Raw genomic sequence first — 54,908 nt, forward strand, 5'->3', positions numbered from 1 at the left:
CTCCGCAAGGCTCAGTTGATCTCGCTCCGCCATCGCCGTCTCCGATCCAATGCCAAACCATTGAATCACCAATCGCCAATAACGCAACGATCCCCGCAAGGGGGAGGGAAACCTCGCTCAGTCATCAAACCGCTTGCCGCGCCCGGCCTTGATATCGCCGCGCCGCTTTTTGCTTTCCAGACGGCGCTTTTTGGAGCCGAGCGTCGGCTTGGTGGCGCGGCGCACCACCGGCCGGATCGCAGCTTCCTTGAACAATTCCACCAGCCGCTCGATGGCATCGGCGCGGTTGCGCTCCTGGGTGCGGAAGCGCTGGGCGTGGATCACAATCACGCCGTCCTTGGTCATGCGCTGGCCGGCGAGCCGCGCCAGCCGCAGCGCCATATCCTCCGGCAGCGTCAGCCGCTTGGTGTCGTAGCGCATCTGCGCGGCGGTCGAGAGCTTGTTGACGTTCTGCCCGCCGGGACCGGAGGCGCGCACGAAATCGAACTCGATGTCGTCTTCATCGATCGCGATGGAGCGGGTGATCCGCAAGAGGGGCATGGCGGCACCAAACGGGACGGAACGAACGGACAGCGCCGCATCACCGCGGCGCTACCCAAAAACAGCGCCGCCTCTGTAGCACAGCCGGCCGCGCGCTGGGAAAGGGCGCGGCGCGAGCCTCGGTCTATTCGCGTTGCGGAGCGCGCGCCCGCCCTCGCCTCAATTGGCGCGCGGCGGGGTCGCGGCCGCGGGCGACTGCGCCGCAGCTGCGGCCGGGCGGCCGACCACCACGCTGAGCAGGCCATCGGCCCACAGCCGCTTGGCGACGCGGCGCGCATCCTCGAGCGTCACGGCATCGACCAGCGCGTTGCGCTTCTCGATATAGTCGATCGGCAGCTTGTCCTGCTGATATTGCAGCAGCGCGGTCGCCAGCTTCGAGGAGGTGTCGAGCGACAGCATCTGCGAGCCTTTGAGATACGACTTCGCTTCCTCAAGCTCGGTGGCGCTCGGGCCCTCATCGGCCATGCGCTTGATCTCGGCATCGATCGCGGTCAGCGTCTCGGCAACGCGGTCGGCGCGGGTGCCGGTGTTGCCGATGAACAGCGCCGAATGCTCCATCCACAGCAGCGTGCCATAGACCGAATAGGCCAGGCCGCGCTTCTCGCGCACCTCATGATAGAGGCGCGAGGTCAGCGTGCCGCCGCCGACGATGTGGTTGACCACATAGCCGGCCATGAAATCCGGATCGTTGCGCTTCAGGCCCGGGCCGCCAAAGGCCACGGCGGTCTGCGGCACGTCCATCGCCACGAATTCGCGCTTGGGCGGCTTGGTGGCCACCACATCGGCGACCGCGACCAGATCGGCCTTGGCCGGCAAGGCGCCAAAAGTGGCATCGAGCAGCCGGCCGAGCGCAGCGGCGTCGATATCGCCGACCACCGCGATCTTCAGATTGCTGCGCGCCAGCACGCGCTTGGCGTAGCTGCGCAGATCATCAATGGAGATCTTGCCGATGCTGTCGAGCGTACCGCTCGCCGGGCGGCCATAGGGATGATCGCCGAACGCCAGTTCCAGAAACTTTTTGTTGGCGTGCCAGCCCGGATTGGCCGATTGTCGGCGCAGCGTCGCGGACAGCTGCGCGCGCACCCGTTCGACATCGGCGGGCTCAAAGCGCGGCTTGGTCAGCGCCAGCCGCAGCAGGTCGAACGCCTCGTCGCGATGCTCGGTCAGCATGCGCAGCGAGCCGCGGAAGTAATCGCGGGTCGAGCTGAACGACAATTCGATCGCGCGGCGCTCCATGCGCTCATGGAAGCTGCGCGAGTCGAGATCGCCGGAGCCCTCATCGATCAGATTGGCAACCAGATGGCCGACGCCGGGCTTGTCGGCCGGGTCCTGGGTGGCACCGCCGTCAAAGCCGAACTCCATGGCGATCAGCGGCACGGTGGCGTCCTGCACGAACCAGGCTTCGATGCCGCCGGGCGACACCAGGCGCTGTACCTTGGCGGCGGCCGAAGCGGCGGTGACGGAAGCGGCGGCGATGCCGACGCCAATGGCGAGCACCAGCAGCGTGCGCAGCGGACGGACCATCACAGCGGCGATCACGAGCGTTTCTCCTCACGCTTGCCGCCATTGTCCTTGATCAGATAACCGGTGACCGAGCGGTTCTTGTCGAGCCAGCGCTGCGCGGCGGCGCGCACCTCGTCGGAGGTCACGGCGCGGATCCGGTCCGGCCAGGCGCGGATGTCATCGACCCCAAGGCCGACCGCGAGACCGGCGCCATACCAGCGCGCCAGCGCCGCCTGGCTGTCCTGGGTGTAGATCGCTTCGGCGATCAATTGCGTCTTGACCCGCTCCAGCGCTTCGGCCGGCACGCCGTTGCTGGCGACGTCGGCGATCACTTCGTCGATCGCCTGCTCGATCTTGCCAAATTCGACGCCCGGCTTCGGGGTCACCGCCAGCATGAAGTAGCTGTCATCGACCGCGGTGCCTTGATAGGAGGCGCCGGCGCTGACCGCGAGCGGCCGATCGATCACCAGCGCCCGGTACAGATAGGAATTGGCGCCGTTGCCGATCACCTGCGCCAGCACGTCGAGCGCCGCGCTTTCTTCGGGCTTGGTGGTCATCACCGAGGGCGCCAGATAGTAACGACGCAGCGCCGGCTGTTCGACCCGCGGATCGGCCAGCGTCACGGTGCGCGGCCCGGCCGGCACCGGCTCCTGCGGCCGCACCCGCCGTTCCGGGATCGCCGGCTGCGGCGCGATCGTGCCATAGGTGCGCTCGGCGATCGCGCGCACCTCATCCGGCTCGACATCGCCGCTGATCACCAGCGTGGCGTTGTTGGGCGCGTAGAAGCGGCGATAGAACGCCAAAGCGTCGTCGCGGTCGAGCTTCTCGATCTCCTGGCGCCAACCGATCACCGGCCGGCCATAGGGATGGTTGAGATAGAGCGCCGCCATGATCTGCTCGGTGAGCCGCGCATCCGGATTGTTGGCGACGCGCATGTTGAACTCTTCGAGCACCACATCGCGCTCCGGCAGCACGTTCTCATCCTTGAGCACCAGGCCGGTCATGCGATCGGCCTCAAACTCCATGATGGTGGCGAGCTTGTCACGCGGCACGCGCTGGAAATAGCCGGTGTAGTCGGTGGTGGTGAAGGCGTTCTCATTGCCGCCGATGCGCAGCACGGTCTGGCTGAAGGCGCCGGCCGGATTCTTGGCGGTGCCCTTGAACATCAGATGTTCGAGAAAATGCGCGAGCCCGGATTTGCCGGGGGTCTCGTCCGCCGAGCCGACCTTGTACCAGATCATCTGGGTGACGACCGGCGTGCGGTGATCGGGGATCACCACGACGCGCATGCCGTTGGGCAGCGTGAACGAGGCCGGCGCCTCGGAGCGCGGCGTCTGCGCGCCTGCGGCCGAGCCGAACAGCACGGCGAGGCTCAGCGTGATCGCGGCGAAGGCCCCGCGGCCACGGCGCAACGCGCGGGCCGGCGGGTTCATATGGCGCGGACCGCCAGCAATGGCGCGGCTCAATTGCTGGTCTCTTTGCCCGACATGATGTCGATGCGCTTATTGTTCAACGACTCCTTGGGGCCGGTGCCATAAGCATAGTCTGGCGACGGCGTCTGATAGCCGGTCGGCGGCTGGGTCAGCGTTTCGCGCGTCGGCTCGCCGGTGAAGGTCGCGGTCTCGGCCTTGTTGCCGCTGAACACGTTCCACAGCGAGCCGTTGAAGCCGAGCTGCGAGGGGCTCAGCATCGGGTTGTTGGCGCTGTTGCCGGGCGTCAGCGGCTCGGTCGGCGACGACGGCTTGGTCTTGGCCGCGGCAAGTTCGTTCGGCATCAGCGGCCGCGCGCCTTCATGGCCGACCGGCTTCTGCTTCTTGGCCTGGTCCTTCAGGCGACGCCGTTCGAGTTCTTCCGGATCGGTCGGCCAGTTCGGCGCCGTGATCGCGGCGGCCTGCGGCGGCGGCAGATCGAGCTTGGGCGGCACCACCAGCGGCGAGCGCTCGCGATAAGTGATACCGCGATTGTCCATATTGGTGCCGCCAAGGCCGGTCATGATGTTCTTGATGATCTTCTCCTCGAAAGTGGAGTCATCATCAGCTTCCGGATCGTCAGCCCGGGCCACATTCGAGGCCATCAGCACACCGATGCCGGCCACCACGGCGATCAGCCGGAAAGCCGACCACCAGCTCGCCGACGTCAACCACTGCAACCGATCGTTGGCTTGGCGTCCACGCATTGCGTCCATCCCGTTCAATCGACGAACTCAGCTCGCCGTACGCTCTACTTGATTGATATCCCAAGGGATCAGGGCGCTTTTACGGCGGGTTGCCCTCGGAAACTGTCATAGAGCAGCGCTGCGACGCCGGCAACGATCGCCACGTCGGCAAGGTTAAACACATACCAATTGTAAACCTTATCCCCGATCTGCGCATGCAGCAGCACGAAATCGACCACCGCGCCATGCGCCAGCCGGTCGATCAGATTGCCGATCGCGCCGCCGATGATCAGGCCGAGCGCCACCGCCACCAGGGTGCTGCCGGTGCGCGCCATCCAGATCGTCAGCGCCACCACGGCCACCGCCTTGACGCCGAGCATTAGCGATTGCCCGACCGGGCCCTGATCGGAGAACCAGCCGTAGCTGATCCCGGTGTTCCAGGCCAACACCAGGTCCATGAACGGCATCACCGGCACGACGCCCTGGCGGCCAAGCTCAAAACCGTAAAGCAGCCAAAGCTTTGACGCCTGATCCAGCAGCAGCGCCAGCAGCACGGCGATGATCCCGAAGCGCAGCGGCGCGTTCATGGGCGCACGCTCACGGCCGAGGATGGCCGGGACGAGCCCGGCCATGACACGTCTCTGTGGAGACCTGCGCCGCTCAAGACGCCGCCAGCCCGAGCGCCTGCCATTCGCGCAGCGCCTGAGCGTCGCGCGGCGACACGTCCGGGAATTCCGGATCGTCGCCGACCGTCGGCAGGATCTTCCAGGAACGTGCGCACTTCTTGCCCTGGGCCTTTTCGACCACCACGCCGACATCGGCCAGTTCCGGCAGCCGGAACGCATCGGCCGGCGGCGTGTCATTGCCGCGCAGCAGGGTGACCATGGCATTCGAGGTGATGCAGATCTCGGCCCAGTCGACGTCGTACAGATCACCCATGATCTGCTCAGGCAGATAGATCATCGGCGAGGCTTCCAGCGACGAGCCGATGCGCTTGGCGGCGCGTTCGACTTCCAGCGCGCCGGTGACCACGCGGCGGATCGCGCGGACCAGCACCCACTTCTTCTCCAGCGCCTCGTCGCGATACTGCTCGAGCCCTTCGGGGAACAGCGTCAGATGCACGCTCGGTTCGCCATCGGGCCGATAGAGCTGCCAGGCTTCATCGGCGGTGAACGACAGCGCCGGCGCGAGCCACTTCAGCACCGCGTCGCAGATGATGTCGATCGCAGTCAGCGCCGCCTTGCGGGTCAGCGACGACGGCGGCTCGCAATACAGCGTGTCCTTGCGCACATCGAAATAGAACGCCGACAATTCGGTGTTCATGAAGTTCGCGAGCGAGGCGATCACGGTCTTGTAGTCGAACGCCGCATAGGCCTCGCGCACGATCGCGCTCTGCCCGGCGAGCTGATGCAGCATCAAGCGCTCCAGCTCCGGCATCTGATCGAACGGCACCGCCTGGTCGCGCTTGTAGTGATGCAGCGTGCCAAGCATCCAGCGGATCGAGTTGCGCAGCTTGCGATAGGTCTCGACCACGTTTTTCAGGATTTCCGGGCCGATGCGCTGATCGTCAGCGTAGTCGGTGGCGCACACCCACAGCCGCAGGATGTCGGCGCCGGACTGCGCGATCACCTTCTGCGGCTCGACGGTGTTGCCGAGCGACTTCGACATTTTGCGGCCGTTCTCATCGAGCGTGAACCCGTGAGTCAGCACATAGTCATAGGGCGCGCGGCCGCGGGTGCCGCAGCTTTCCAGCAGCGAGGAGTGGAACCAGCCGCGGTGCTGGTCCGAGCCCTCGAGATACATCACGCTGTCCTGGCCGCCATCGACCTTGCGATGAATGCCAGCCAGCCCCGGGAAATGCACCGGGTCTTCCAGCACGAAGGCGTGGGTCGAGCCTGAGTCGAACCAGACGTCGAGAATGTCGTCGACCTTCTGCCAGTCCTCATTGGCGCGCGAACCCAGGAAGCGCTCGCGGGCGCCTTCCATGTACCAGGCATCGGCGCCTTCCTGCTCGAACGCTTCGGCGATGCGCTGATTGACCGCTTCATCAACCAGGATTTCGGCCGAGCCGTCGCCGTTCTCGCGCACGAACACCGCGATCGGCACGCCCCAGGCGCGCTGGCGCGAGATCACCCAGTCCGGACGGCTGGAGATCATGCCGGTGATGCGGTTCTGGCCGGCGGGCGGCACCCATTGCGTCACCGAGATCGCCTGCAGCGCCCGGGCGCGCAGCGTGTCGCCAGACTTGGCGGCGCCGCCATCGGCGATGTCCTTGTCCATCGCGATGAACCATTGCGGCGTGTTGCGGAAGATCACCGCCTTTTTGGAGCGCCATGAATGCGGATACTGATGCTTGAGCTTGCCGCGCGCCAGCAGCCTACCGCGCGCGATCAATTCCTGGATCACCGCCTCGTTGGCGTCGCCCTTCTCGCCCTTGTCGTTGATCACCCGCTTGCCGACCAAGCCGGGCACCTGCTCGGTGTAGGCGCCGTTTTCATCGACAGTGTAGGGAATGGTCGAGGAGATGCCGCGCGCTTCCAGCGCCCTGGCATTGTGCGTCCAGATCTCGAAGTCTTCGCGGCCATGGCCGGGCGCGGTGTGCACAAAGCCGGTGCCGGTGTCGTCGGTGACGTGATCGCCATCGAGCAGCGGCACCGTGAACTGATAACCGCCACCCAGGCCGCACAGCGGATGGGCGCATTCCAGCGACTTCAGCGTTTCGGCGGCAACGACGGCGACCTTCTCAAAAGCCACCACGCGCGCCTGCTTGAACACGCTTTCAGCCAGCGCATCGGCGAGGATCAGCAGATCGCCGGTTTTCGCCCAGTTATCAGCCGGCGCGTCGGTGACCTTGTAGAGACCGTAGCCGATCTTGGACGAGAAGCTGATGGCGCGGTTGCCGGGCAGCGTCCAGGGCGTGGTGGTCCAGATCACGACCGACGCATCCGCCAGATCACCTCTCCCCGCTTGCGGGGAGAGGTCGGCGCGCAGCGCCGGGTGAGGGGGCGTTTCGACAAGGGAAGCCCCCTCACCCCGACCCTCTCCCCGCGCGCGGGGAGAGGGAGAAGTGACCGCGAACTTCACCCACACGGTATCCGAGGTGTAGTCCTCGTACTCGACCTCGGCCTCGGCCAGCGCGGTCTTTTCGACCACGCTCCACATCACCGGCTTGGAACCGCGATACAGCGTGCCGTTGGCAGCGAACTTCATCAGCTCGCGCGCGATCTGCGCCTCGGCGGCGTAGTTCATCGTCGCGTAGGGATGATCCCAATCGCCGATCACGCCGAGCCGCTTGAACTCGTCGCGCTGCACGTTCAGCCATTTGGTGGCATAGCCGCGGCATTCCTTGCGGAACGCGACCATCGCCGCCGAATCCTTGAAGTTCGGCTTCGGCTTGCCCTTGGAGCGGTAATTCTCCTCCTCGATCTTCCATTCGATCGGCAGACCGTGGCAATCCCAGCCAGGCACATAGTTGGAGTCGTGACCGAGCATCTGCTGGCTCTTGGTCACCACGTCCTTCAAAATCTTGTTGAGCGCATGCCCGATATGGATGTTGCCGTTGGCATAGGGCGGGCCGTCGTGCAGCACGAATTTCGGCCGTCCCTTGGCCACCTTGCGGAGCTGGCCATACAGGTCCATCTCCGCCCAGCGCTTGAGCAGTTCCGGCTCGCGCTGCGGCAGCCCAGCGCGCATCGGAAAGTCCGTCTGCGGCAGGAACAGGGTTTTGGAATAATCGAGGGTTTCGGTTTTTTCGGGCGTGTCGGTCATGGCGCCGTCAATAGCGGTTTTGCTGCGCCGGGGAAACCCGAACGCATTGCACGGAAAGCAAATCTGCACCGACTTGCCCCGATTGCCGGCCTGCGGCAAGCCCCGGTTGAAAACCCTCTCCGAAAGGCTAATCTCTTGATCGAATGGAGGGTTTCATGACCGCGAAGTCGCTGGCCGAGACCGTCGAGCGGTTCAAGGAGCTGCGGCGAAAAGGCGACAGCCGATCCGTCGAGGCTTTCATCTCTGATGAATCCCTGCTCGATCAGACCGAGACCATCCGCACGCAGGAGCAGGACCAGGCGGTGCGCTCCATTCCAGTGGGGCCCGAGCGCGCCGACGCGATCTTCCGGTCGGTCGCGACGCTCGCGCTCGCTGAACGGGTGTTCGGCAACCGGGACAAGGCGCAAGCTTGGCTGACACGGCCCAACCGGGCGCTGAACGGCCAACGCCCAGCCGACCTGTTGCAGGATGAGCTTGGCGCCGCCGTGGTGCAGGAGCTGCTGGAGCAGATCGACCACGGCATTTTCGCCTGAGCGTCGATGGAGCTGAATGCGGGGCGCATCACGATTGCCGAGATCATCCACGCGCCGTTCGACCCGCGGCTATAGCGTTGTCCAGCAAAGTGGATGCCGGTTCGCGTCAAGAAAACGCGTCAGAACATCAAGTTATACCAGAGGCCCCTACCATTGACCCGTCATGCCCGCGCTTGTCGCGGGCATCCACGTCTTGAAAGCGCTGCAAGATCAAAGACGTGGATGGCCGGGACGAAGCCCGGCCATGACTTGCGGATAGGTTGGTATCAATGGCCGTTGGTATCAGAGCCTCGGTTCTGATTCACTCAGAACCAACAGCTCAGCCGATCTTGCCCAGTTTCGGGAACGCATCCGGTGCGGCGGCCAGCGCGGCGCGGGCCCGGATGGTATCATCGTCCATTTGGGTGATCAGCGCGGCGATCGAGTCGAACTTGGCCTCAGGGCGGATGAAGTCGATGAAGGCGACGTCCAGGGTCTGGCCATAGAGGTCGCCCTTGAAATCGAACAGGAACACTTCGAGCAGCGGCGCGCCATTGTCGAAGGTCGGGCGCCGGCCGAAATTGGCGACGCCATCGATCCTTCGGCCGCCGACCTCGACCCGCACCGCATAGATGCCGTGCTTCAGGCCACAAGTGGGCGACAACCGCAGATTGGCGGTCGGATAGCCGAGTTCCCGGCCGCGCTTGTCGCCATGGATCACCTCGCCGGTGACGAACCACGGCGCGGTCAGCATCGCGGTGGCGTCCTGGATCCGGCCTTCCGATAGCGCCACCCGGATCGCGCTCGACGACACCGGCAGATCGCCGACATCGACATGGGGCTGGACATCGACCTCGATGCCGAGCTTCGGCAATTCGCTGGCCAGCAGGCTCGGCGAGCCAACACGGCCTTTGCCGAAATGGAAATTGTAACCGACCGCAATGCCGGACACGCCGAGCCGGCCGACCAGCTCATCGTGAATGAAGGCATCGGCCGGGGTCGCGGCACGCTTGGCGTCGAAGCCGAGCAGAATGACGCCGTCGAGCCCGGTGCCGGCCAATAGCCGCAGCTTGCCATTGATGTCGGCCAGCCAGAATTCCGGATTTTGCGGGTTGAAGAACGCGCGCGGATGCGGCTCGAACGTCACCGCAAACGCCGGCTTGCCGCGGCTGCGCGCCATCTCCAGACAGGCGCCGATCACCGCGCGATGGCCGCGATGCACGCCGTCGAAATTGCCCATCGCCACCGCGGCACCCCGCGGGATCGCGGACGCCGGCGTGTTATCCCGGATCACGGCAAAAGCAGTCGTCATTGTGTGGATGTCATTCAATTCATGAAGGGTGGGGCGCGAACTGACGCGCTCAAGGTGCCTGAGTCAAGCACGGCCGCCGACGCTGGCGCCGCGCCTGCTCACGCTTGCGCGATCGTTAGCCGCCGCGCACCGGCGGCATCGTCACCTGATCGCGGCGGCAGGCGCGGCGATCGATCTCCTCGCAAGCGCGGAACTGCAGATCCTTGCTCATGCAGATTCGCACCTCGCTCAGCCTGGTGCGATTGCAGGTCACCGCGATCGCCGACCGGCTCAGGCCCGGATTGGCCTTGATGAACGCCTCTTCGATCTGATCCGGCGTCAGCGTCTTTTCGGACTCCAGATCGATGAATTCGTCAGGAATCTTCACCGACGAGCGCGCCTTGCGGATGGTTTCGAAATAAGGCCGCGCCGTCAGGCCCGAACAGGTGCCGTGCTTGTCCCATTCATGGAAGATCAGCCCCGGCGCAGGCATCAGATCGAGCATCGAGGTCATGATCTCGCGCGGCAGCCGCGGTGCTGGCACCTGGCAATAATCCGGAAAGCCGCGTTCATATTGCGGCCACAGCCCGTGCACCACGAAGGAGAACGGCCGACTCCTGTCGCATTGGGTCTGCTGGTTGCGGCCGGACTGGCCGCGCTCGGCGGCCTCCGCGCAATAAGACGGCGACCATGACAGCGACAGCACGTAAAAATCGAAAGCACCCGGCGCGTTCTGCCGGCGGTCCTGCGCATTGGCGGCGCCGCCTGCGCCCGCGATGATCGCCGCTGCCAGCAGCAGCGTTTTAGCCCCAAACGTCTTCATGGTCGTGGTTCCCTGCCCGCGGCCAGACTAGACGTTCGCCGGCGCTCGCTCAACTGCGGCGCGTGCGTCAATCAGACGGCGCGAGATCAGGGACGCGCGGCCTTGCAGGCCGGATTGTAGGCCCAGTCGCGATCGAGGCCGACCACGCAGAATTCGACGCCATGGCCGAACGAGGCAAAACCGCCGTCCTCGATGATCGAGTAATGCAGCTTGCGGGCCTTGCCGTCGTTGAACAGCGCGGTGCCCGAGCAGAACCGGCGCGGAATATTGTCGGACTGCCAGGGCCGCAGCGCGGTTTCATGGATGTCGGTGAAGCCGGTGATCTCCAGGCGCGAGTTCCAGAAGGTCTGCTCCTTCTCGGTGAACTGCGAGTTGATCGCGGTCAGCCCGGCTTCGCAGGACGGCAGCTGGCCGTCATAGCGCGGCCCGGACATCCAGAAATTCATCTCCAGGAAGTTGGCGGCCTGCGCGGGCGGCGTCAGCGCCAGCGCACCCAGCAGCGCCGCTGCGCCCAACACCGGCATTTTGGCAAATGAAAGAAGGTCGCGCATGTCGAGGTCCGCCCCATGGATTCCGCGCGAACGGTGCCGCGAAGCCGGCAGCAGGTCAAGTGCACCGGGGCCACACTGCCCGACAACCCGCGTTTGCCCCCGTGCGGTGCGCTTTCCATCGCCGCGGTTGCGGCCTAGAGTTGGAGCACTGCGCCGCGCACCGTGGCGGCGCGACCAGAGGGGAGAGAATGATGCGAAGGATCGTGGCGGCGACTTTGGCCGTGGTCGGCGTGTTTGGTGCAAGCGCAGCCAAGGCGGACTATGTGCCGATGGTCAAGGGCAACGATACCGGCGGCATCATTTCCTACAATCTGGTCGGCCATGCCGACATCAAGGCGATCGCCGCCGACCACTGCGCCCGTTACGGCAAGGTGGTGAAGCTGCTCGGCGTGCAGACCCAATATGGCGGCTACATCTCGTTTGCTTGCCGCTGGGTGCCCTATGGCGCCGACGAGCGGCCGCTGCGGGTGCGCTACTGAGCTGAATTGATCGGTAGGAGGCGGGCATGACCCGAGGCTGCGCGTGGTTGGCGCTGGCGCCGGCATTTTGGCTGGCCACCGCTCCGGCGGTCGCGATCGAGGTCGAGATGCCGAACCGCAAGCCGGGCTTGTGGGAGATGAAGATGGTCAATTCCGGCGTCGCCGGGATGACCATGCAGCACTGCACCGACGAGGTCACCGACAAGCAGCTGCGCACCGCCTACTCGCCGATGGCCAAGGAAATCTGCAGCAAGAATGTCGTGCAGAAGACCGCGACCGGCTACATCACCGACGCGGTGTGCACGGTCGGCGGCGTCACCATGAACTCGCATTCGGTGATCAATGGCGATTTCAATTCCGCCTACACCGTCAATGTCAGCTCGGAGCAGCAGGGCGCGCCGTCCGGCGTGCCGCAGCGCACCTCGATGACGCTGGAAGCGAAATGGCTCGGCCCGTGCAAGCCGGAGCAGAAGCCGGGCGATATCGTGATGCCGGGCGGCTTCAAGATCAACGTCAACGACATGGACAAGCTCAAGGGCCTGCTGCCGCGCTAACCGCTTGAGCGGCGGTGATGCGGCCGGCTGTGTGCGCTACGCCACATCGCCGGTAGAATCGCGCGGCGCGCTCCCCGCCGCAATTGACAGCCCGCAGGTGACTCTCGATGTTACAATGTAACATTGGCTGACCTCAGGTCAGCCGGCGATGGGGTCGCTGGGCTGCGCGGCATGGGGCTGATCAGAACAAATCGACGGAGCGGATCGTGGCTGGCGCTGATGGCGCTGCTGCTGCAGATCGTGCTGTCGTTCGGCCATGTGCACGGGCTTGCCGAATTCGCCGACGCGACGGGACACGCCGCGCTCGCCGCCGCGGCACCGACCTCGCCCGGTGAGCCGGCCGGCTCCGATCCTGACGGCGACCACCACGGCGCCCCGGACTTGTGCGCGATCTGCGCCACTTTGGCGCTGGTCCATGCCGGCGTCGCGGCCACGCCGCCGGCACTGCCGCTGCCGGCCTTGGCGGGCAGCGCCGATAGCCGCGCCCTGCCCGCGCCGGCGCACGCCGCGCTCAATGCCACGGCGTTCCAGCCGCGCGCGCCGCCAGCCGCCTGACATCCTGCCTTGCCGCCAAACCGCCGCGCGCCGCACCGGCCCGCGCGGCACCATGAACTCGCCGCCAGCGCCGAGACTGCTCGGCTGCCGGCGCGCCGCGACGCCTCAGGAAAGTCATGTCGTCATTGAAACCAACCTCGCTGCTGCTCGCCTGCAGCTCCGCCGCGCTATTGCTGCCCGGCCCCTGCGCCCCGGCGCTGGCCCAGACCGCCACCGCGCTGCCGGAAATCACCGTCACCGCCGCGAGCCCGATTACCCGGCGCAAGCCGGCGCCGCGGCCCGCCGAGCCCGCCGCAACTCCGGCGCCGGTTGCCGCCGAGCAGCCGCCGCAGCAGGGCATCCTGCCGGTGGTCACCGATCAGTTCGCCACCGTCACCGTGGTGCCGAACGAGGAAATCCGCCGCAGCGGCGAGGCGACGCTCGGCGATCTGCTGTTCTCCAAACCCGGCATCACCGGTTCGAGCTTTGCGCCCGGCGGGGCCAGCCGCCCGATCATCCGCGGCCTCGACGTCAACCGGGTCGGCATTGTCGAAAACGGCATTGGCGGCGGCGGCGTATCCGATCTTGGCGAAGACCATTTTGTGCCGATCGATCCGTTGGCCACCAACCGCATCGAAGTGATCCGCGGCCCGGCGGCGCTGCGCTATGGCTCGACCTCGATCGGCGGCGTGGTCAGCGCCAGCAACAACCGCATCCCGGAGGCGATGCCGAGCTGCGCCGCGCCGTTCCGCACTTTTGGCCCGTCCGACGCCAAACCGTTCGGCTCGCCCTGCGTCACCGCCGAGACCCGCACCTCGTTCGACACCGTCGATCGCGGCCTTGAGGGCGGCGTGCTGTTCGACGCCGGCGCCAAGCAATTCGCGCTGCATGCCGACGCCTATGGCCGCAAGGCCGGCGACTACGACATTCCCGGCTATCCCTATCTCAATGACCCGGGCTATCCGGTGAACGGCCGGCAGCCCAATTCCGGCGTGCGCGCCAGCGGCGGTTCGGTCGGCGGCTCCTATCTGTTCGACGGCGGCTTCATCGGCGCGGCGCTGACCCAGAACGACTCGCTGTACCGGATTCCCGGCCTTGACGGCGCCAATCACCAGACCCGGATCGACGCGCGCCAGACCAAGCTGACCGTCAAGGGCGAGTATCGCCCCGACAGCGCCATGATCGACGCGATTCGGCTATGGGTCGGCAGCACCGATTATCGCCACAACGAGATCGGCCTTGCCGATTTGGCGATTCCGGCCAGCGACGGCGTGCGCCAGACCTTTACCAACAAGGAGCAGGAAGGCCGCGTTGAGGTGCAGTTCGCGCCATTCGACGCGCGCTTTGCGGCGATCACCAGCGCGGTCGGCGTGCAGGGCGGCTATCAGAAACTGACCGCCTCCAGCCCGGACGATCCAGGCTCGCTCTACAATGGCCTGTTCAATCCGAACGATAATTATCGGATCGCCGGCTACGCTTTCAACGAGTTCAAATTCACCAACTCGACACGGGCGCAGATCGCCGGCCGGATCGAACATGTCGAGCTGAAGGGCGCTACCCCGAGTTTCCCGGCCGACTACATCCCGAATTTCCTGCCACAGGAGTCGATCGCTCAGCAGCGCTCGTTCACGCCAAAGAGCGGCAGCATCGGCCTGCTGCAGGACCTGCCCTACGGCCTGGTTGCCAGCGTGTCGGCGCAATATGTCGAGCGCGCGCCAAAGCCGGCCGAACTGTTTTCGCGCGGCGGGCACGACGCCACCGCGACCTTCGACATCGGCAATCCGAACCTGAAGATCGAAACCGCAAAAACGCTGGAAGTCGGGCTGCGCAAGGCCGATGGCCCGCTGCGCTTTGAAGCGACGATGTACTACACGCGCTTCAACAACTTCATCTACCGGCGGCTGACCGGGCTGATGTGCGGCGAGGATTTTGACTCCTGCGGCGACGGCAATCCCGACAACGAGCTGAATCAGGCGGTGTATTCGCAGCGCGACGCCGTGTTCCGCGGCGGCGAAATCCAGAGCCAGCTCGACATCGGCGCCTTCCATGGCGGCATCTGGGGTGTCGAAAGCCAGCTCGACGTGGTGCGCGCCACCTTCACCGATGGCACCAACGTGCCGCGCATTCCGCCGGTGCGCGCCGGCGGCGGCCTGTTCTGGCGTGACGCCAACTGGCTGACCCGGGTCAACCTGTTGCACGCGATGGCGCAGAACAACGTGGCGCCGATCGCCGAAACGCCGACGCCCGGCTACAATCTGCTGAAAGCGGAAGTCAGCTACCGCACCAAGCTCGATCCGGCGCGCTATGGCGCCAACGAAATGACGCTTGGTCTGGTCGGCAACAATCTGCTCAACGAGCCGATCCGCAGCGCGGTGTCCTACACCAAGGACAATGTGCTGATGCCGGGCCTTGGCGTGCGCGCCTTTGCCAATCTGAAGTTCTAAGCGTCACTGGATCGGAGCCGCGCCGCGGCGTGGCTCCGGTTCGCCCGTTACGACTTGCGGGCGTAGCGCCAGTCGGGGCGGATCGCGCCGGACACGTCATTGAACGCGCCGTCCACCAATTCGGCGACCAGCAGCCGGCGCGGATCGACCGGCCCCGGCATGGTGACCCGGCCCTTGGGGATCGCCTTAAACCCGTTGCGGCCATAATAGGGCTCGTCGCCAACCAGCAGCACCAGCCGGTGGCCCTGCGCCCTGGCATCGTCGAGCGCGCGTTGCAGCAGCGCCTTGCCGACGCCGCGGCCGCGGAACGGCGGCTCCACGGTCAAGGGCCCGAGCAGCAGCGCCGGCACATCGCCGATCGCGATCGGCAATTGCCGCACCGAGCCGACCAGCAGGGTGTTGACCCAGGCGGTGAACGACAGCTCGAACAGGTGGTCGACATGCTCGCGCAGCCGATAGGCGCTGAGCGCGAACCGGCCCGGCCCAAAGGTGCGCTCGTGCAGCCGTTCGATCGCCTGAGCGTCGTTGGCGGTTTCAGGAATGATGGTGAGAGCAAGATCGGTCATAAGGGGCGCCGCATAGCATTTGCGCCGCGCGCGGTCCATGGGCTCGATCGGGACAAGGTGGCCTCAGGCCCCGGCATCGTCGGCGGCGGACACGTTGTCCGGCCGCCAGGTCGCGATCGGCGCCGCGCCCTGCAGCACCTCGGCAATGCGCAAGCGGGTGCCGAGCGTGGTGTCCTCCGGCAGCGCGTCGGGGGCGAAGAACCTGGCTTCGGCGATCTCGTGGTTCGGCTCAGGCAGCCGGTCCTGGCGAAATTCCCGAACCACATAGACCGCGACGTGGTCGCGCCGCGACACATGATTGTTGAGGAATACGCCGTGCAGCACTGGCTCGCCGATCAGCTCGATCCGGCCTTCTTCCAGCAATTCGCGGCGCAGCGCGCCGACAAAAGTCTCGCCGACCTCGACGCCGCCGCCCGGCAATTGCCAGCCTGCGACATAGGTATGGCGGATCAGAAACACCTGGCCGCTTGGGTCCAGCACCAGGCCGCGCACGCCGAGCGTCATGCCGCGCGCCAGCCGCCAATAGAAGTGAAACACCCGGCGCAGCGCCGGCTCCAGCGCGCGCCGCAGCGGCGACAGATCCATGGCGTCGTCCCCTCTCCCGGTCTTTGGCCTGCTTGCGCCGGATCAGTCGGCTTGTAAAGCGCGCGCGGCATTGTCGGATTTGCGCGGCCTCGTTGACGGCAGCTCAGCCCCAGGCATCTGATCGGCGCCATGAGGTTTACCATGCGTCACACAACCCACCCCCTGCTCGCCATCACCGCCGCGGCGTTGCTCTCGGTCCCACTGCCCCGCGCGGCCACCGCGCAGCCGGCCCCGGCCGCCTTTGACGGCTTTTTGGCTGGGCTGACCGAATGTCAGTTCAGCCCAGATTTTCAGAAATTCCGCAGCGGCGTGATCGAGCGCTTCGCCAATCCGGCGTTCAGCAAGCAGCCGGTCGCCAACAAGAGCGCGGCGGTGCCGCTGCCCGCGGCGCTGTCCGGCGCGATCGATATCGAGGGCGCACGGCTGCGCAGCGACGATGACGGCGAATCGACCACCGTCGATATTCCCGTGACCGGCACGTATGGCGGCCTGCCGCTCAAAAACCTGTTGTTCGTGCTCGGTAATGAGAACGGCATCGCCATCGCCGGTGCCGAATTCGCGGCGCCGCGCGACCAGGTGGTCAAGACCTTTGGGCCGGCGATCAAGCGCGGCACTGCGCGGCTGAAGAAGACCGCCGACGAATTTCCGATGTCGGTCGGCTTTGGCAAGCCGCCCGCGGCATCGATCTATTGCGACCAGTCGAATTAACGCGCGGCTTCAGCGAAGCGCGCGCTGAGCAGCGTGCGCGGATGTCGATCAGACACAAAAAATCCCGCGGATCGATGAAACGATCGCGGGATTTCCTTCGACCAATTACCCCTGCCAGTACATCCGTGGTCAGAGCTTATTGGTCGCTGCAGCGCTGGCGGATTACGCCGCGCGCAGGTTCTCGGCAGCAGCCTTGCCGGAGCGGCGGTCGGCAACGACGTCATACGACACCTGCTGCCCTTCGCTGAGCGTGCTCATGCCGGCGCGTTCAACCGCGCTGATATGAACGAAAACGTCGCGATCGCCATTCGACGGCTGGATGAAGCCAAAACCCTTTTGGCTGTTGAACCACTTCACGGTACCGGTATTCATTGCATAGTCCTTCACTGTAGGCGTGCACGGGAGGCTGCGCGCAACACGATGCTGCGCACTTGGTCCCTTGATGTCGATTTTGGAGAAGTTCTGAAACGTGCGCGCCGTCAGTGAAGACGGAGAAGCGGCCCAGTTGTTCGGCCAAGTATCGATGGCTCAATATCTAGTGGTCGATTGCGGCCGATTCAAGACGGTCTGTCAAAATAGTCCTGCATCGACTCGAAAGCGTCGCTACAGCCACTTCTTCCATTTGAAGAACATGTACGGCACCACCGCGACGATCAGCATCATCACCAGTGCTATCGGATAGCCCAAATTCCACTCGAGTTCGGGCATGGCACGGAAGTTCATGCCATAGATCGAGGCGATCAGCGTCGGCGGCATCAACACCACCGCCATCACCGAGAACAGCTTGATGATGTTGTTCTGCTCGAGATTGACGACGCCGAGCATGGCATCGAGCACGAAGGTGATCTTGTTCGACAGATAAGAGGCGTGGTCGGTCAGCGACATCACGTCACGCTGCATGGTCTTGAGTTGCGCGCGCATTTCCTTCGACCATTTCAAGCCGTCGGACTCGGTCATCACAAAAGTCACCAGACGGCCGATCGAAACCAGGCTTTCGCGCACCTTCGACACCAAGTCGCCCTTGCGGCCGATCGCGATCAGAATGTCGGAATAGCGCTTCGGGTGCCCGGTGCGGGCGCTGCCCTCCGGCTCAAAGATCGCGCGGCTGACCTGATCGACGTCGGCGCCGGCCCGTTCCAAAATGTCGGCGGCGCGGTCGATCACCGCGTCCAGCAGCTCCAAAAGTATCGTTACACCGTTGGTGCCGGGCGAGATGGCGCGCGCCAGCTTGTTCTCGACCAGCACGAACGGCCGCGGGGAATCATAGCGCACCGTGATCAGCACGCGGTTGGCGAGAATGAAGGTGATCGGGCTGATGCGCGGCGACTCGCTGTCGGCGGCGCACACCAGCGAGGCGGTCATGAAACGCGCGCCGTTCTCGATATAGAGCCGGCTGGAGATCTCGATCTCCTGCATGTCTTCGCGGGTCGGGATCGCCACCCCGGTCAGCCGCTCCACCGCCCGGTCTTCTTCCGCGGTCGGCCGGTCGAGGTCGATCCAGGCGGTACCCTCAGGCAATCGTTCCAGGTCGCTGCCCCAGGACTTCCTCAGCGCGGCATCGTCAGCGGGGGCGAAGATCGCGAGCATGGCAACTCCAGAGTGTACAAGGAGCGGGAACGGGACCCGCTTGCAGTGCGCAACGCGCTACGGTTTGGCAAGCGCAAAGCGCAGCGAAAGGCAGGGTTGCCAACCGGCAATGACGGCACTGTGACATCTGCGCCGCCTTGCCGCAGCGCAACATGCCCAGTGTTTCGGCAGCCGCCCCGCACGCTGAGACATAAATATCACAACTGCAAGCGGTGTGGTGAAAGCGCGATCTAAGCGCTGGAAAGCAGGGTGGATTCGGCGATAATCAAGACCGTGAAAGCTGACATTTTGCAGGTGGGTTGCGGTGCCGTTTCGGCGCCGCTCTTTGATTGGAATGGGATCAATGGCGTCGATTGCATCGAAACTGGGTTTGCTGGCCGTAGGCCTCATGCTGTCGGGCTGTATGCAGACCACTTACCAGGCGGCGCCCGAAACCTCGTTGAAACCGAGTGACAAGGCGCAGCTGGCGAAGGCCCGCTACGCCAAGGTGTCGGTGCCGGAGCCGTTCCGCCGCGCCATCGTCGACTACCACCGCAAGGAAAGCCCCGGCACCATCGTCGTCGATTCCGACAACCATTACCTGTATCTGGTGCAGGATGGCGGCAAGGCGATCCGTTACGGCGTCACCGTGGGCGAAGAAGCGCTGGCGTTCTCGGGCATCGCCCGGGTCGGCAACATGGCCGAGTGGCCGAAATGGACCCCGACCGCCGACATCCACAAGCGCATCGAGGGGCTGCCGGCTTCGGTGCCCGGCGGCATCGATAATCCGCTCGGCGCGCGCGCGCTGTATCTGTATCAGGGCAGCCGCGACACCCTGTTCCGGATTCACGGCACCAACCAGCCGGAATATATCGGCGCCTCGATCTCCTCGGGCTGCATCCGCATGACCAACGAGGACGTCATCGACCTGTATAGCCGCGTCAAGGTCGGCACCATCGTCGTGGTGCTCGATCCCAAGCAGGGCGACTCGCCGCACAATTCCAAGATGGCGCTGGGCTTCGGCGGCGGCACCGCGGTTCAGTAAGTCCGAGCCGGCCGCCTCTGGCGGCCGACCTCGCAGGTTTCAGAGCCAAATTTCAGACGATTACAAGCGCCGGTGCTCCCGGCGCTTTTTTGTTGCCTGCTTGCTCTTGGCTGGCTTGGCGGCAACCGGCGGCGGTTCGGCCTCGGCGCCTTCCGGCTCAGCAACCTGCTGCGGATCACCGGCGGCCGGTTCTTCGACGGCCGTCGGCCGCGCGCTGACCGCACCGGCGCCCTCGGCGCCGGGACGCGGCGGCGCCTCATCCGGCCGCACCGCCGGCAGCAGCGGCGCCACCTTGGGCAGCGGGTCCCAGACGTGCCAATTGCAGACGCGGTAGTCAGGCCGTCCCGGCGCCAGATCGAGATGGATGTGATCCTCGTGATAGCCATCCGAGCCCGGGCCGAGCACGGTCGAGAACCGCGCGCACACCGAGCCGACCACCTTCTCGCGCAGCGCGCGCGGCACGGTGCGATCGGTCAGCGAGACCGTCTGGCCGTTGGCCAGTTTGAGCGCGCGGATATCGATGGCATTGGCGCGGCCGTGCTCGGACAGCTTGCCGCCCTTCTGACGATTGCGGCCGCGGCATTCATAGGCATCAAAATTGTCGATCTCGACGATCTCGGTGCCGCGCGTGGCGGCAAGCGGCGATAGATCATCGCGCACCCAGTTCACCAATTCGCGCGCCATCGCGCAGCGCAGCACCGCGGCCGGCTTGACCGCGACCTGACTGTGATCGGGCAACACCACCGCTTCCAGCCGCACCAGATCTTCGCCGCCACACGCGCCCGGCCCTTTGATGTCCGGGATCGACGGCGCGATGGCAATCTGTTCGGTCAGCGACAACCGACATGGCGAGGGCGGCTTGGTGTGCGCTTGCGGTGCAACAGCTTGCGGTGCCGTTTCGGCCGATGGCTCGGCCTGCTCCCCGACAGGTTCTGAGAACGTTGGATCAGCTTCGATAGCAGCAGGGGCAGCCGCCGGACGCGGCTTCGGCAACGGCACTGCGGCATTGGCATTTCCTGGATAAGGAATAACCAGCAGCGCGGTTGCAACGACAACTAACAGTGTTTCGCTGCGGCGAACGTGGTGAGATGTCCATTTGCCGCGGCGCGTCTTCACGCTAAGATCGGTTTCAATCCCGAAGGGATAAAGAACAGGAGGAACGTTCCAATGCACGGACTGATGCAAGATTGGCCCTTGTTGTGTCATCGGATTATCGACCATGCGGCGATGATCCATGGTGGTCGCGAAGTTGTCACCCGGTCGGTCGAGGGTCCGATTCACCGCACCACTTACAGCGAGATTCGGCAGCGCTCATTGCAGGTGGCGCAGCGTCTGGATCGCGACGGCATCAAGCTCGGTGACCGGGTCGCCACCATCGCCTGGAACACCTGGCGCCATCTCGAAGCATGGTACGGAATTATGGGTATCGGCGCGATCTGCCATACCGTCAACCCGCGTCTTTTCCCCGAACAGATTGCCTGGATCATCAACCACGCCGAAGACCGGATGGTGATGACCGACCTGACCTTCGTACCGATTCTGGAAAAGATCGCGTCGCAGCTACCGAGCGTCGAGCGCTTCATCATCCTCACCGACGCCGCGCACATGCCGCAGACCACGCTGAAGAACGCGGTCGCCTATGAGGAGTGGATCGCCGAGGCCGACGGCAACTTCCAGTGGAAGACCTTTGACGAAAATACCGCCGCGGCGATGTGCTATACCTCCGGTACCACCGGCGACCCGAAGGGCGTGCTGTATTCGCACCGCTCCAACGTGCTGCACGCGCTGATGGCCAATAATGGCGACGCGCTCGGCACCACCACCAAGGACACCATGCTGCCCGTGGTGCCGCTGTTCCACGCCAATAGCTGGGGCATCGCGTTCTCGGCGCCGTCGATGGGCACCAAGCTGGTGATGCCGGGTCCGAAACTCGACGGCGCCTCGGTCTATGAGCTGCTCTCCACCGAAAAGGTCACCCACACCGCCGGCGTGCCGACCGTGTGGCTGATGTTGCTGCAATACATGGAGAAGGAAAAGAAGACCCTGCCCGATCTGCGCATGGTGGTGTGCGGCGGCTCGGCGATGCCGCGCGCCATGATCAAGGCGTTCACCGACATGGGCATCGAAGCGCGTCACGCCTGGGGCATGACCGAGATGAGCCCGCTCGGCACCACCTGCTCGCTGCAGCCGCAATTTACCAGCCTGCCGCGCGAAAAGCAGCTCGACGTGCTGCAGACCCAGGGCTTCCCGCCCTTCATGGTGGAAATGAAGATCACCGACGACGCCGGCAAGGAGCTGCCGCGCGACGGCAAGACTTTTGGCCGGCTCAAGGTGCGCGGCCCGGCGGTGGCGGGGCGCTATTTCCGCGTCGATAGCGACATCCTTGATGAGGACGGCTATTTCGACACCGGCGACGTCGCCACGCTCGACGGCTACGGCTACATGCGCATCACCGACCGCTCCAAGGACGTGATCAAGTCCGGCGGCGAGTGGATTTCCTCGATCGATCTGGAAAACCTCGCGGTCGGCCATCCCAAGGTGGCGGAAGCGGCGGTGATCGGCGTCTATCATCCGAAATGGGATGAGCGGCCGCTGTTGATCGTGCAGCTCAAGCCGGATGCGACCTGCACCCGCGACGAGATCCTGCAGTTCATGGATGGCAAGATCGCCAAGTGGTGGATGCCGGACGACATCGTGTTCGTCGAGGCGATCCCGCACACCGCGACCGGCAAGATCCTCAAAACCGCGCTGCGCGATCAGTTCTCGAACTACCGGCTGCCGACCGCCGCGGCGTAACCGGCACCGCGGTACAGCATCACGTACCAACTCACCTCTCCCCGCGCGCGGGGAGAGGTGACGACCAACCGAAGTCCCTTGAATTTGCCGTAGCGCCGTGATCTCACGGAGACAGTTCGCAGCCCGGCTGTTCGGTCCCGGCGCGCTCCAACTCCGGCAGACCTGGCAATGGCCCGCAGATTTTCCGCTCCCTACCAGATGGAATCGATGTCCGGCCTCGCGCTGTGGGCGCGGCGGCTGGCGGTGTTTGCCGCGATCGCGACGCTGGCCTCGATCGGCATCGTGCGTTTCGGGTTTCTGGAAGTGCGCCCGGCGATGGCGACGTTCTTCGCCGCGCTCGGCCTTGCGGGCTTGTCGATTCTGCTGGCGCTCGCCGGTTTCGTCGCGATCTGGCAAAGCGGCGCGCGCGGGCTCGGCGCGATCCTGGCCGCGCTGCTGATCGATGCGCTGATCCTGGCCTATCCCGGCTATCTCGCCGTGCAGTATCACCGGCTGCCGCCGATCCACGACATCACCACCGATTCCATCGACCCGCCGAAATTCGAGGTGCTGTCGCGGCTGCGGGTCGGCAGCGGCACCAACACCGCGGTCTATGCCGGCCTCTATTCCGCCGAGCAGCAGCGCGAGACCTGGCCGGATATCGAAACCGTGCAGCTCGACGTGCCGCCGCAGCGCGCGTTCGACATTGTGCAGGCGATCATCAAGAAGCAGAAATGGCTCGAGGTCGATGCGCGCCCGCCGCAAGCGCCGCGCTTTGAAGGCAAGATCGAAGCGGTGGCGCGCACGCTGATCATGGGTTTTCGCGAGGACGTCGCGGTGCGGGTACTGCCCGACGGCGATGGCTCGCGCGTCGATCTGCGCTCGTCGTCGCGTTACTTCGAAAGCGATCTCGGCAGCAATGCCGCGCGCATCACCAAGCTGATCAAGGCGATCAATGACGCCGCCGATGTCGCGCCAGCGCCGAAGAAGCCGGCGGCCCCCACGCCGAAGAAAAACAGCAAGTAACGGCAGCGCCGCGCGCGGGCGAGCTGCAACGCGCCGGCGAAACGTCAGGCGCGCGCCAGCTTGTAGCGGCCGTCGAACACCGGATCGCCATCGGTGGTGACGATGCCGCGGCCGACCAGATCTTCCAGATGCGCCAGCACCGAATAGCCGGCCGCGGTCGCCAGCCGCGGATCGATGCCGATATAGATCGCGCGCACCATGGTCGGAATGTCGGTCTCCCCCTTGCCGAGCCGGTGCAAAATCGAGGTCTCGCGCGCCTGGCGATGCCGGATCAGATGGCGCACATAGCGTGGCCCTTCCGGGATCAGCTCGCCATGGGCCGAGAAATACAGCTGCTCGTCGCGGCGGCCGAGCTTGTCGAGCGAGGCCATGTATTCCGGCATCGAACCATCCGGCGGCGCCACGATCGAGGTTGACCAGCCCATCACATGATCGCCGACAAAGCTGACACCGCGCTCGCGCCAGGAGAAGCACAGATGGTTGGCGCAGTGCCCGGGCGTCGGCACCGCTTCCAGCGCCCAATCCGGGCCGCCGAGCACGTCGCCGTCGCGGAGCTGCTCATCGGGCACGAAGGCGCGGTCGGCGCCGGATTCGGTCGAAACCTTCTCGTGCTCGTAAAAAGGCCGCGACGCGCGATGCGCGCCCTCGGCATAGACCGTGGCGCCAGTGACCTGTTTCAGATAGGCGGCGCCCGGCGAATGATCCTTGTGGGTGTGGGTGACCAGGATGTGGGTCACGGTCTCGCCGCGCACCGCATCGAGCACCGCGGCGAGATGCACCGGATCATCCGGGCCGGGATCGATGATCGCCACTTGTCCGCGGCCGACGATGTAGCTGACCGTGCCGGTGAAGGTGAATGGCGAGGGATTGGCGCACAACACCCGACGCACACCCGGCACCGGCTCATCCACGATTCCGGGCTGCAGTGCAAAGGCACGATTGAACGGAATGTCGTCGTTGTCGCTCATGCGGGCACCTATAGGCGTTTCTCTCGATCAAGCTTTTGCGGTTCCGAAGCCATCAGAACCGAAGCTCTATTTGTTATTCTGGCGCGTTGTCTAAACGCGATCCGCGATCCACTTCGCTCGCAAACGCGATCGTCGATTGATCCGCGCCGGCGTCATTGCGAGGAGCGAAGCGACGAAGCAATCCAGGCTTGCGGAATGGATTGCTTCGCTTCGCTCGCAATGACGGCTGACGCCTTGAGGCGTTACGAAAACGCCTGAATGCCGGTGATGGCGCGGCCGAGGATCAGCGCATGGATGTCGTGCGTACCCTCATAGGTGTTCACGGTCTCCAGGTTCTGCGCGTGGCGCATCACGTGATACTCGATCTGGATGCCGTTGCCGCCGTGCATATCGCGCGCGGCGCGGGCGATATCGAGCGCCTTGCCGCAATTGTTGCGCTTGACGATCGAGATCATCTCCGGGGCCATCTTGCCCTCGTCGAGCAGCCGGCCGACGCGCAGCGACGCCTGCAGGCCGAGCGCGATCTCGGTCTCCATGTCGGCGAGCTTCTTCTGCACCAGCTGCGTCGCCGCCAGCGGCCGATTGAACTGCTTGCGATCGAGCGTGTACTGCCGGGCGCGCTGCATGCAATCCTCGGCAGCGCCGAGCACGCCCCAGGAAATGCCGTAGCGGGCGCGGTTCAGGCAGCCGAACGGCCCCTTGAGACCGGAGACGTTGGGCAGCAGCGCCTCTTCAGGCACCACCACGCCGTCCATCACGATCTCGCCGGTGATCGAGGCGCGTAAGGAGAGCTTGCCGCCGATTTTCGGCGCCGACAGGCCCTTCATGCCCTTGTCGAGAATGAAGCCGCGGATCTGGTTGTCATGCGCGGCCGACTTGGCCCACACCACGAACACGTCGGCGATCGGCGCGTTCGAAATCCACATCTTGCTGCCGGTCAGCCGATAGCCATCGGCAACCTTTTCGGCACGGGTCTTCATGCCGCCGGGATCGGAACCAGCATCGGGCTCGGTCAGGCCGAAGCAGCCGACCCATTCGCCGGAAGCCAGTTTCGGCAGATACTTCTTGCGCTGGCTTTCATCGCCGTAAGCGTAGATCGGGTACATCACCAGCGAGGACTGCACCGAATTCATCGAGCGATAGCCGGAATCGACGCGCTCGATCTCGCGTGCCACCAGCCCATAGGCAACGTAGCTGGCGCTGGCGCAGCCATATTGCTCGGGCAGCGTGACGCCGATCAGACCCAACTCGCCCATCTCGTTGAAAATGGCGCGATCGGTCTTCTCGTCGAGATAGGCGCTGGTGACGCGCGGCAGCAGCTTGTCCTGCGCATAGGCACGCGCGGTGTCGCGGATCATGCGTTCGTCTTCGGTGAGCTGATCCTCGAGCAGGAACGGATCGTCCCACTTGAAACTCACCGGAGCCGGCTTGTCCTTGGTCTGCGCCCGAACGCTCATCAAAACTCCTTTTGCACGACAGCGCGGCTTTTGCGCGCACGCAAGATCGGCAGGTTAGAGACTCGATGTTCAGCCTTCAAGGCGCTCGTTGGACACGATCTCGATGCCGAAACCGGACAGCCCCTTGTAGTCGAGCTGCGATGAGGTCAGGTGCCGGATCGAGGTGACGCCGAGATCGCGCAGAATCTGCGCGCCGACGCCGATCTCGCGCCACTGCTTGTGGCGATCGGCTTCCGACGACTGCGGCTCGTCGATCGGTTCGACCGGCACGCCGGCGGCGCCATCGCGCAGATAGACCAGCACGCCGGAGCCGGCTTTCTTGAAATGCTCCAGTACGGCTTCCATGCGGCGCGGCCCGGTGAACATCTCTTTCAGGATGTTGGGCTTGTGGAAGCGGGTCAGCACGTTCTTGCCGTCGCCGACGCCGTTATAGACCAGCGCGACATGGGCAATGCTGTCGAACGGCGAGCGATAGGCATAGCCCTGCATCGGGCCGATCGGGCTGTCCATGGTGAAACTCGCCACCCGCTCGATCAGCTTCTCGCGCGCCTGGCGATAGGCGATCAGGCCGGCGATGGTGACGTGCTTGAGGCCATGCGTCTTGGCGAATTCGCTGACCTGCTCGCCCTTCATCACCGAGCCGTCGTCATTCATCAATTCGCTGATCACGCCGACCGGCGGCAGCCCGGCGAGCTTGCACAGATCGACCGCGGCCTCGGTATGGCCGGAGCGCAGCAGCACGCCGCCCTCGCGGGCGATCAGCGGGAAGATGTGGCCGGGGCGGGCAAAGTCATTGGCGCCGGCATTGGGATTGGCGAGCGCGCGGCAGCACGAGGCGCGCTCATCCGCGGAAATGCCGGTGCCGTTATCGGGCTTGTAGTCGATCGAGACCGTGAAGGCGGTGGTGTGGTTGCTGTCATTATGCGCCACCATCGGATCGAGCCGCAGGCGGCGGGCGTCCTGGACGGTGATCGGGGCGCAGACGATGCCGGAGGTGTGCCGGATGATGAAGGCCATCTTCTCCGCGGTGCAGAGCGAGGCAGCAACGATCAGATCGCCCTCGCCCTCACGATCGTCGTCGTCGGTCACGACGACGATCTCGCCATGGGCAAAGGCTTGAAGAACTTCCTGGATGGAATGGGCCATTGGCACTCGCTCGGATGATGTTAGCCGACCATATGGCGCAGCACGCCGGACGACGCAACCACCCGCGGAAATGCCACGGCGCGGAAGCTTAGGTGGCAGCGGCCTTTTTCTTCGCGAACTGGTCGTAAGCTTCGACCGCGGCCGCGGCATACATCACGCTCGGACCGGCGCCCATGTAGATCGCCATGCCCATGGTCTCCATCACCTCGTCGCGGCTGGCGCCATGCTTGACCGCGGCCTCGGCGTGGAAGCCGATGCAGCCGTCGCAACGGGTCGCGACCGCGATCGCCAGCGCGATCAGTTCCTTGGTCTTGGTGTCGAGCGCGTTCGACTTCAGCGCGGCCTGCGCGATCGCCGAAAAGCCCTTCATCACGTCCGGGGTGCCGGTACGAACTTCCTTGAGCGCGACCGACAGGTCGGCGGTCATATCGATCCAGTTCTTGTGCATGGTACTCGCCTGAAAAAGAGGTCCCGGGGACAGTCGCCCCCGGGATTAAGTCGCAAGAAAGACAGCTTAGTTCAGTTACGCTTGGCGGGGCAGGTATTGAAACCAAAAAGCGTATAGGCCGGGCAGAAGCCGATCGCAGCGGTCAACAGCGGCACAACGCCGACCCAAGCCCAAACCGGTCCACCGGTCAGCGCCCAGCCGATCAGAGCGAGGCCAACCAGGGCGCGCAGCGCGCGATCGATCGTTCCAACATTGGCGGTCATGTGTGTTTCCTTCGGTTCTTTGAGTGACGTTATGCCCCCAACCTAGGTCGACAACGAGGTGACGTCTGTGACGAAGTCACCGGCCCGCCGAGGCCGCCACCGCCCGCAGCGGCGCCGCCTTGCGCAGTTCGACACGGCCGCGGCCAAGACTGACCCAGCCGCGTTTTTCAAATGCCTTGAGATGCCGGCTGACCACCTCGCGCGCGGTACCGATCTCGGCCGCCAGCTGCTGGTGGGTGATCGACAGCGCGCTCTGCCCGGAGGTCAGCGTCAGCAGCCGCGACGCCAGCCGCGATTCGATCGATTCGAACGCGACGTGCTGGATCACGCGCATCAGGTCCGCCATCCGCGCCGCCTGGGCATTGAACACGAAGCTGCGGAACCTGGCCGAGCGGCCCATCAGATCGTGGAAGGTTGCCGCCGGCAGCCCGACCGCCTTGACCGGCGTCTCGGTGACCGCAAAGGCGCTGTAGCTCTGGTCGGCCAGCAGCGCCAACGTGGTCAGGATGCACATGCCGCCGGGGCCAATCCGATACAGCACGATCTCGTTGCCCTCGGCGTCGAGCTGGTAAACCCGCACCTGGCCCTCGCACACCAGGATGAAGAAATTGCAGGGCTGGTCCGGGGCAAACACCGTGACCCCGGCCGGCAGTTCCATCGGCACAGCGCCGCCAACCATCGGCGTGCGCTCGCTGGGTGCGAGGTCAGCCAGCGGCCCAAATTGCTGCAGCCAGTCGGTGTCGGACAAATCCATTGCGCACAACGGTCCCACTCGGGCGCGAGGCCCCTGCCGATGATGCTAGGCTGCTGTTCCGGCTAGGAGTCAAGTCCGCCTTTTCGCGCGCCCTATTGCCCCGGAAGACCGGCGACGGCCATGGCGCCTTCTGCTACGCTAGCCCGGTTCAGAGGAATGAACCAAGGACCACGGAATGCGACAAGCACTACAACGATGGCTGGACGGCCAGGGTCTGCTCGGGATCGCGGCCGGCGTATTCGGGGTCGTCACGATATTGTCGCTGCTGCTCGTGGTCGGGGGCTACCTCCTAGTGACGCCGTAATTCCGACATACATACAGCGGGTCTCTGGAGCATGATGATGCCGTCTCTGACCTCCTGGAAAGTCCCGCCCGCGGCTCAGCCGCGCGCCGAGGATTTCTGTTTTGATCTTGACCAGATTCTGCGGTCGGTGGTCGGCCTGCACGCGATCGTGCCGGCCGATGCCTTTACCGCGGAAACGCTGGGCACCGAGCGCAGCGGCAATGGCGTGGTGATCGATGACGGGCTGGTGCTGACCATCGGCTATCTGATCACCGAAGCGGAGACCGTGTGGCTGCATCTCGGCGATGGCCGGGTGGTCGAGGGCCACGCGCTCAGCATCGATCCTGACACCGGCTTCGGCCTGGTGCAGGCGCTGGCGCCGCTCGATCTGCCGGCGGTGCCCCTTGGCAGTTCCGCGGCGGCGCGGCCCGGCGACCGGGTGCTGATCGGCGGCGTCGGCGGCGCCGAGCATTCGGTGGCGGCCTATATCGTCGCCAAGCAGGAATTTTCCGGCTACTGGGAATATCTGCTCGATGAGGCGATCTTCACCACGCCCTCGCACCCGAACTGGGGCGGCACCGCGCTGATTTCCGAGCGCGGCGAACTGATCGGCATCGGCTCGCTGCAGATCGAGCGCGAGCAGAGCGAGCAGGACGACGACGTCCAGATCGAGCATTTCAACATGATGGTGCCGATCGATCTGTTGAAGCCGATCCTCAATGACCTCCGGACCGTCTGCCGGGTGCGCAAGGCGCCGCGGCCCTGGCTCGGCCTCTACGCCGCCGAAATCGACGATCAGGTGGTGGTGGTCGGCGTCACGCCGAAAGCGCCGGCGGCGCGCGCCGAACTCAAGCCCGGCGATCTGATCCTCGCCATCAACGGCGAGCAGGTCGACAATTGCGCCGACTTCTACCGCAAGCTCTGGGCGCTCGGCCCGGCCGGCGTCACCGTGCCGCTGACGCTGTATCGCGGCGGCGACACGTTCGATGTGGAGCTGGTATCCTCGGACCGCTTCAAGCCGCTGAAAAAGCCGCGGCTGCATTAGCACAGGCTGTCAGGGCCGAGCCCGCCGCGGCCCTGAACCCTTTTCCTTGACCAATTTGCCGCCCAGCTCCGGCTTTTCTGCTCTGTCAATTGCAGCGCGGCGGCCGTAAAACACCGCGACCTTCGAGAATTTTGAGGAAATCCAATGCCCGCCTACCGTTCCCGCACCTCCACCCACGGCCGCAACATGGCCGGAGCCCGCGGCCTGTGGCGCGCCACCGGCATGAAGACCGAGGATTTCGGCAAGCCGATCATCGCGGTGGTGAACTCCTTCACGCAGTTCGTGCCGGGCCATGTCCATCTGCAGAATCTCGGGCAGATGGTGGCGCGCGAGATCGAGAAGGCCGGCGGCGTCGCCAAGGAATTCAACACCATCGCGGTCGATGACGGCATCGCGATGGGCCATGACGGCATGCTGTATTCGCTGCCCTCGCGCGAACTGATCGCCGACAGCGTCGAATACATGGTCAATGCCCATTGCGCCGACGCCATGGTGTGCATCTCCAATTGCGACAAGATCACCCCCGGCATGCTGATGGCCGCGCTGCGCCTCAACATTCCCGCGGTGTTCGTGTCGGGCGGCCCGATGGAGGCCGGCAAGGTGGTGCTGTCGACCGGCCCCCGCAAGGTCGACCTGATCGACGCCATGGTGGCCGCGGGCGATGACCGCATCAGCGATTCCGACGTCACCGTGATGGAAGAAAACGCCTGCCCGACCTGCGGCTCCTGCTCGGGCATGTTCACCGCCAATTCGATGAACTGCCTGACCGAAGCGCTCGGCCTGTCGCTGCCCGGCAACGGCTCGGTGCTCGCCACCCATGCCGACCGCCAGCGGCTGTTCGTCGAGGCCGGTCATCTGATCGTCGATCTGGCGCGCCGCTACTACGAACAGGACGACGAAAGCGTGCTGCCGCGCTCGATCGCCTCGTTCGAGGCGTTCGAGAATGCCATGTCGCTCGACATCGCGATGGGCGGCTCGACCAACACCGTGCTGCATCTGCTCGCCGCCGCGCAGGAAGGCGAAGTCAACTTCACCATGGCCGATATCGACCGGCTGTCGCGCCGCGTGCCGTGCCTGTGCAAGGTCGCGCCCTCGGTCTCCACCGTGCATATGGAAGACGTGCATCGTGCCGGCGGCATCATGTCGATCCTCGGCCAGCTCGACTCCGCCGGGCTGCTGAACGGCGACACCAAGACCGTGCACGCGCCCTCGCTGCGCGCGGCGATCGATCTATGGGATATCAGCCGCAGCAATTCCGACACCGTGCGCCAGTTCTATCTCGCTGCGCCCGGCGGCGTGCCGAGCCAGACCGCGTTCAGCCAGAGCCGGCGCTGGGACAGCCTCGACACCGATCGCGAGAACGGCGTGATCCGCAGCAAAGCATACGCCTTCTCGCAGGATGGCGGTTTGGCGGTGCTGTTCGGCAACATCGCGCTCGATGGCTGCATCGTGAAGACCGCGGGCGTCGATGAGAGCATCCTGAAATTCTCGGGCCCCGCCGTGGTGTTCGAGAGCCAGGACGATGCGGTGTCCGGCATCCTGACCGGCAAGGTCAAGGCCGGCGACGTGGTGGTGATCCGCTATGAAGGTCCGCGCGGCGGCCCCGGCATGCAGGAGATGCTGTATCCGACCAGCTACCTGAAATCGAAGGGGCTCGGCAAAGCCTGCGCGCTGATCACCGACGGCCGGTTCTCGGGCGGCACCTCGGGCCTGTCGATCGGCCACTGCTCGCCGGAAGCGGCGGAAGGCGGCAATATCGGCCTGGTCGAAGCCGGCGATATCATCGACATCGACATTCCGAACCGCACCATCAATCTGCGGGTGTCCGACGAGACGCTGGCGACCCGCCGCAAGGCGATGGAGGCCAAGGGCAAGGATGGCTGGAAGCCGGCCGCGCCGCGCAAGCGCAAGGTGTCGGCCGCGCTGAAAGCCTACGCGCTGCTGGCCTCCAGCGCCGCCAAGGGCGCGGTGCGGGTGCTGAAGGACTGATCGAAGCGATTGGTAGCAACCCATCCGTACGTCGTGGCCGGGCTTGTCCCGGCCATCCACGTCTTTGATCCGGCGGCGCCTTCAAGACGTGGATACCCGCGACAAGCGCGGGCATGACGGATCATGGTGGCATCATCCAATACGTTGTGCCGGAGACTGACCTCAGTCTCCGGCGTTTTGTTATCAGCGTGACCTCACGCTTTGCTCTTGCGCGGACGGCTGGCGATCTCGGCCGACAGCGCCGCCAATTGCCGCTGCGCGGCGCGCGCCGCAGCTTTCTCGATCGCGCGGTAGCGACTGACCAGCGATCGACCGAACGGCGTCAGCATCGCGCCGCCGCCATTCTTGCCGCCGGTCTGGCGCTCGACTGCGGCCTGACCGCAGATCCGGTTGGTTTCATCGACCAGGTCCCAAGCGCGCTTGTAGGACATGTCGAGCGCGCGCCCCGCCGCGGCGATCGAGCCGCAGGCGTCGATCTGTTCGAGCAGCGCGATCTTGCCGGGGCCGATGCGGCGCTCCGGCGCGAGATCGATCCGCAGGCTGAGCGACGGCAACGACGATTTCCGCATAGCAGCCTCCTGCAGCGTCACGGCAGTTCAGCATAGGCCGCAGCGGCGCACCGTCCAGCGCTCAATGCGTGTCGGGCAGGATCTGCACCTGCACGTCGCGCGGCTTGGCGAGATAAGGCGCCGAGGTCACCAGCACATCGGCGCCGGCGCCGGCATAGGCCGCGGCATTGCCGGCATTGACGCCGCCCGCCACCGCAACCTGCGGCCGCCGCGGCCGCTCCGACAATTGCTGCGACAGCGCCATCACTTCATCGGGCGTGAATTTTTCGAGCTGCAGCACGTCGAAGCCGGCCTCGGCGGCGAGCAGCGCCGCCTCGATCGAAGTCACCTCGATCACCAGCTTCTTCTCCGGCGCGCCGCGCCGCAGCAGCGCCACCGTCGCCGCCAGCGGTTGCTCGCCCAGCAAAGCGCGATGCTCGGGGAACAGCAAAATGCTCTCCGACAGGCCGAGCCGGTGCATCACCGCCCCGCCCGCTTTCACCGCGGCGGCGGCGAAACGCTTGGTGCCGGGCGTGTTCTTGCGGGTGCAGGCCACCACCACCTGCGGCGACACCGACTGCGCGGCGGCGACGATCTCGCGCGCCGCCGAGGCAACGCCGGACCAGACCTCGATCAAGGTCTGCGCCACCTTCCAGCTTTTCAGCAGCGCCCCAGCCGGTCCGCGCGCGGTCAGGATCGGCGCGCCATGGGTCAGCGTCGCGCCGCAGCAGGACGCCAGCTCCACCTCGCCGCCGCACATCGCAATCAGCGCCGCGGCATCATTGACCGCCGAAGCCACCATCACGTCGCGAGCGGTGAAGCGCATGATCGCCGGCACCGCGCCGATGCCGAGCGCCTCGGTGGTCAGGTCGCCATGGGGAACATCGTCGAGCAGCAGATCTTCAAGCTCGGCGCGACTGGCGCCGGTGGGAAGGGACGCGGTCAAGGCAGGTCTCCAGACGGGACAGCGGGACTGCAGCCACACGGCCGCCGCGGTCGCCGCTATGTACGAATGAATACATCGATGTCGGACTCCCGACGCCCTGGCAGGCATCTTTTAGGGATTCCGGCCACCGATTAAGCAAAATACACGCCGAAACGCCCGGCATGATGCTTGCTAGACTGACTTTGATCAATGCCACCAACGGGTGATCCGACCGGATGCCCGCGCACCGTCAGGATGCCGCTCATGGGCCTCGAGCTTCCCGAACCCGACCCGAATCTGGTGGCGGCGATCATCTACCACCCCGAAGACGACATCGACACACTGCTCGCCGAATTGGGTGAGTGGTGGCGCGAAGTCTCGACCCGGCAGGCCGCGCGCGCGGTGCGCGCCCTGGAGATCGCCGCCGCCGAACTGAGCGCGCAGACGACCGCCAGCGGGAGGCCGTCATGAGCGATGACGCCCTGCAATCGCGGCTGCATTGCTCGCAATTGCCGATCGCCCTGATCATGGGCACCAGCGAAATCGCCTCGGCAGTCGCGGTGCGGCTGACCCAGCTCGGCTATGCGGTGATCATGAGTCACGATCCGTTTCCGCCGGTGATGCGGCGGGCGATGGCGTTTCATGACGCGCTCTATGACGATCGGGTGGCGGTGGACGGCATCGAGGGCAAGCACGCCGAGACTGCGAGCGAAATCGCCACCGCGCTGTCGCAGCCCAATCAGGTCGCGGTAACGTCGCTGCATCTCACCGATCTGCTAGCGCTCTATCCGATCAGCATTTTGGTCGATGCCCGCATGCAGAAGCATCGCATCACCCCTGATTTCCGCGGCGTCGCCGGGCTCACGATCGGCCTCGGCCCCAAATTCGCGGTGGACGTCAATTGCGACATCGCGGTGGAAACGCGGCCAGCGAAAAACGGCACCGTGATCCGCTCCGGGCAGACCGACGATCCAGACGGCATCGCCCGGAAGCTTGGCGGGGTCGGCGCCGAGCGCTTTGTCTATTCCGAGCGCGCCGGCCGCTGGCACACCGCACTCGAAATCGGCGCCCGGGTGTTCAAAGGCTTTGTGATCGGCCATCTCGACGGCCTGCCGGTGCCGGCGCCGATCGACGGCGTGCTGCGCGGCCTGGTGCGCGACGGCACTCAGGTCCCGCAGCGGGTGAAACTGATCGAGGTCGATCCGCGCGGCCCCGATGCCAGCTGGACCGGCAGCGACGAGCGCGGCCGCACCATTGCCGCTGCCACCGTGGCGGCGATCCGGCTGCATGCGCTGCGGCCGGCGATGGTCCGGCGCGGCGCCGGGTTGTTCTGGCGCTGAGCGAGCGGCGACGCGCCAAGATCGCCCAAGGTAAACGATCAGTTAACCGCGCGCCGCGCTGGTGTCATTCGGTCAACGAATGGCACAGGCAGATGTGTGCCGCTCGCCGATCAATGCGGCCTGCCCCGGCCTCATCCTATAGAGCTGGCCGGCGCCGGCTCTCGCCGTCCTTTCCACCGGCCTGATCCATGCGCGTCAGGCCGACGGCGCACAGATAGGTTCTCGCGATGAAGTTCACCACCCGACTGATCCTGCTGGTCACCGTGCTCACGGTCGGCGCCACGCTGCTGACCTCGGCGCTGCTGAGCTGGACCACCAAGCAAGCGATCATCAGCGGCGCGGAAAATTCTGGCGAGCGCGTGGCGCGGCTGCTGGCCCGCAGTGCCAGCCTCGCCACCTCGATTCCAGCTGAGGTGGAAGCGGTGATCGCCAAGCAGATGGTGGCGCAGGGCGCGATCCTGGCGCAGTTCGTCGAAGCGGCAGAGCGTGCCGGCTACAGCACCGCCGAGATCAATCGTCGGCTGAAGCGTTTGACCGAGGAAACCGAGATCGACGAGATCTGGATCACCGACGAGAAGGGCCACGCTTATCTGCGCACTGAAAGCAATGTCGACTTCACCTTCAGCAATTCGCCGCAGGCGCAGCCGCAAGCCTATGCGTTCCACGATCTGCTCACCGGCAAGCGCAATGTGGTGATCCAGGACGCCCGCAAGCGCGAGATCGACAATCTGCATTTCAAATATGTTGGCGTGCCGGGCGTGGATAAGCCGCGCATCGTCCAGGTCGGTCATGACGCGCGTTTCCTGGAACTGCTGGCGATGAAGATCGGCCTGCCGCGCACCGTCGAAAATCTGCTCGCCGGCGGAGATATCAACGCGGTCTGGGTGTTCGACCGCAAGCTCGATGCCATCGTCGGCCCGGGCAGCTATGGCGCCGAGAAGCCGAATGAGGCCGAGATGGCGCCGGTGCGCGACGTGATCGCCGACGGCAAGATCCGCCATGTTGAAAGCCCCGGCAGCCTGAGCGTGATCGCGCCGGTGCAGAATGACAAGCAGCAGGTGATCGGCGCGGCGTTGGTGCGGCTGCCGATGGACCGGGTCTGGGCGTTCGTGCAGAAGCAGGTCGAGATCAGCGCCGCGATCGCATCGGCGATTGCCGCGCTCGGCATTGTGCTGTCGATCGGCGTGGCGCGCTATCAGGCGGCGCCGCTGCGCGAGATCACGCGCGCTGCCGCGGCGGTGGAAACCAAGAAATTCGATCCGGCCTTGCTGTCCAAGGTGACCGAACGGACCGACGAATTGGGGCAGCTCGCGCGGGTGTTCACCAGCATGGCGAGCCAGGTGGCGGCGCGCGAGGAATATCTCGACTCGATGGTGCAGCAGCGCACCGAAGAATTGGAGAACCGCAACCGCAGCCTGGAAGGGCTGTCCGCCAAGCTGTCCAAATATCTGTCGCCGCAGGTGTACTCCTCGATTTTCTCCGGCAGCCAGGTCGCCGAGATCGCTTCCGAGCGTAAGAAGCTGACGATCTTCCTGTCCGACATCGCCGATTTCTCCGCGACCACCGACAAGCTGGAGTCGGAAGAACTGACGGCGATGCTGAACCGCTATCTCGCCGAGATGGCGCAGATCGCGCTCAAGCACGGCGCCACCATCGACAAATATGTCGGCGACGCCATTTTGGCGTTCTTTGGCGATCCGGAGAGCCGCGGCGTACGCGAAGACGCGCGCGCCTGCCTGCTGATGGCGATCGAAATGCAGGCCAAACTCAAGGAGCTGGAGCTGGAATGGATGGGCGCCGGCACTGAACGGCCATTCCGCGTGCGGATCGGCATCAACACCGGCTATTGCACGGTGGGCAATTTCGGCAGCCCCGATCGCATGGACTACACCATCATCGGCAGTGAGGTGAATCTGGCGTCACGGCTGGAACAGAGCTGCGAGCCCGGCTCGATCCTGATCTCGCATGTCACCTGGTCGCTGGTGAACGACATCATCGACGCCGAGGAATGCCCGCCGCTGAACGTCAAAGGTTTTAGCGAGCCGGTGCGCACTTACGCGGTGCGCGGCCTGAAGACCGCCGCGCGCAGCACCATCATTCGCCGGGAACTGACCGGCATGCGGCTGTTCATCGATACGGCGACGGTTGACCGCAGCGCCGTGCAGCAAACCCTGGCGCAAGTGGCCGAGCAGCTGCAGCCGCAATCCTGAGCGCCGCCGGCCGTTACTTGCCGGCGACGTTGCGGTCGCGCGCTTCGCGGATCAGCCGGTCCATATCGGCGCCGAGTGCCGCCTCCTGCGCGGCGATCTGCTGCACCGGCACGGTGCCGTTGCCGACCACAGCGCCGTTCACGGGCTTGGCGGTGGGCACGATGGTCGGGCTGTCGGCTTTCTTGAGCTGCGCCGACTGAGCCCCCGGGGCCGGACCGTTGGCCTGCGGCTGCGCGGCGGCTTGCGGAGCCGGCTGCGCCGGACGCGGCACCTGCACCACCGGCTGCAACACCGAGCGCCGCACCTGCTGCAGCGGCGCCACCTTGGCCGGCGGCGTGGTGGCCGCTGCGGGGTTGGTCGCGCCATTAGCCGGCGCCGCGGGCTTGGCGGTGACCGGAATGGTCCTGACCTGCATCGGCTGCGCCACGATCGCGCCCTTCGGCAATTGCGAGGTGAGCCGATCGCCGCTGACCCGGGCCTGGATGCGCGCGGCATAAACGCTCGGCGGCGCGAAGAACATCTTGGCCAGCACCGGCACCACTTCCAGGAAGATCACGAACAGCTTGGTCATCCAGGAAAACAGCACGATGGTGGCGCCGTCCTTGGCGTCCTTCTTCAGTTCCTGATACGCGGTCATGCGCGACAGCGGATCGTTCTTGGCCTTGGCCTGGAAATGCGCGGCGCTCATCACTTCGCGCCGATAGGCTTCGATCCGTTCGTCCTTGCGGGTCTCGAACTGCTTGAGCGACGCACGCGCTTCATCGACCTGCGCCTGCAACGACTCGCGCTTGGACTTGATGCCGGCGATCTCCTGCTCGCGCAGCGCCAGTGCATCCATCATCAGCTTGTTCTGCACCGCGCGCAATTCATCGCGCTTGGTGCGCAGCTGGGTGATTTCCGCCTGCCGGGCGTCGCGCTGCTGCTCGAGGCTTTCGCGCTGCCGCTTGGCGAATTGATAGCGCGGCCCGATGCCCGATTTGCCGCTATTGGCATCGCTGAGCTTCTGGCCGGTTTCCTCGGCATTCTCCTCGGCGGCGTATTTCAGAATGTTCTTGTCGATCTCGCGCAGCTCGGCGCGCAGCCCCTGTTCTTCGGTATCGAGTGCCTTGATGCGCTGCTCGATCTCATCAAAGCGGGCATTGGCCGCAGGATCGGCCGACGGAATCGCGGTCGGCGCGTTGCGCAGCGCGGTTTCCAGCGTTTCGAGATTGGCGCGGCGCCGTTCGCTCTCGGCGTCGAGCTGCGCCTGGAACTGTTCGACCTTCTGCACCACCGGCGCGTTGGCGGCGGCGCGGTTCTGCTCGATCCGCTCGCTGATGCTGTCCGAAAAAATCGCCAATTCCAGGAAGGTAGCGATCACCCAGGCCAGCCCGAACGAAATCGACAGACGCACCGTGACGCGCAGCAAGCGCCACGCGGTCTGCTTCCAGCTGAGATCGCTTTCGGTGCCATCTTCATTGCGGCGGAGCAGGCCCTGATAGAACCAGTCCGACTGATAGAGCGCCCGGTCGAACATGAACACCACGGTGGCGATCACGAATGACGTCGCCGCCTGCAGCCTGACATCGGAGATCATGTAGCCGGTGGCGTGAAAGGAGATGCCAAACACCACCACGAATGACAGACACAGCGATACGCCAAGATGCGCAGCCCAGATCCGGTCGGTGGGCGGGCATGTCGCCAGCGTTTCCCGATCAACACCTGCAATGTAGTTCAAGACACGCTGGAACATGGCCACTCCGCAGTGTTGGTGGTGTGGTTAACAATTGGTAGCCCCAGCAAATCTAGCAACGTCCCGCGCTCGTCAGAAGGGACCGCCGCCTGCCATCACTACACAGAGTTAACCGCCGCAGCGCCGCCGCGGCAAAATGGTGTCAAAACACCCTCCGCAGCGATTGTGACGCTTTACGCGGCAGCGTAGCGACGAAAATCGGCAGTATTTCGCTCGCAGGGCGAACCCGCCCAAACTATCAGCCCTGCTTTCCGACCGGGAGTCGGCCCTGATCAGCAAATAGTGATCGGGTTGTCAGCCAGTGCAGCGGCAAAGCTTCACCGTGTTCAGCCGTCAGCAGTGCCGAGCCGGTGCTCGATCGCATGCCGCCGCGCTGATCGATGACAGCCCAATTAGCTGATGCAGATGGCATTACCGCTCCAGGCGTTATTGCCGGCAACTCGATAACACAGCGAAAGATCATGTAGTTACGCATCGCTGCGCTGGACAATCGCGCATAGCGCGAACCATGGCGCGGATCAGCTCCTCACCAAGCAACGGAGTGAACTCAACGCTCGATCAGCGCTGATCACTCACCATTGCAAATCGCCGTGCAGCGCCGATGCTAACTGCCCGCCATATCGAGCGCGTGCAGGTGGTGAATGGGCTGAAAGCCGGCAACCTCACCGCGGCGCTGCGCGGCGAACATGTCGGCACGCTGATCCACACCGCGGCCCGGCCAAGCTGATCTTCGCAAGCGGCTGAAGCAACGATCTCGCAGGGCGCCTGAGCTGCCGCTTGGGCGCCCTTGTCGTTGCGGCGGGATGCGGTCCGTAAGACCTGCGCAAAACGCATGGACAGCTTGCAGCACGCCACCACGGGCCAACGCCGGCCAAGCAAGCCGGCACGCGGCGTGACTCCCCAGCGAAATGCGCTACAACGCGGCTTCACGCGCGGCGAGGACGATAACAGCGATGGTGTTTGGAATTGATAGCCTGTCGGGAAAGGCTGAACTGGTCGGAGTGGCAGGATTTGAACCTGCGACCCCTGCGTCCCGAACGCAGTGCTCTACCGGGCTGAGCCACACTCCGACAGCGAGGCCCGGCTTATAGCCTCGGCTTTCGGAGTGTGCAAGACGTTGAATCGAGAAAATGGACAAATGATTTGATGACTGTCGATCTGACCACCGCCGTGCTCCCCGCCTCCGACCAGGCGGTGCAAACCGCCAACAGCTGCCTGCGCGGCGGCGGTTTGGTGGCGTTTCCGACCGAAACCGTTTACGGGCTCGGCGCCGATGCCACCAATGGCGCGGCGATTGCGCGGCTTTATCAGGCCAAGGCGCGGCCGGCGTTCAATCCTTTGATCGCCCATGTCGCGGATCTGGAGGCTGCGCAGCGAATCGGCCGGTTCGGCCCGGCAGCCTTGCAGCTGGCGCAGAGCTTCTGGCCCGGTCCGCTGACCCTGGTGGTGCCGAAAACCGAATCATGCACCGTCGCGGAGCTGGCGACTGCCGGTCTCGGCACCGTCGCGATTCGCGTGCCGGCCCATCCGGTGGCGCAGGCGATACTGCGCGCGCTCGGCCGGCCGGTGGTGGCGCCGTCGGCGAATCGCTCCGGTCACGTGTCGCCGACCACCGCCGCCCATGTTCATGGCGACCTCGATGGCCGCATCGATCTGATCGTCGATGGCGGGCCGGTCACCGTCGGGGTGGAATCGACCATCGTCGGCTGTTTCGACACGCCGGTGCTGCTGCGCCCGGGCGGGGTGCCGCGCGAAGCGATCGAGGCCGTGCTGGGCGCGCCGCTGGCGCAGCCGCAGGCGCCGGCCGGTGCCGCGCCGCTGGCGCCCGGCATGCTGTCGTCGCACTACGCGCCGCGCAGCGCGGTGCGGCTCAATGCCAGCTCGGTCACGCCCGGCGAAGCGCTGCTGGCGTTCGGCCAGCCGCTGCCGCCGGGCAGCGAGGCCGCGTCGCGTGTGCTTAACTTGTCGGAAACCGGCGACCTCACGGAGGCCGCCGCCCATCTGTTCGGCTATCTGCGTGCGCTCGACGGCAAAAGCCCGATCGGCATCGCGGTGATGCCTGTGCCGACCCATGGGCTCGGCGAGGCGATCAACGACCGGCTGGCGCGCGCCGCGGCGCCGCGGCCCTGACACCGATCCGGATTGATCCCAGTCCCAGCCATCAACAGCCGTGGAAGCGCCATGACCGTCCCCCCGCCCTCGCTGTCGCCGGAGCTGATCGCCCGCTTTGCCGCGATCGTCGGCCCCAACCAGGCGCTGACCGCGCCGGCCGATCTCGCGCCCTATATCGCCGAGGACCGCGCCCGCTTCCCCGGCCGCTCGCCGCTGGTGCTGCGCCCGGGCTCGACCGAGGAGGTCGCGGCGATCTGCCGGCTCGCCAGCGCTGAGCGGATCGCGCTGGTGCCGCAGGGCGGCAATACCGGGCTGGTCGGCGGCCAGACCCCGCTCAATGGCGAGGTGGTGGTGTCGCTCAAGCGCATGGACCGGCTGCGCGAACTCGACCTCGCGTCCAACACCATGACGGTGGAAGCCGGCATGATCCTGCAACACGCCCAGGAGCACGCCGCGGCGGCCGACCGGCTGTTTCCGCTTTCGCTCGGCGCGCAGGGCAGCTGCACGATCGGCGGCAATCTGTCGACCAATGCCGGCGGCACCGCGGCGCTGGCCTATGGGCTGGCGCGCGACATGGCGCTCGGCCTGGAAGTGGTGCTGGCCGATGGCCGGGTGCTGAACGGTCTGTCCAAGCTCAAGAAGGACAACACCGGCTACGATCTGCGCGACCTGTTCATCGGCGCCGAGGGCACGCTCGGCATCATCACCGCGGCGACGCTCAAACTGTTTCCCAAGCCGCGCGCGGTGGCGACCGCCTTTGTCGGGCTGCGCTCGCCGCAGCACGCGCTGACGCTGTTGCAGCTCGCCCGCGACGCCGCGGCCAGCGAACTGACCAGCTTTGAACTGATCGCCGAGATCGCGGTGCGCTTCAGCGTCGCGATCGGCAATCGCGATCCGCTTTCCGGCCGCCATCCCTGGTACGTGCTGCTGGAAGTATCATCGCCGCGCAGCGACGCCCGCGACACGCTGGAAGCGATCCTGACCGCGGCGCTCGAGCAAGAGGTGATCGACGATGCGGTGATCGCCGAAAGCCTCAGCCAGCGCGCGGCATTCTGGAAGCTGCGCGAAGAGATTTCGCCATCGCAGAAGCCGGAAGGCGGCTCGATCAAGCACGACGTCTCGGTGCCGGTCGCAGCGGTGCCGGCTTTCATCGAACAGGCCAACGACGCGGTGACGCGGCTCATCCCCGGCGCGCGGCCGGTGCCGTTCGGTCATCTCGGTGATGGCAATATCCACTACAACGTCAGCCAGCCGGTCGGCGCCGACGCAGCGGCGTTCCTGGCGCGCTGGCATGAGGTCAACGCCGTGGTGTTCGCGATCGTGCAGCAGCTCGGCGGTTCGATCTCGGCAGAACACGGCATCGGCGTGCTGAAGCGCGACGAACTGCCGATGGTGAAGGACAAGGTGGCGATGGCGCTGATGCGGTCGATCAAAGCAACGCTCGATCCGCTCGGCATCATGAACCCGGGTAAGGTGCTGTGAGGCATGGATCGCGTGACGACCAAAGCGGCGCTGGTGATTGCGCCGATCAACGACGACGACATTTCCGCCGTGGTGGCGCTGTGGCAAGACTGCGGCCTGACCCGGCCCTGGAACGATCCCGCCGCCGATATCGCGCTGGCAAGGCGCGGCGATAATTCCGAGGTGCTGATCGGCCGTGCTGGCGAGGCGATCGTCGCCACCGCAATGGTCGGCCATGAGGGCCATCGCGGCTGGGTGTATTACGTCGCGGTCGACCCCGCGCATCGCCAGCAGGGTTTTGGCCGCGCCATCATGGAGGCCGCCGAACACTGGCTGCGGCAGCGCGACATCGTCAAGATGCAGCTGTTGGTGCGGCCGGAAAACACCAAGGTGCAGGCGTTTTACGAGACGCTCGGCTATGGCGTGCAAGAGCGCATCGTCTACGCCAAATGGCTCGATGGCTGCCCACTGACGCCGTAGCGCCGGCGGCAGTCATCTGCACTAGTTTTCTTCGTCGCTACTTGGCACCCAGTTGGGTCGAGGCTCGCGGACGCCGACGAATTTCGTGACGCCAAGGATACGGCTGAGGTACTCGGTGTAGAACTGAGTGAGCTGTTCGGTCGGCAGCATCCTCTTCACCACCACGGACGTATTGCCGGAAGGATGCTCCAAGACCAAACGTCCCCGAACAAACCTTTGCTTGCAGCCGATCCTCCTCGCCTCGTCCAAAAACTGCGCGAGCGTTGGCAATGATGGCAGCCTTGGCGGCATCCGGCACTCGACCTGGTTGAAGAATCAACTTGGAACAACCTGCTATTCATGCCACAAAATCAGCGAACTGGACCGACTGCTGGTCGGTCTCCCCGTCCCGGGGGAGCTTTGCTGTTGGTTCTGAGTGGCTGGTGTTCGTGCTCAAGAAACCTTAACCGCAGGTCGTCATCATGCGCCGGCTAGTTGGAACAATCGCGAGCATTATTGGTTCGTTCCAGTCCCCTGGGGCGCGCAAGATGAACAGCATCGGTATCAGAGCGGTCCTCTTTCAGCAGGATGAGGTGTGGTGCGCGCAGTGCCTCGAGCACGACATCGCCGCCGAAGCCCCGACCCTGGACGCGCTCAAGGATGAGATGGAAGCCGTGCTGGCAATTCAGGCTGAATTGTCGCTCAGCCACGGCAAGGAGCCGTTTGCTGACTTGCCGCGTGCTCCCGAAAAATACTTCCGCATGTACGAGGCGTTGCAACGTGCGTCCGGGCGCATCGCCGAAGAACATTCGATCCCGCTCGACGACCATGTTCACGCCTGCATCGTCGCCCGGTTTGCATATCAGCACGACCACGTCGTCTGACACTCGGCGTATCGCCTGAGAGCCGATCACCTCGGACTGATCATTTCAGAACAACGAGTTCTCAAAACAACGAGCCCTGCCCATCCGGCGCGGCACGTTTGCGGCGCCGCGCGGGTCTTGATGTGCTGATCTTTTTGGCAGATTGCGGCGACGGCTCCTGCGGCAGCTCGGCCGGATCAGCGACCGGCTCGATCAGCCCGGCATGGTCATTGCCGACATTGTTGACCTCGGTCGATACCGGGTGCCACAGCAACGTGCCGTCCGGCGGCGCGTGTAGCAGCTCGGCGGCCTCTTCGGCCGACACCGTGGCGCAATCGAGCCAGCGATCGAGATCGCCGGCTGCGATCGTCACCGGCACCCGGTCGTGCAGCACCGCCATCGCCGCGCTGGCCGCCGCGGTGATGATCGCCACAGTATCGACCTCCTCGCCATGCGGGCCGACCCAGGTTTCCGCGAGCGCCGCCAGCGCCAGCGGCGCGCCATCGCTCGGGTGGATGAAATAAGGCTGCTTGCGGGCGCCGCGCCGCTGCCATTCGTAATAACCGTCGGCCGGCACCACGCAGCGCCGGCGCCGCATCGCGCCACGAAACGCCGGCTTGTCGAGCACGGTTTCGGCGCGGGCGTTGATCAGCAGCGCGAACTGGCGCGGGTCCTTGACCCAGGACGGCATCAAGCCCCAGCGCATCAGTTGGAACTGGCGGATGCCATGATCGACCAGCACCACTGGGATCGGCTGGGTCGGCGCCACATTATACCGAGGCGGAAAATTAGGCTGTTCCTGATAGCCAAACACCAGCCGTATCGCCGCGGGCGGCGAGGTGATCACAAACCGACCGCACATCACAGGTCCCCGGGCAACGCCATGTTCAGTCCCCTTTAACCGATCGTGCCCACAATGCCGACAATGTCGACCATGTCACTCCAAGCGGCGCCTCCTGCTTGTCCAGCGCCGACCAGCGCCGGCAATGACGAGGCGTGGGCGGCGCAGCTGGCAGCAGCCAACATCAATCCGCAGACCTGCCTGGCCACCGACTACCTCAATCATTTCAATGAAGCGGTGATGCTGCTGGAAATGATTCCGGACATGCCGGAGTGCTTTGAGGATTTTCTTGCCTGGCAGCCGCTCAGCTATGCCGAACATTTCACCGCGTCGAATTTCAAGGCCCGCGATCTGGCGATCTACGCCTATGAGAACGCCGATCCGGGGATCCGCGCCGATTTCGACGACCTGACCAACAACATGACGGTGATCCTCACCGAGGTGGGCAACGCGATGCGCGAGGTCAAGCACGACTGGACCCGCGCCGTGCTGGCGGAACATGCGGTGCGCTGGATCAAGCCGATGATCGGCCGCGCCGGCGGTATCATCAACGGCCAGGGCAGCGCCGCCGACGTCGATTACATCATGGCGCATTGACGCCGATGACGACGGTTCCCGTGGACACGGTGCCGCGGCGGCCGCTGCTTGCGGTCAGCGGCGCGATTTTTCGCAAAACCGAGCTGCTGGTGGTGCGCCGCGCCCGTCCGCCAGGCCAGCATCTATTCTCGCTGCCGGGCGGCAAGGTCGAATATGGCGAGGCGCTGACCGAGGCGCTGCACCGCGAGGTGGCCGAGGAAACCGGGCTGTCGATCGAGATCGTGGCACTGGCCGGCTGGCGCGAGGTGCTGCCGGGGCCAAAGCACCCCGGCCATTATCTGATCATGACCTTTGCCGCCCGCTGGCACGCCGGCGAACCGCAGCTCAATGAGGAACTCGACGCGTTCCGCTGGATCGCGCCCGGCGAACTCACCACGCTGGCGCATACCGACGGTCTGCCCGCGATGGTGGCGGACGCCGCAAAGCTGCTCGGCCTTTAACCATGGCTTGCGCGGGGGGAGCCCGCGTTGCATATCAGGCCACCCTGACCCCGGCCGCCGCGGGATCAGGCTCCGTTGGACCTGCGCATGCTGTCTCGCCTTGCCGCCATTGTGCTGATGCTCGCCGCCTGCCTCGCCTCGCCGGCGCGTGCCCAGGAGGCTGCGGCGCCGTTTGACGCCGATCTGCAGCGGCTCGCCGAGATTCTTGGCGCGCTGCATTATCTGCGCGGCATCTGCGGCAGCAATGAAGGCGCCAAATGGCGCGCCGAAATGCAGGCGCTGATCGACGCCGAGACGCCGTCCGGCGAACGGCGCACCCGGATGATCGCCGGTTTCAACCGCGGCTATAACGGCTTCCAGACCACCTATCGCAGCTGCACGCCGGCTGCTGATTTGGCGATTCGCCGCTATCTGGAAGAAGGCTCCAAAATCTCGCGCGACCTGACCGCGCGTTACGCCAACTGAAGCCGGTTTCCGCTCCCGTCCGGCCCCAGCCGAACAACACTCACAACATCAAGGCCTTAAACCGCCACAACGTCCCCGGCGGCGCAACTTGGTGTGCGGTACTGTGGTCGGGCTGTGGATCACTGGCCCCGCCGTTAACCTTTCCTAAAGAACTGGCCTGCCGTGGCGGCTGCCGCGTGCTAATGCTCGGTCATTCCACGGCCCGCCCGGGTCGCAGCTTCAGCCTGTTGAGTTTCATGAGCCAGCAATCGTCCTTTTCCACCCGCGAGCCGCTGCACGATCACGAACAGAAGCAGGCAGCACTCAGCTATCTGAACGAAGCCTGGGCGGAAGCCCGCCATGACGGGGTCGATGGGGACTGCTTGGCGCAGGCCAGCCTGTTCGCGGCACTCGCGGAACTGGTCAGCACCTATGGCGAGGACGCGGTGGCGACCTTTGTGGAAGGTCTGTCCACCCGGGTCCGCCACGGCGAATTCTCGATCGCGCTGGCGCGTCAGTAAGCGCCGCGATTTTCCAACTTTCATTTTTGGAAGCGAGCCCGCCCTCGTCTCGTCAGAGCGAGGACAGCAGCGACGAAGCAATGCAGGGCTCAAGGCACTGGGCCGTGGATTGCTTCGTTGCGCTTGCTATCGGGACCGCCAGCCCGGCCGCGACCTGCTGAGCGCTGCGCATTGTACCAACGGCGGGTGATAAAAGCCTCTCCGCACGTCATGGCCGGGCTCCGTCCCGGCCATCCACGTCTTTGATCCGGCAGCGCTTTTAAGACGTGGATACCCGCGACAAGCGCGGGCATGACGGGCAATGGTGGGGGCCGCTGGTATTACGCCTTCAGCGTTTCCAGAAACCGCACCGGCTCGCCGATCGCCGGCGTCACCAATTCGCCCTGCCACATCACCCGGCGGCCACGCACGATGGTGCCGACCGGCCAGCCGGTGACGCGCAGTCCGTCATAAGGCGTCCAGCCGACGCGCGAGGCGGTCCAGGCATTGGTGATGGTCTCGCTGCGCTTGAGATCGACCACCGTGATGTCGGCGTCATAGCCGGCCGCGATCCGGCCCTTGCTGGCGATGTCGTAGATCCGCGCCGGGCCGGCGCTGGTGAGATCGACAAAGCGCGCCAGCGACAGCTTGCCGGCGTTGACGTGATCGAGCATCAGCGGCACCACGGTCTGCACGCCGGTCATGCCCGACGGCGAGGCCGGATAGCTCTTGGCCTTTTCTTCCAGCGTATGCGGCGCGTGATCGGAGCCGATCACATCGACGATCCCTTGCGCGATGCCGCGCCACAGCCCGTCGCGATGCGCGCCGTCGCGCACCGGCGGGTTCATCTGCGCGCGCGTACCGAGCCGTTCGTAACATTCCGGCGCCGCCAGCGTCAGATGATGCGGCGTCACCTCGCAGGTCGCGACGTCCTTATGGTCGCGCAGAAACTCAATCTCGTCGCGGGTCGAGACGTGCAGCACGTGAATGCGCTTGCCGGCCTCGCGCGCCAGCTTCACCAGCCGCTGCGTCGCGGTCAGCGCTGCGATCTCATCGCGCCACACCGGATGCGAGCGCGGATCGCCCTCGATGCGCAGATCCTTGCGCGCGTTGAGGCGATATTCGTCCTCGGCGTGGAACGCGGCGCGGCGCTGGATCACCGCCAGAATCTGGCGCAGGCCCTCATCGTCCTCCACCAGCAGGCTGCCGGTTGATGAACCGATGAACACTTTGACGCCGGCGCAGCCGCGCATGCGCTCGATCTCTGGCAGCTCGGCGACATTGTCGCGGGTGCCGCCGATGAAGAACGCAAAGTCGCAATGCATGCGATGCTGGCCGCGCCTCACCTTGTCGGCGAGCGCGTCGGCGGTGACGGTGAGCGGATTGGTGTTCGGCATTTCGAACACCGCGGTAACGCCGCCCATCACGGCGCTGAGCGAACCGCTTTCCAGATCTTCCTTGTGGGTCAGGCCGGGCTCGCGGAAATGCACCTGGGTATCGATCACGCCTGGCAAGAGATGCAGCCCGGTGCAATCCACCACCTCGCCGGCCGATGCCTGGCCGAGCGCGCCGATCGCGGCGATCCGGCCATCACGAATGCCGATGTCGCCGACGCCCTCCCCATCCTGGTTGACGATGGTGCCGGATTTCAAAATCGTGTCGAAACGCTGTGTCATCGGTCCTCGGCGGCTGGCAGCTAGGCAGTGCAGATATGGGGCAGGTGTTGTTGCGGACAACGTCTTGTTGCCGCCAATCTAGCTGCTTAACTTGGCTGCGACCATCCGCACCAGGATATTGGCAGCGTAGCGGCCAGCGCCGCGCATTGAGAGTTCAGCATGAAGGCAGCGTTCCTCGCCGACCGCGGCGTTGTGAAGATCAGCGGCGACGATGCACGGCATTTCCTCAACGGCCTGGTCTCGACCGACATGACCAAGGCGCAGCCGGGCCAGGGCCGCTATGGCGCGCTGCTGACGCCGCAGGGCAAGATCATCGCCGATTTCCTGATCACCGAATTGCCGGCTGCCGATGACGGCGGCTTTCTGCTCGATTGCAGCGGCGCGCTCGCGGCCGCGCTGACCAGCAAACTGAATTTCTACAAGCTGCGCGCCAAGGTGTCAGTGGAGAACCTGTCGGACCGGCTCGGCGTGCTGGCGATCTGGGACGGCACGCCGTCGCCGCCGCCCGAGGGCGGCTTTGCCGATCCGCGCAGCCCAAAGCTGGGCTGGCGCGGCCTCTTGCCGCAGGAGCTGGCGACCAAAACCGCCGCGGCGCTCAAGGCCGAATGGCGCGAGCCCGCGGCCTATCACGCGCACCGGATTCGCTGCGGCGTGCCGGAGGGCGGCGTCGATTTCCACTATGGCGATGCCTTCCCGCACGAAGCCAATATGGACCGGCTGAGCGGCGTCGATTTCGGCAAGGGCTGTTATGTCGGCCAGGAAGTGGTGTCGCGCATGCAGCACCGCGGCACGGCGCGCACCCGCACGCTGCGGCTTGGCTATGACGGCGCGGCGCCATCACCGGGCAGCGAGGTGCTCGCCGACGACAAGCCGGTCGGCCAGCTCGGCTCCGCCGCCGAGGGCTGCGCGCTGGCGCTGCTGCGCATCGACAAGCTCACTGATGCGGCCGGGGCGCGGCTCCATGCCGGCGATGTCACGCTGCGGCTGATCGATGACATCGAGCAGCCATCAGCGCCGGCACGGACGCCTTCATGAGCGAGCCGCGGCTCCATCCCGACGGCGTGACGCGCTGTCCCTGGCCGGGCGACGACCCGTTCTACATCGCCTATCACGATCAGGAATGGGGCGTGCCGGAATATGACGACCGCGCGCTGTTTGAAAAACTGATCCTGGACGGTTTTCAGGCCGGGCTGTCGTGGATCACCATCTTGCGCAAGCGCGACAATTTCCGCCGCGCCTTCGACGGCTTTGATCCGGAAAAAATCGCGCGCTATGGCGACGACAAGGTGCAGGCGCTGATGAACGACGTCGGCATCGTTCGCAACCGTGCCAAGATCGTCGGCACAATCACCAGCGCGCGCAGCTATCTCGACATCATGGCGCACGGCCCGGGCTTTTCCGCGCTGCTGTGGGACTTTGTCGGCGGCACGCCGCAGATCAATCACTTCAAGACCACCACCAGCGTGCCGGCCTCGACGCCGCTATCGGCGCAGGTCTCCAAGGAACTGACGCGGCGCGGCTTCAAATTCGTCGGCCCGACCATCGTCTATGCGTTCATGCAGGCCACCGGGCTCGTCAACGATCATCTGGTCGATTGCGTCTGTCACCAGCGCTGCGCCGCGCTCAACAGGCCGCGCCCGTCGCCGCGTTAGCGCTGTCACAGATCATGCGGTGAAATGGTATTGGCCGCGGCCAGCTTCGTGCTATGCCGTGCCGCATCATTCGCAAGCGTTGCTGTTCCGCCATGTCCTCGTCACGTTCGTCCTCCTCCGCGCCGCGCGCCTGGCAGCGGATGCTGTCCGGCCGCCGGCTCGATCTGCTCGATCCGTCGCCGCTCGATATCGAAGTCGAGGACATCGCCCATGGCCTGGCGCGGGTGGCGCGCTGGAACGGCCAGACCCACGGGCCCTATATTTTCTCGGTGGCGCAGCACTCGCTGCTGGTCGAGGCGGTGCTGCGCCTCAAATCGCCGCGCTATGATCACAGCGCCGCTTTGGCGGCGATGCTGCACGACGCCCCGGAATATGTGATCGGCGACATGATCTCGCCGTTCAAGGCGGTGATCGGCGGCGCCTACAAAGAGGTGGAGAAGCGTCTGCTCGGCGCCATCCATGTGCGCTTCGGCCTGCCGGCCGAGATCGATCCGGCGCTGGAGCGGCGCATCAAGGCCGCCGATCGCGGCGCCGCTTATCTCGAGGCCACCACGCTTGCCGGCTTCGGCGTCACCGAATCGAAGCGGCTGTTCGGCTCCGATCCCGGCCTGCCCGACGACATCCGCACCGATCTGCTGACGCCCTGGCCGATCGGCAAGGCCGAGAAGCGGTTCCTGGCCCGGTTCCAGACCCTGCTCGATTGAGCATTACCGCGACTTGGACGGCTTCCGCCCCGCGGAGCCGCTTTGTATAGTCGGGCCGATTTCCAAGAGAGTCCGATGATCCACGTCTGTTCGCTTGCAGCCTTGCATCCGACCGTCGCAGCCACCGGCGCGAGCCATGTGCTGACCGTGATGGCGCGCGTCGCGCAGGTGCAGCGCCCGGCCTCGGTGGCCGAGGCCAATCATCTGCGCGTGGAGATGGACGACATCACCGACGAGCTCGACGGCTTCAACGCGCCGTCGCTCGACCACATCGCCATGGTGCTGGATTTCGTGCGCGGCTGGGATCGCGCCGCGCCGCTGGTGGTGCATTGCTACGCCGGCATCAGCCGCTCGACCGCCAGCGCCTTCCTGGCCGCCTGCGCGCTCAACCCGCACCGCGACGAAATCACGATCGCCCGGCAGATCCGGCAAGCATCGCCGAGCGCCTTTCCGAACCGGCGCATCGTGGAGCTGGCCGACCGCGCGCTCGGCCGCCAGGGGCGCATGCTGCGCGCGCTCGATGCGATCGGCCCGGGCACCGCGGTGTTGGAAGGCGCGCCGTTCCGCGTCGAGCTCGAATGAGCGAGAAACTGCCGACCCCGATCGAGATCGGCCTGACGGCCGCGATCGTCGCGATCGAACGCAACGAGCCGATGATCCTGACCGCATCGGGCGGCGATGGCGACAGCCTGGCCGGGCTGCCATTCGGCCCGTTCGACGCGATCGCGCATCGCACGCTGGAAATCGGGCTGCGCGCCTGGGTGGAAGAACAGGCCGGGCTGCGGCTCGGCTATGTCGAGCAGCTGTACACGTTTGGCGATCGCGGCCGCCATGCGCGGGTCGGCGATACCGACGTGCACGTCGCCTCGATCGGCTATCTGGCGCTGACCCGCGCCGCCGACAACGCCGCGCGCGCGCCGGGCGCCACCTTCGAGCCCTGGTATCGCTACTTCCCCTGGGAAGACTGGCGCGCCTCGCAGCCCGAGATCATCGCCCGCGATATCATCCCCGAACTAACCGCCTGGGCCGCGCAGGCCGAACAGCCGGATGCCACCCGCGCGCTCGGCCGCAAGGATCGGGTGCGGCTGTTCTTCGGCATCGACGGCGCGCCATGGGACGAGGAGCGCGTGCTCGACCGCTACGAGTTGTTGTACGAGGCCGGGTTGATAGAGGAAGCGCGGCGCGACGGCCGGCCCGCGGCGCTGGCGCGTAGCAAGGTGCCGGCGCTCGGCGTGCCGATGCGCTTTGATCATCGCCGCATTCTGGCGACCGCGATCGCGCGGCTGCGCGCCAAGCTGAAATATCGGCCAGTGGTGTTCGAGCTGCTGCCGCCCGACTTCACGCTGACCGAATTACAGCGCACCGTGGAGGCGATTTCCGGCCGCCATCTGCACAAGCAGAATTTTCGGCGGCTGGTGGAAGCCGGCGCGCTGGTGGAGCCGACCGGCGAAGTCGCGACCCATACCGGCGGCCGCCCGGCGGCGCTGTTCCGGTTCCGCCGCGAAGTGCTACAGGAACGACCGGCGCCCGGCCTGCGGGTGCGCGGCCGGCGCTGAGCTGAGCGCACACTCTCCGTCATTCCGGGGCGCGCCGCATGGCGGCGCGAACCCGGAATCCAGAAATTGTTGCGAAGGCTGTTACCAGCCGATCGGGATTCCGGGTTCGCGCCAATAGGCGCGCCCCGGAATGACTCGTTGCAGCGCTTGCGATGACTCGTTGGAACGTTTGCATCCAACACGACGATGCCCGCGACCAGCGCGGGCATGACGGTCATTGGCAGCAGCCGATGATATCAGTGGAAGCAATACTGGAGGAGCAATTATGGGCGGATCGCAGCTCCGCCCTCGCTAGCCGCGACTAATCAGTCGAGCGGCGCAGTTCCGAAGCGGCATCGGCGGGGGTGGCGACCGCCCGCACCGGCTCAAGCCGGGCCGCCTCGACGCGCGGCGTTTCCACCCGCGACGCCACCTCGGTCGGGGTCGCGTCCGCCGAGCGATAGGAGGTGCGCTGCAGCCGGGCCCGCGGCCGGGCATTGGCGCGCGCCACCAGCATCGGGCTGGCGCCCTGCTGCCGGAAATCGCAATAGGCGAAGCTCAGGCCGGACACCGAGCCGCGGAAGCTGCGGTCGTCCTGCTTGTTGAGATTGAAGCACGGTTCGAACGGAATGCCCTTCAGCGACGCGCATACCGCTTGGCCGCGCACCTGCAAGGTATTGCCGGGCAGCCGCATGTAGCGGGTCGGACCTGAGCCCGAGAACTGCACCGAACCAGCCGCCGAGCCATCCTCGAACACCCGGCCCGCGCCGCGCGTGCCGTCAAAACAGGTGAAGGCGAATACTTTGCCATGGACGAATTTGCGTGCTTCGTCCGCGTTCATCTCCGCGAAGGCAGGCGCGGCCATCGCTGCGGCAGTCAGGGCTCCGATCAAAATACGCACATACATCGCACACTCCGACTCGCTGCTGCAGCGACCGTGTAATGAGTCTCATTCTTTACGGGGTACTTACCATAATCACCATGGCAACATTGGAGCAGCTTGGTTGGTAAATTCTGAACGTCCTCAGGAAATTTTCACCACGATTCGGCCGCGCACCTGGCCGGCCACCACCTTGGCGCCGGCGTCGAAAACCTGGTCCAGCGGTATTTCCTGAGTGATTTCAGCCAGTTTTTCCTTGTCCAACCCGGTCGCCAACCGGCTCCAGGCCTGCCGGCGCAGCTCGATCGGGCACATCACCGAATCGATGCCGTAAAGACACACTCCACGCAAAATGAAAGGCGCCACCGAGGTCGGCAGATCCATGCCGCCGGCCAGCCCGCAAGCGGCAATGGCGCCGCGATACTTGGTCATCGACAACAGATTGGCGAGCGTGGTCGAGCCGACGCTGTCGATGCCGCCCGCCCAGCGCTCCTTGGCGAGCGGCTTGGCCGGGCCGGACAGTTCGGCGCGATCGATCACTTCAGCAGCGCCGAGCTCGCGCAGATAGGGTTCTTCAGCGAGCCGCCCGGTCGAGGCAATCACGTGGTAGCCGAGCTTGGACAAGAGCGCGATCGCCACCGAGCCGACCCCGCCGGCCGCGCCGGTGACCACCACCGGCCCCGATTGCGGATTAAGGCCATGGCGCTCCAGCGCCAGCACGCTCAGCATCGCGGTGTAGCCGGCGGTGCCGATCGCCATCGCCTCGCGCGCCGACATTCCGTCCGGCAACCGCACCAGCCAATCGCCCTTGACGCGCGCCCGCTCGGCATAAGCGCCAAGATGGGTCTCGCCCATGCCCCAGCCATTGCCGATCACCTGATCGCCCGCCTTCCAGTCGGGATGCGACGAGGACAGCACGGTGCCGGAAAAATCGATACCGGCGATCATCGGGAAACGGCGCACCACCGGCGCCTTGCCGGTCAGCGCCAGGCCGTCCTTGTAGTTGACGGTGGACCATTCGACGCGGACCACCACGTCGCCGTCCATCAGCTCGGCCTCGTCAAACGCCGTCAGCGCCGCCGTGCTGCCCTTGTCCGCTTTATCGATCCTGACCGCCCGGAACGTCGCCACCTGCTTCCTCCCCCGTCTGAACGCGTTGCTGAGGCAAACTAGTGGCTTTGCGGGGCAGATGGAATCAGAACTGCAACGCACCGGGCCGAGCCGGTCTTGTGGGGGCTACTCCGCTGCGGCCAAGCGCCGCCCAGGCGAGTTATGACAATTGCGCCAGGCGGGAAGCAGGGCTGTCGTCACAAATTTTACACCCCTGGCATCTGGCGAACCCGGCCGCATCGTGCTATATTTGATTTGCTCTTAATGAGGATAAGGCCTGAGCGGGCACCTCCAAGAGCCTGACATCGCCTCGGTGCTGCGCGAGAGATCAGTCCCAACGCAGCAGCTCACACCGGCCTCACGGCCGGGTTTCTCGGACCCTCTATATGCTCAGATTGAGTATATAAGGACCTGTAATGGAGAGTACGATGGCGCTTGCAGGAATCTACGGCCCCGAACATTTCGGTCGCCCGGTCCCCGGCCGCCAGGAAGCGCGGGCGCGCGCTGCGGTCAGCACGCTGGAGCGTGGCCGCGCGCTGCCGATGCCGTCGCTGGAATGGACGCCCGAGGTCGAGCGGGCCACCGCGCATCTCTATGAGCGCGTCAAGAACGTGATCACCCCGGTGGAGTGGCCGCTGATGGCGCCCTACATCAAGGCGATCAACGAATTGAAGCGCGAGCGCAACGCCGTGGTGCTGGCGCACAATTATCAGACGCCGGAAATCTTCCACTGCGTCTCTGACATCGTCGGCGACTCGCTGCAGCTCGCGATCGAAGCCACCAAGGTGAAGGCCGATGTGATCGTGCAGTGCGGCGTGCACTTCATGGCCGAGACCTCCAAGATTCTCAGCCCGGACAAGACCGTGCTGATTCCGGATTCCCGCGCCGGCTGCTCGCTGGCCGCGAGCATCACCGGCGAAGACGTGCGCGCGCTGCGCGAGCGGTTCCCCGGCGTGCCGGTAGTCGCCTATGTCAACACCTCCGCCGAGGTGAAGGCCGAGGTCGATATCTGCTGCACCTCCTCCAACGCCGTGCAGGTGGTGGAGAGCCTTGGCGTCGATACCGTGATCATGGTGCCGGATCAGTATCTGGCGCGCTTCG

At 65.4% G+C, this 54,908-nt stretch carries 57 protein-coding genes, 1 tRNA gene and 1 pseudogene (1 of these 59 running past the window's edge); 29 read left to right on the forward strand and 30 right to left on the reverse strand.

Annotated elements, in window-relative coordinates; all coding sequences use genetic code 11:
* Positions 1–117 precede the first annotated feature (117 nt).
* The 6 genes from arfB to ileS form a co-directional block, all read right to left on the reverse strand.
* A complete protein-coding gene (gene arfB / locus BJ122_RS04760; protein WP_110780014.1) occupies positions 118–540 on the reverse strand; it encodes an alternative ribosome rescue aminoacyl-tRNA hydrolase ArfB in 423 nt (140 codons plus the stop codon).
* Between the two features lie 159 nt (positions 541–699).
* Complete coding sequence (locus BJ122_RS04765; RefSeq protein WP_110780146.1) at positions 700–2,064, reverse strand: M16 family metallopeptidase; 1,365 nt, start codon at positions 2,062–2,064, stop codon at positions 700–702.
* Between the two features lie 11 nt (positions 2,065–2,075).
* On the reverse strand, positions 2,076–3,476 hold the full coding sequence (locus BJ122_RS04770) for a M16 family metallopeptidase (RefSeq protein ID WP_110780145.1): 1,401 nt from the start codon (positions 3,474–3,476) through the stop codon (positions 2,076–2,078).
* Between the two features lie 29 nt (positions 3,477–3,505).
* A complete protein-coding gene (locus BJ122_RS04775; protein ID WP_110780015.1) occupies positions 3,506–4,219 on the reverse strand; it encodes a hypothetical protein in 714 nt (237 codons plus the stop codon).
* A 68-nt stretch (positions 4,220–4,287) separates the two neighbouring features.
* A complete protein-coding gene (gene lspA, locus BJ122_RS04780) occupies positions 4,288–4,785 on the reverse strand; it encodes a signal peptidase II (protein ID WP_110780147.1) in 498 nt (165 codons plus the stop codon).
* 73 nt (positions 4,786–4,858) lie between these two features.
* On the reverse strand, positions 4,859–7,966 hold the full coding sequence (gene ileS, locus BJ122_RS04785; RefSeq protein WP_110780148.1) for an isoleucine--tRNA ligase: 3,108 nt from the start codon (positions 7,964–7,966) through the stop codon (positions 4,859–4,861).
* Positions 7,967–8,121: 155 nt separating this feature from the next.
* On the opposite strand from ileS, the gene BJ122_RS04790 reads away from it, so the two are divergent.
* Complete coding sequence (locus BJ122_RS04790) at positions 8,122–8,499, forward strand: MbcA/ParS/Xre antitoxin family protein (RefSeq protein WP_103012483.1); 378 nt, start codon at positions 8,122–8,124, stop codon at positions 8,497–8,499.
* Between the two features lie 319 nt (positions 8,500–8,818).
* Here the strand turns inward: BJ122_RS04790 and BJ122_RS04795 are convergent, their stop codons facing one another.
* From BJ122_RS04795 to BJ122_RS04805, 3 genes are all read right to left on the reverse strand, one after another.
* On the reverse strand, positions 8,819–9,790 hold the full coding sequence (locus BJ122_RS04795) for a bifunctional riboflavin kinase/FAD synthetase (RefSeq protein ID WP_103012479.1): 972 nt from the start codon (positions 9,788–9,790) through the stop codon (positions 8,819–8,821).
* Positions 9,791–9,905: 115 nt separating this feature from the next.
* On the reverse strand, positions 9,906–10,592 hold the full coding sequence (locus BJ122_RS04800; RefSeq protein ID WP_110780016.1) for a ribonuclease T2 family protein: 687 nt from the start codon (positions 10,590–10,592) through the stop codon (positions 9,906–9,908).
* An 86-nt stretch (positions 10,593–10,678) separates the two neighbouring features.
* On the reverse strand, positions 10,679–11,143 hold the full coding sequence (locus BJ122_RS04805; RefSeq protein WP_110780017.1) for a hypothetical protein: 465 nt from the start codon (positions 11,141–11,143) through the stop codon (positions 10,679–10,681).
* Positions 11,144–11,334: 191 nt separating this feature from the next.
* Between BJ122_RS04805 and BJ122_RS04810 the strand changes: the two genes are divergently transcribed.
* From BJ122_RS04810 to BJ122_RS04825, 4 genes are all read left to right on the forward strand, one after another.
* Entirely contained in the window at positions 11,335–11,622 is a 288-nt protein-coding gene (locus tag BJ122_RS04810; RefSeq protein WP_110780149.1) for a hypothetical protein, read from the forward strand.
* A 26-nt stretch (positions 11,623–11,648) separates the two neighbouring features.
* Positions 11,649–12,176, forward strand: a complete 528-nt coding sequence (locus tag BJ122_RS04815; RefSeq protein ID WP_103012476.1) for a DUF3617 domain-containing protein — start codon at positions 11,649–11,651, stop codon at positions 12,174–12,176.
* Positions 12,177–12,395: 219 nt separating this feature from the next.
* Entirely contained in the window at positions 12,396–12,731 is a 336-nt protein-coding gene (locus BJ122_RS04820) for a DUF2946 family protein (protein ID WP_181418878.1), read from the forward strand.
* 116 nt (positions 12,732–12,847) lie between these two features.
* Positions 12,848–15,154 carry a TonB-dependent receptor gene (locus BJ122_RS04825; protein ID WP_110780019.1) on the forward strand — a complete coding sequence of 769 codons (2,307 nt, stop codon included), beginning with the start codon at positions 12,848–12,850 and terminating at the stop codon, positions 15,152–15,154.
* 47 nt (positions 15,155–15,201) lie between these two features.
* On the opposite strand, the gene BJ122_RS04830 is transcribed toward BJ122_RS04825, so the two are convergent.
* A complete protein-coding gene (locus tag BJ122_RS04830; protein WP_110780150.1) occupies positions 15,202–15,720 on the reverse strand; it encodes a GNAT family N-acetyltransferase in 519 nt (172 codons plus the stop codon).
* Between the two features lie 63 nt (positions 15,721–15,783).
* Complete coding sequence (locus BJ122_RS04835; protein WP_110780020.1) at positions 15,784–16,305, reverse strand: NUDIX domain-containing protein; 522 nt, start codon at positions 16,303–16,305, stop codon at positions 15,784–15,786.
* Between the two features lie 141 nt (positions 16,306–16,446).
* Between BJ122_RS04835 and BJ122_RS04840 the strand changes: the two genes are divergently transcribed.
* Positions 16,447–17,013 (forward strand): hypothetical protein, encoded by a 567-nt coding sequence (locus BJ122_RS04840; protein ID WP_110780021.1) that lies wholly within the window; start codon positions 16,447–16,449, stop codon positions 17,011–17,013.
* A 162-nt stretch (positions 17,014–17,175) separates the two neighbouring features.
* On the opposite strand, the gene BJ122_RS04845 is transcribed toward BJ122_RS04840, so the two are convergent.
* Together BJ122_RS04845 and BJ122_RS04850 are read right to left on the reverse strand one after the other, a co-directional pair.
* Positions 17,176–17,385: a cold-shock protein gene (locus BJ122_RS04845; protein ID WP_110780022.1), complete on the reverse strand. Its 210-nt coding sequence runs from the start codon at positions 17,383–17,385 to the stop codon at positions 17,176–17,178.
* A 231-nt stretch (positions 17,386–17,616) separates the two neighbouring features.
* Entirely contained in the window at positions 17,617–18,600 is a 984-nt protein-coding gene (locus BJ122_RS04850) for a magnesium transporter CorA family protein (protein ID WP_110780023.1), read from the reverse strand.
* A gap of 343 nt (positions 18,601–18,943) precedes the next feature.
* Here BJ122_RS04850 and BJ122_RS04855 point away from each other — a divergent pair, with 343 nt between their 5' ends.
* Positions 18,944–19,624 carry a L,D-transpeptidase gene (locus BJ122_RS04855; protein ID WP_110780024.1) on the forward strand — a complete coding sequence of 227 codons (681 nt, stop codon included), beginning with the start codon at positions 18,944–18,946 and terminating at the stop codon, positions 19,622–19,624.
* Between the two features lie 60 nt (positions 19,625–19,684).
* Here BJ122_RS04855 and BJ122_RS04860 read toward each other — a convergent pair whose 3' ends face one another.
* Positions 19,685–20,464, reverse strand: coding sequence for an extensin family protein (locus BJ122_RS04860; RefSeq protein WP_430694758.1), 780 nt, complete (start codon positions 20,462–20,464; stop codon positions 19,685–19,687).
* 327 nt (positions 20,465–20,791) lie between these two features.
* Here BJ122_RS04860 and BJ122_RS04865 point away from each other — a divergent pair, with 327 nt between their 5' ends.
* Both BJ122_RS04865 and BJ122_RS04870 read left to right on the forward strand, forming a co-directional pair.
* Positions 20,792–22,420 (forward strand): fatty-acid--CoA ligase, encoded by a 1,629-nt coding sequence (locus BJ122_RS04865; RefSeq protein WP_110780026.1) that lies wholly within the window; start codon positions 20,792–20,794, stop codon positions 22,418–22,420.
* A gap of 168 nt (positions 22,421–22,588) precedes the next feature.
* The gene (locus tag BJ122_RS04870) at positions 22,589–23,425 is read left to right on the forward strand and encodes a DUF1499 domain-containing protein (protein WP_110780027.1); all 837 of its coding nucleotides are present in this window, start codon (positions 22,589–22,591) and stop codon (positions 23,423–23,425) included.
* Positions 23,426–23,469: 44 nt separating this feature from the next.
* Here the strand turns inward: BJ122_RS04870 and BJ122_RS04875 are convergent, their stop codons facing one another.
* From BJ122_RS04875 to BJ122_RS04900, 6 genes are all read right to left on the reverse strand, one after another.
* Complete coding sequence (locus BJ122_RS04875) at positions 23,470–24,393, reverse strand: MBL fold metallo-hydrolase (RefSeq protein WP_110780028.1); 924 nt, start codon at positions 24,391–24,393, stop codon at positions 23,470–23,472.
* A 242-nt stretch (positions 24,394–24,635) separates the two neighbouring features.
* Positions 24,636–25,850, reverse strand: coding sequence for an acyl-CoA dehydrogenase (locus BJ122_RS04880; RefSeq protein WP_110780029.1), 1,215 nt, complete (start codon positions 25,848–25,850; stop codon positions 24,636–24,638).
* A 69-nt stretch (positions 25,851–25,919) separates the two neighbouring features.
* Entirely contained in the window at positions 25,920–26,996 is a 1,077-nt protein-coding gene (gene ribB / locus BJ122_RS04885; RefSeq protein ID WP_110780030.1) for a 3,4-dihydroxy-2-butanone-4-phosphate synthase, read from the reverse strand.
* A gap of 88 nt (positions 26,997–27,084) precedes the next feature.
* Positions 27,085–27,444 (reverse strand): carboxymuconolactone decarboxylase family protein, encoded by a 360-nt coding sequence (locus tag BJ122_RS04890; RefSeq protein ID WP_110780031.1) that lies wholly within the window; start codon positions 27,442–27,444, stop codon positions 27,085–27,087.
* 71 nt (positions 27,445–27,515) lie between these two features.
* Entirely contained in the window at positions 27,516–27,707 is a 192-nt protein-coding gene (locus BJ122_RS04895) for a YgaP family membrane protein (RefSeq protein WP_110780032.1), read from the reverse strand.
* A gap of 76 nt (positions 27,708–27,783) precedes the next feature.
* A complete protein-coding gene (locus BJ122_RS04900) occupies positions 27,784–28,461 on the reverse strand; it encodes a Crp/Fnr family transcriptional regulator (protein WP_110780033.1) in 678 nt (225 codons plus the stop codon).
* 341 nt (positions 28,462–28,802) lie between these two features.
* Here BJ122_RS04900 and BJ122_RS04905 point away from each other — a divergent pair, with 341 nt between their 5' ends.
* Both BJ122_RS04905 and ilvD read left to right on the forward strand, forming a co-directional pair.
* The gene (locus BJ122_RS04905; RefSeq protein ID WP_110780151.1) at positions 28,803–29,789 is read left to right on the forward strand and encodes a S1C family serine protease; all 987 of its coding nucleotides are present in this window, start codon (positions 28,803–28,805) and stop codon (positions 29,787–29,789) included.
* 144 nt (positions 29,790–29,933) lie between these two features.
* Positions 29,934–31,778, forward strand: coding sequence for a dihydroxy-acid dehydratase (gene ilvD, locus BJ122_RS04910; protein ID WP_110780034.1), 1,845 nt, complete (start codon positions 29,934–29,936; stop codon positions 31,776–31,778).
* Positions 31,779–31,972: 194 nt separating this feature from the next.
* Here ilvD and BJ122_RS04915 read toward each other — a convergent pair whose 3' ends face one another.
* Positions 31,973–32,347, reverse strand: coding sequence for a winged helix-turn-helix domain-containing protein (locus BJ122_RS04915; RefSeq protein ID WP_110780035.1), 375 nt, complete (start codon positions 32,345–32,347; stop codon positions 31,973–31,975).
* 61 nt (positions 32,348–32,408) lie between these two features.
* On the reverse strand, positions 32,409–33,272 hold the full coding sequence (gene modD, locus BJ122_RS04920; RefSeq protein WP_245407619.1) for a ModD protein: 864 nt from the start codon (positions 33,270–33,272) through the stop codon (positions 32,409–32,411).
* 243 nt (positions 33,273–33,515) lie between these two features.
* Between modD and BJ122_RS19180 the strand changes: the two genes are divergently transcribed.
* The 3 genes from BJ122_RS19180 to BJ122_RS04935 all read left to right on the forward strand — a co-directional run bounded on the left by BJ122_RS19180 (position 33,516) and on the right by BJ122_RS04935 (position 36,801).
* A complete protein-coding gene (locus BJ122_RS19180) occupies positions 33,516–33,722 on the forward strand; it encodes a hypothetical protein (RefSeq protein WP_181418879.1) in 207 nt (68 codons plus the stop codon).
* The gene (locus BJ122_RS04930) at positions 33,719–34,591 is read left to right on the forward strand and encodes a xanthine dehydrogenase (RefSeq protein WP_110780037.1); all 873 of its coding nucleotides are present in this window, start codon (positions 33,719–33,721) and stop codon (positions 34,589–34,591) included. The genes BJ122_RS19180 and BJ122_RS04930 overlap by 4 nt, the downstream gene beginning before the upstream one ends.
* 227 nt (positions 34,592–34,818) lie before the next feature.
* Entirely contained in the window at positions 34,819–36,801 is a 1,983-nt protein-coding gene (locus BJ122_RS04935; protein WP_110780038.1) for an adenylate/guanylate cyclase domain-containing protein, read from the forward strand.
* A gap of 13 nt (positions 36,802–36,814) precedes the next feature.
* Here BJ122_RS04935 and BJ122_RS04940 read toward each other — a convergent pair whose 3' ends face one another.
* Complete coding sequence (locus BJ122_RS04940; protein ID WP_110780039.1) at positions 36,815–38,533, reverse strand: DUF4407 domain-containing protein; 1,719 nt, start codon at positions 38,531–38,533, stop codon at positions 36,815–36,817.
* Between the two features lie 238 nt (positions 38,534–38,771).
* Entirely contained in the window at positions 38,772–39,008 is a 237-nt protein-coding gene (locus tag BJ122_RS19400; protein ID WP_210205431.1) for a hypothetical protein, read from the reverse strand.
* Between the two features lie 126 nt (positions 39,009–39,134).
* On the opposite strand from BJ122_RS19400, the pseudogene BJ122_RS04945 reads away from it, so the two are divergent.
* Positions 39,135–39,260, forward strand: a pseudogene (locus BJ122_RS04945) (molybdenum storage protein subunit alpha); the annotation flags it as partial.
* 266 nt (positions 39,261–39,526) lie between these two features.
* Here the strand turns inward: BJ122_RS04945 and BJ122_RS04950 are convergent.
* Positions 39,527–39,603: transfer RNA gene (locus tag BJ122_RS04950), tRNA-Pro, on the reverse strand.
* 76 nt (positions 39,604–39,679) lie between these two features.
* Between BJ122_RS04950 and BJ122_RS04955 the strand changes: the two genes are divergently transcribed.
* From BJ122_RS04955 to BJ122_RS04965, 3 genes are read left to right on the forward strand one after another with little or no spacing between them, the layout of a single operon-like run.
* Positions 39,680–40,663 carry an L-threonylcarbamoyladenylate synthase gene (locus BJ122_RS04955; RefSeq protein ID WP_110780040.1) on the forward strand — a complete coding sequence of 328 codons (984 nt, stop codon included), beginning with the start codon at positions 39,680–39,682 and terminating at the stop codon, positions 40,661–40,663.
* Between the two features lie 51 nt (positions 40,664–40,714).
* Positions 40,715–42,127, forward strand: coding sequence for an FAD-binding oxidoreductase (locus BJ122_RS04960; RefSeq protein ID WP_110780041.1), 1,413 nt, complete (start codon positions 40,715–40,717; stop codon positions 42,125–42,127).
* A 3-nt stretch (positions 42,128–42,130) separates the two neighbouring features.
* On the forward strand, positions 42,131–42,586 hold the full coding sequence (locus BJ122_RS04965; RefSeq protein WP_181418880.1) for a GNAT family acetyltransferase: 456 nt from the start codon (positions 42,131–42,133) through the stop codon (positions 42,584–42,586).
* A gap of 21 nt (positions 42,587–42,607) precedes the next feature.
* Here the strand turns inward: BJ122_RS04965 and BJ122_RS19405 are convergent, their stop codons facing one another.
* Entirely contained in the window at positions 42,608–42,778 is a 171-nt protein-coding gene (locus BJ122_RS19405) for a hypothetical protein (protein ID WP_210205432.1), read from the reverse strand.
* Positions 42,779–43,113: 335 nt separating this feature from the next.
* Here BJ122_RS19405 and BJ122_RS04975 point away from each other — a divergent pair, with 335 nt between their 5' ends.
* Positions 43,114–43,449, forward strand: a complete 336-nt coding sequence (locus BJ122_RS04975; RefSeq protein ID WP_110780043.1) for a hypothetical protein — start codon at positions 43,114–43,116, stop codon at positions 43,447–43,449.
* A gap of 61 nt (positions 43,450–43,510) precedes the next feature.
* Here the strand turns inward: BJ122_RS04975 and BJ122_RS04980 are convergent, their stop codons facing one another.
* The gene (locus BJ122_RS04980) at positions 43,511–44,290 is read right to left on the reverse strand and encodes an SOS response-associated peptidase (RefSeq protein ID WP_110780044.1); all 780 of its coding nucleotides are present in this window, start codon (positions 44,288–44,290) and stop codon (positions 43,511–43,513) included.
* Between the two features lie 72 nt (positions 44,291–44,362).
* On the opposite strand from BJ122_RS04980, the gene BJ122_RS04985 reads away from it, so the two are divergent.
* The 4 genes from BJ122_RS04985 to BJ122_RS05000 all read left to right on the forward strand — a co-directional run bounded on the left by BJ122_RS04985 (position 44,363) and on the right by BJ122_RS05000 (position 46,271).
* Positions 44,363–44,866, forward strand: coding sequence for a hypothetical protein (locus tag BJ122_RS04985; RefSeq protein ID WP_110780153.1), 504 nt, complete (start codon positions 44,363–44,365; stop codon positions 44,864–44,866).
* 5 nt (positions 44,867–44,871) lie between these two features.
* Positions 44,872–45,306: an NUDIX hydrolase gene (locus tag BJ122_RS04990; protein WP_110780045.1), complete on the forward strand. Its 435-nt coding sequence runs from the start codon at positions 44,872–44,874 to the stop codon at positions 45,304–45,306.
* An 87-nt stretch (positions 45,307–45,393) separates the two neighbouring features.
* Complete coding sequence (locus tag BJ122_RS04995) at positions 45,394–45,771, forward strand: TIGR02301 family protein (protein WP_103012457.1); 378 nt, start codon at positions 45,394–45,396, stop codon at positions 45,769–45,771.
* 236 nt (positions 45,772–46,007) lie between these two features.
* Positions 46,008–46,271 carry a hypothetical protein gene (locus tag BJ122_RS05000; protein ID WP_110780154.1) on the forward strand — a complete coding sequence of 88 codons (264 nt, stop codon included), beginning with the start codon at positions 46,008–46,010 and terminating at the stop codon, positions 46,269–46,271.
* 320 nt (positions 46,272–46,591) lie between these two features.
* Here the strand turns inward: BJ122_RS05000 and BJ122_RS05005 are convergent, their stop codons facing one another.
* Positions 46,592–47,926, reverse strand: coding sequence for a dihydroorotase (locus BJ122_RS05005; RefSeq protein WP_110780046.1), 1,335 nt, complete (start codon positions 47,924–47,926; stop codon positions 46,592–46,594).
* A gap of 159 nt (positions 47,927–48,085) precedes the next feature.
* Here BJ122_RS05005 and ygfZ point away from each other — a divergent pair, with 159 nt between their 5' ends.
* From ygfZ to BJ122_RS05030, 5 genes are all read left to right on the forward strand, one after another.
* Positions 48,086–48,961: a CAF17-like 4Fe-4S cluster assembly/insertion protein YgfZ gene (ygfZ, locus tag BJ122_RS05010; protein WP_110780047.1), complete on the forward strand. Its 876-nt coding sequence runs from the start codon at positions 48,086–48,088 to the stop codon at positions 48,959–48,961.
* A complete protein-coding gene (locus BJ122_RS05015; RefSeq protein WP_110780048.1) occupies positions 48,958–49,578 on the forward strand; it encodes a DNA-3-methyladenine glycosylase I in 621 nt (206 codons plus the stop codon). The genes ygfZ and BJ122_RS05015 overlap by 4 nt, the downstream gene beginning before the upstream one ends.
* A gap of 92 nt (positions 49,579–49,670) precedes the next feature.
* Positions 49,671–50,282: a YfbR-like 5'-deoxynucleotidase gene (locus BJ122_RS05020; protein WP_103012447.1), complete on the forward strand. Its 612-nt coding sequence runs from the start codon at positions 49,671–49,673 to the stop codon at positions 50,280–50,282.
* 75 nt (positions 50,283–50,357) lie between these two features.
* Complete coding sequence (locus tag BJ122_RS05025) at positions 50,358–50,864, forward strand: tyrosine phosphatase family protein (RefSeq protein WP_110780049.1); 507 nt, start codon at positions 50,358–50,360, stop codon at positions 50,862–50,864.
* Positions 50,861–51,838: an NUDIX hydrolase gene (locus tag BJ122_RS05030; RefSeq protein ID WP_027278202.1), complete on the forward strand. Its 978-nt coding sequence runs from the start codon at positions 50,861–50,863 to the stop codon at positions 51,836–51,838. The genes BJ122_RS05025 and BJ122_RS05030 overlap by 4 nt, the downstream gene beginning before the upstream one ends.
* A 301-nt stretch (positions 51,839–52,139) precedes the next feature.
* Here BJ122_RS05030 and BJ122_RS05035 read toward each other — a convergent pair whose 3' ends face one another.
* Both BJ122_RS05035 and acuI read right to left on the reverse strand, forming a co-directional pair.
* Positions 52,140–52,724 (reverse strand): hypothetical protein, encoded by a 585-nt coding sequence (locus BJ122_RS05035; protein ID WP_110780050.1) that lies wholly within the window; start codon positions 52,722–52,724, stop codon positions 52,140–52,142.
* Positions 52,725–52,841: 117 nt separating this feature from the next.
* The gene (acuI, locus tag BJ122_RS05040) at positions 52,842–53,828 is read right to left on the reverse strand and encodes an acrylyl-CoA reductase (NADPH) (protein WP_110780051.1); all 987 of its coding nucleotides are present in this window, start codon (positions 53,826–53,828) and stop codon (positions 52,842–52,844) included.
* A gap of 407 nt (positions 53,829–54,235) precedes the next feature.
* Between acuI and nadA the strand changes: the two genes are divergently transcribed.
* On the forward strand, positions 54,236–54,908 hold the 5' portion of the coding sequence (gene nadA, locus BJ122_RS05045) for a quinolinate synthase NadA (protein WP_027278205.1). Its footprint extends 440 nt past the window's final position; 673 of the gene's 1,113 nt are visible here — the first part of the coding sequence; the start codon lies at positions 54,236–54,238; the stop codon falls past the right edge of the window.

The sequence above is a fragment of the Rhodopseudomonas faecalis genome, assembly GCF_003217325.1.
GTDB lineage: Bacteria > Pseudomonadota > Alphaproteobacteria > Rhizobiales > Xanthobacteraceae > Rhodopseudomonas > Rhodopseudomonas faecalis.

Coding starts and splice junctions, on each gene's coding strand:
- arfB (WP_110780014.1), bottom strand. CDS start 540: ATGCCCCTCTTGCGGATCACCCGCTCCATCGCGATCGATGAAGACGAC.
- BJ122_RS04765 (WP_110780146.1), bottom strand. CDS start 2,064: ATGGTCCGTCCGCTGCGCACGCTGCTGGTGCTCGCCATTGGCGTCGGC.
- BJ122_RS04770 (WP_110780145.1), bottom strand. CDS start 3,476: ATGAACCCGCCGGCCCGCGCGTTGCGCCGTGGCCGCGGGGCCTTCGCC.
- BJ122_RS04775 (WP_110780015.1), bottom strand. CDS start 4,219: ATGCGTGGACGCCAAGCCAACGATCGGTTGCAGTGGTTGACGTCGGCG.
- lspA (WP_110780147.1), bottom strand. CDS start 4,785: ATGAACGCGCCGCTGCGCTTCGGGATCATCGCCGTGCTGCTGGCGCTG.
- ileS (WP_110780148.1), bottom strand. CDS start 7,966: ATGACCGACACGCCCGAAAAAACCGAAACCCTCGATTATTCCAAAACC.
- BJ122_RS04790 (WP_103012483.1), top strand. CDS start 8,122: ATGACCGCGAAGTCGCTGGCCGAGACCGTCGAGCGGTTCAAGGAGCTG.
- BJ122_RS04795 (WP_103012479.1), bottom strand. CDS start 9,790: ATGACGACTGCTTTTGCCGTGATCCGGGATAACACGCCGGCGTCCGCG.
- BJ122_RS04800 (WP_110780016.1), bottom strand. CDS start 10,592: ATGAAGACGTTTGGGGCTAAAACGCTGCTGCTGGCAGCGGCGATCATC.
- BJ122_RS04805 (WP_110780017.1), bottom strand. CDS start 11,143: ATGCGCGACCTTCTTTCATTTGCCAAAATGCCGGTGTTGGGCGCAGCG.
- BJ122_RS04810 (WP_110780149.1), top strand. CDS start 11,335: ATGCGAAGGATCGTGGCGGCGACTTTGGCCGTGGTCGGCGTGTTTGGT.
- BJ122_RS04815 (WP_103012476.1), top strand. CDS start 11,649: ATGACCCGAGGCTGCGCGTGGTTGGCGCTGGCGCCGGCATTTTGGCTG.
- BJ122_RS04820 (WP_181418878.1), top strand. CDS start 12,396: ATGGCGCTGCTGCTGCAGATCGTGCTGTCGTTCGGCCATGTGCACGGG.
- BJ122_RS04825 (WP_110780019.1), top strand. CDS start 12,848: ATGTCGTCATTGAAACCAACCTCGCTGCTGCTCGCCTGCAGCTCCGCC.
- BJ122_RS04830 (WP_110780150.1), bottom strand. CDS start 15,720: ATGACCGATCTTGCTCTCACCATCATTCCTGAAACCGCCAACGACGCT.
- BJ122_RS04835 (WP_110780020.1), bottom strand. CDS start 16,305: ATGGATCTGTCGCCGCTGCGGCGCGCGCTGGAGCCGGCGCTGCGCCGG.
- BJ122_RS04840 (WP_110780021.1), top strand. CDS start 16,447: ATGCGTCACACAACCCACCCCCTGCTCGCCATCACCGCCGCGGCGTTG.
- BJ122_RS04845 (WP_110780022.1), bottom strand. CDS start 17,385: ATGAATACCGGTACCGTGAAGTGGTTCAACAGCCAAAAGGGTTTTGGC.
- BJ122_RS04850 (WP_110780023.1), bottom strand. CDS start 18,600: ATGCTCGCGATCTTCGCCCCCGCTGACGATGCCGCGCTGAGGAAGTCC.
- BJ122_RS04855 (WP_110780024.1), top strand. CDS start 18,944: ATGGCGTCGATTGCATCGAAACTGGGTTTGCTGGCCGTAGGCCTCATG.
- BJ122_RS04865 (WP_110780026.1), top strand. CDS start 20,792: ATGCACGGACTGATGCAAGATTGGCCCTTGTTGTGTCATCGGATTATC.
- BJ122_RS04870 (WP_110780027.1), top strand. CDS start 22,589: ATGGCCCGCAGATTTTCCGCTCCCTACCAGATGGAATCGATGTCCGGC.
- BJ122_RS04875 (WP_110780028.1), bottom strand. CDS start 24,393: ATGAGCGACAACGACGACATTCCGTTCAATCGTGCCTTTGCACTGCAG.
- BJ122_RS04880 (WP_110780029.1), bottom strand. CDS start 25,850: ATGAGCGTTCGGGCGCAGACCAAGGACAAGCCGGCTCCGGTGAGTTTC.
- ribB (WP_110780030.1), bottom strand. CDS start 26,996: ATGGCCCATTCCATCCAGGAAGTTCTTCAAGCCTTTGCCCATGGCGAG.
- BJ122_RS04890 (WP_110780031.1), bottom strand. CDS start 27,444: ATGCACAAGAACTGGATCGATATGACCGCCGACCTGTCGGTCGCGCTC.
- BJ122_RS04895 (WP_110780032.1), bottom strand. CDS start 27,707: ATGACCGCCAATGTTGGAACGATCGATCGCGCGCTGCGCGCCCTGGTT.
- BJ122_RS04900 (WP_110780033.1), bottom strand. CDS start 28,461: ATGGATTTGTCCGACACCGACTGGCTGCAGCAATTTGGGCCGCTGGCT.
- BJ122_RS04905 (WP_110780151.1), top strand. CDS start 28,803: ATGCCGTCTCTGACCTCCTGGAAAGTCCCGCCCGCGGCTCAGCCGCGC.
- ilvD (WP_110780034.1), top strand. CDS start 29,934: ATGCCCGCCTACCGTTCCCGCACCTCCACCCACGGCCGCAACATGGCC.
- BJ122_RS04915 (WP_110780035.1), bottom strand. CDS start 32,347: ATGCGGAAATCGTCGTTGCCGTCGCTCAGCCTGCGGATCGATCTCGCG.
- BJ122_RS19180 (WP_181418879.1), top strand. CDS start 33,516: ATGGGCCTCGAGCTTCCCGAACCCGACCCGAATCTGGTGGCGGCGATC.
- BJ122_RS04930 (WP_110780037.1), top strand. CDS start 33,719: ATGAGCGATGACGCCCTGCAATCGCGGCTGCATTGCTCGCAATTGCCG.
- BJ122_RS04935 (WP_110780038.1), top strand. CDS start 34,819: ATGAAGTTCACCACCCGACTGATCCTGCTGGTCACCGTGCTCACGGTC.
- BJ122_RS04940 (WP_110780039.1), bottom strand. CDS start 38,533: ATGTTCCAGCGTGTCTTGAACTACATTGCAGGTGTTGATCGGGAAACG.
- BJ122_RS19400 (WP_210205431.1), bottom strand. CDS start 39,008: ATGCGTAACTACATGATCTTTCGCTGTGTTATCGAGTTGCCGGCAATA.
- BJ122_RS04955 (WP_110780040.1), top strand. CDS start 39,680: ATGACTGTCGATCTGACCACCGCCGTGCTCCCCGCCTCCGACCAGGCG.
- BJ122_RS04960 (WP_110780041.1), top strand. CDS start 40,715: ATGACCGTCCCCCCGCCCTCGCTGTCGCCGGAGCTGATCGCCCGCTTT.
- BJ122_RS04965 (WP_181418880.1), top strand. CDS start 42,131: ATGGATCGCGTGACGACCAAAGCGGCGCTGGTGATTGCGCCGATCAAC.
- BJ122_RS04975 (WP_110780043.1), top strand. CDS start 43,114: ATGAACAGCATCGGTATCAGAGCGGTCCTCTTTCAGCAGGATGAGGTG.
- BJ122_RS04980 (WP_110780044.1), bottom strand. CDS start 44,290: ATGTGCGGTCGGTTTGTGATCACCTCGCCGCCCGCGGCGATACGGCTG.
- BJ122_RS04985 (WP_110780153.1), top strand. CDS start 44,363: ATGTCACTCCAAGCGGCGCCTCCTGCTTGTCCAGCGCCGACCAGCGCC.
- BJ122_RS04990 (WP_110780045.1), top strand. CDS start 44,872: ATGACGACGGTTCCCGTGGACACGGTGCCGCGGCGGCCGCTGCTTGCG.
- BJ122_RS04995 (WP_103012457.1), top strand. CDS start 45,394: ATGCTGTCTCGCCTTGCCGCCATTGTGCTGATGCTCGCCGCCTGCCTC.
- BJ122_RS05000 (WP_110780154.1), top strand. CDS start 46,008: ATGAGCCAGCAATCGTCCTTTTCCACCCGCGAGCCGCTGCACGATCAC.
- BJ122_RS05005 (WP_110780046.1), bottom strand. CDS start 47,926: ATGACACAGCGTTTCGACACGATTTTGAAATCCGGCACCATCGTCAAC.
- ygfZ (WP_110780047.1), top strand. CDS start 48,086: ATGAAGGCAGCGTTCCTCGCCGACCGCGGCGTTGTGAAGATCAGCGGC.
- BJ122_RS05015 (WP_110780048.1), top strand. CDS start 48,958: ATGAGCGAGCCGCGGCTCCATCCCGACGGCGTGACGCGCTGTCCCTGG.
- BJ122_RS05020 (WP_103012447.1), top strand. CDS start 49,671: ATGTCCTCGTCACGTTCGTCCTCCTCCGCGCCGCGCGCCTGGCAGCGG.
- BJ122_RS05025 (WP_110780049.1), top strand. CDS start 50,358: ATGATCCACGTCTGTTCGCTTGCAGCCTTGCATCCGACCGTCGCAGCC.
- BJ122_RS05030 (WP_027278202.1), top strand. CDS start 50,861: ATGAGCGAGAAACTGCCGACCCCGATCGAGATCGGCCTGACGGCCGCG.
- BJ122_RS05035 (WP_110780050.1), bottom strand. CDS start 52,724: ATGTATGTGCGTATTTTGATCGGAGCCCTGACTGCCGCAGCGATGGCC.